This is a genomic window from Litorisediminivivens sp. KMU-197 (assembly GCF_056858395.1).
This window is the reverse complement of record NZ_JBXEQG010000001.1, coordinates 56,698-114,165: the sequence shown is the minus strand read 5'-3', so window position 1 is coordinate 114,165 and position 57,468 is coordinate 56,698. Positions and strand designations below refer to the sequence as shown.

The 57,468-nt window shown below is 64.6% G+C and carries 51 protein-coding genes (2 of these 51 cut by a window edge); 27 read left to right on the top strand and 24 right to left on the bottom strand.

Going from position 1 to position 57,468, the window contains the following annotated elements; translation table 11 throughout:
* Positions 1-368, top strand: the 3' end of a protein-coding gene (gene rsgA, locus AC04PT_RS00505) for a ribosome small subunit-dependent GTPase A (protein ID WP_482871520.1). Its footprint begins 667 nt before the window's first position; the window shows 368 of its 1,035 coding nt (coding positions 668-1,035); its start codon lies beyond the left edge, outside the window; its stop codon occupies positions 366-368.
* Between the two features lie 82 nt (positions 369-450).
* On the opposite strand, the gene AC04PT_RS00500 is transcribed toward rsgA, so the two are convergent.
* Together AC04PT_RS00500 and AC04PT_RS00495 are read right to left on the bottom strand one after the other, a co-directional pair.
* Complete coding sequence (locus AC04PT_RS00500) at positions 451-1,614, bottom strand: M20 aminoacylase family protein (RefSeq protein ID WP_482871519.1); 1,164 nt, start codon at positions 1,612-1,614, stop codon at positions 451-453.
* 106 nt (positions 1,615-1,720) lie between these two features.
* Positions 1,721-3,541, bottom strand: a complete 1,821-nt coding sequence (locus AC04PT_RS00495) for an ABC transporter ATP-binding protein (RefSeq protein ID WP_482871517.1) — start codon at positions 3,539-3,541, stop codon at positions 1,721-1,723.
* A 248-nt stretch (positions 3,542-3,789) separates the two neighbouring features.
* Between AC04PT_RS00495 and AC04PT_RS00490 the strand changes: the two genes are divergently transcribed.
* From AC04PT_RS00490 to AC04PT_RS00475, 4 genes are all read left to right on the top strand, one after another.
* A complete protein-coding gene (locus tag AC04PT_RS00490; protein WP_482871516.1) occupies positions 3,790-5,490 on the top strand; it encodes a peptide ABC transporter substrate-binding protein in 1,701 nt (566 codons plus the stop codon).
* A 110-nt stretch (positions 5,491-5,600) separates the two neighbouring features.
* Positions 5,601-6,638 (top strand): ABC transporter permease, encoded by a 1,038-nt coding sequence (locus AC04PT_RS00485; protein ID WP_482871515.1) that lies wholly within the window; start codon positions 5,601-5,603, stop codon positions 6,636-6,638.
* The gene (locus tag AC04PT_RS00480; RefSeq protein ID WP_482871514.1) at positions 6,631-7,593 is read left to right on the top strand and encodes an ABC transporter permease; all 963 of its coding nucleotides are present in this window, start codon (positions 6,631-6,633) and stop codon (positions 7,591-7,593) included. The genes AC04PT_RS00485 and AC04PT_RS00480 overlap by 8 nt, the downstream gene beginning before the upstream one ends.
* A gap of 216 nt (positions 7,594-7,809) precedes the next feature.
* Positions 7,810-8,892: a YeeE/YedE family protein gene (locus tag AC04PT_RS00475; protein WP_482871513.1), complete on the top strand. Its 1,083-nt coding sequence runs from the start codon at positions 7,810-7,812 to the stop codon at positions 8,890-8,892.
* Here AC04PT_RS00475 and AC04PT_RS00470 read toward each other — a convergent pair.
* The 3 genes from AC04PT_RS00470 to AC04PT_RS00460 all read right to left on the bottom strand — a co-directional run bounded on the left by AC04PT_RS00470 (position 8,819) and on the right by AC04PT_RS00460 (position 12,432).
* The gene (locus AC04PT_RS00470) at positions 8,819-10,108 is read right to left on the bottom strand and encodes a DUF3422 family protein (protein ID WP_482871512.1); all 1,290 of its coding nucleotides are present in this window, start codon (positions 10,106-10,108) and stop codon (positions 8,819-8,821) included. The genes AC04PT_RS00475 and AC04PT_RS00470 overlap by 74 nt on opposite strands.
* 197 nt (positions 10,109-10,305) lie before the next feature.
* Positions 10,306-11,676, bottom strand: a complete 1,371-nt coding sequence (locus AC04PT_RS00465; RefSeq protein ID WP_482871511.1) for an NCS1 family transporter — start codon at positions 11,674-11,676, stop codon at positions 10,306-10,308.
* 57 nt (positions 11,677-11,733) lie between these two features.
* Positions 11,734-12,432: an aspartate/glutamate racemase family protein gene (locus AC04PT_RS00460; RefSeq protein WP_482871510.1), complete on the bottom strand. Its 699-nt coding sequence runs from the start codon at positions 12,430-12,432 to the stop codon at positions 11,734-11,736.
* Between the two features lie 130 nt (positions 12,433-12,562).
* Here AC04PT_RS00460 and AC04PT_RS00455 point away from each other — a divergent pair, with 130 nt between their 5' ends.
* Positions 12,563-13,237, top strand: a complete 675-nt coding sequence (locus AC04PT_RS00455; protein WP_482871509.1) for a GntR family transcriptional regulator — start codon at positions 12,563-12,565, stop codon at positions 13,235-13,237.
* Between the two features lie 151 nt (positions 13,238-13,388).
* Here the strand turns inward: AC04PT_RS00455 and AC04PT_RS00450 are convergent, their stop codons facing one another.
* The 6 genes from AC04PT_RS00450 to AC04PT_RS00425 all read right to left on the bottom strand — a co-directional run bounded on the left by AC04PT_RS00450 (position 13,389) and on the right by AC04PT_RS00425 (position 21,333).
* Complete coding sequence (locus AC04PT_RS00450) at positions 13,389-14,888, bottom strand: NAD(P)(+) transhydrogenase (Re/Si-specific) subunit beta (protein ID WP_482871508.1); 1,500 nt, start codon at positions 14,886-14,888, stop codon at positions 13,389-13,391.
* 13 nt (positions 14,889-14,901) lie between these two features.
* Positions 14,902-16,473 (bottom strand): Re/Si-specific NAD(P)(+) transhydrogenase subunit alpha, encoded by a 1,572-nt coding sequence (locus tag AC04PT_RS00445; protein WP_482871507.1) that lies wholly within the window; start codon positions 16,471-16,473, stop codon positions 14,902-14,904.
* 235 nt (positions 16,474-16,708) lie between these two features.
* The gene (locus AC04PT_RS00440; protein WP_482871506.1) at positions 16,709-17,566 is read right to left on the bottom strand and encodes a 1-acyl-sn-glycerol-3-phosphate acyltransferase; all 858 of its coding nucleotides are present in this window, start codon (positions 17,564-17,566) and stop codon (positions 16,709-16,711) included.
* A 110-nt stretch (positions 17,567-17,676) separates the two neighbouring features.
* Positions 17,677-20,313: an aminopeptidase N gene (gene pepN, locus AC04PT_RS00435; RefSeq protein ID WP_482871505.1), complete on the bottom strand. Its 2,637-nt coding sequence runs from the start codon at positions 20,311-20,313 to the stop codon at positions 17,677-17,679.
* Between the two features lie 212 nt (positions 20,314-20,525).
* Positions 20,526-20,996, bottom strand: a complete 471-nt coding sequence (locus AC04PT_RS00430) for an SRPBCC family protein (protein ID WP_482871504.1) — start codon at positions 20,994-20,996, stop codon at positions 20,526-20,528.
* On the bottom strand, positions 20,986-21,333 hold the full coding sequence (locus tag AC04PT_RS00425) for an ArsR/SmtB family transcription factor (protein ID WP_482871503.1): 348 nt from the start codon (positions 21,331-21,333) through the stop codon (positions 20,986-20,988). The genes AC04PT_RS00430 and AC04PT_RS00425 overlap by 11 nt, the downstream gene beginning before the upstream one ends.
* Positions 21,334-21,531: 198 nt before the next feature.
* Between AC04PT_RS00425 and AC04PT_RS00420 the strand changes: the two genes are divergently transcribed.
* On the top strand, positions 21,532-21,771 hold the full coding sequence (locus AC04PT_RS00420) for a hypothetical protein (protein ID WP_482871502.1): 240 nt from the start codon (positions 21,532-21,534) through the stop codon (positions 21,769-21,771).
* Positions 21,772-21,935: 164 nt separating this feature from the next.
* The gene (locus AC04PT_RS00415; RefSeq protein ID WP_482871501.1) at positions 21,936-24,080 is read left to right on the top strand and encodes a malate synthase G; all 2,145 of its coding nucleotides are present in this window, start codon (positions 21,936-21,938) and stop codon (positions 24,078-24,080) included.
* A 68-nt stretch (positions 24,081-24,148) separates the two neighbouring features.
* Here the strand turns inward: AC04PT_RS00415 and AC04PT_RS00410 are convergent, their stop codons facing one another.
* Entirely contained in the window at positions 24,149-24,628 is a 480-nt protein-coding gene (locus AC04PT_RS00410) for a YciE/YciF ferroxidase family protein (protein ID WP_482871500.1), read from the bottom strand.
* 130 nt (positions 24,629-24,758) lie between these two features.
* Between AC04PT_RS00410 and AC04PT_RS00405 the strand changes: the two genes are divergently transcribed.
* Together AC04PT_RS00405 and AC04PT_RS00400 are read left to right on the top strand one after the other, a co-directional pair.
* Entirely contained in the window at positions 24,759-25,532 is a 774-nt protein-coding gene (locus tag AC04PT_RS00405; protein WP_482871499.1) for a gamma-glutamyl-gamma-aminobutyrate hydrolase family protein, read from the top strand.
* Positions 25,533-25,623: 91 nt separating this feature from the next.
* Positions 25,624-26,385, top strand: a complete 762-nt coding sequence (locus tag AC04PT_RS00400; RefSeq protein WP_482871498.1) for an HpcH/HpaI aldolase family protein — start codon at positions 25,624-25,626, stop codon at positions 26,383-26,385.
* Between the two features lie 27 nt (positions 26,386-26,412).
* On the opposite strand, the gene AC04PT_RS00395 is transcribed toward AC04PT_RS00400, so the two are convergent.
* Positions 26,413-27,123 carry a transglycosylase SLT domain-containing protein gene (locus AC04PT_RS00395; protein ID WP_482871497.1) on the bottom strand — a complete coding sequence of 237 codons (711 nt, stop codon included), beginning with the start codon at positions 27,121-27,123 and terminating at the stop codon, positions 26,413-26,415.
* 209 nt (positions 27,124-27,332) lie between these two features.
* On the opposite strand from AC04PT_RS00395, the gene AC04PT_RS00390 reads away from it, so the two are divergent.
* From AC04PT_RS00390 to AC04PT_RS00370, 5 genes are all read left to right on the top strand, one after another.
* Entirely contained in the window at positions 27,333-28,523 is a 1,191-nt protein-coding gene (locus tag AC04PT_RS00390) for a hypothetical protein (protein WP_482871496.1), read from the top strand.
* A 91-nt stretch (positions 28,524-28,614) separates the two neighbouring features.
* Positions 28,615-30,126, top strand: a complete 1,512-nt coding sequence (gatB, locus tag AC04PT_RS00385; protein ID WP_482871494.1) for an Asp-tRNA(Asn)/Glu-tRNA(Gln) amidotransferase subunit GatB — start codon at positions 28,615-28,617, stop codon at positions 30,124-30,126.
* Between the two features lie 3 nt (positions 30,127-30,129).
* Complete coding sequence (locus AC04PT_RS00380) at positions 30,130-30,369, top strand: hypothetical protein (protein WP_482871493.1); 240 nt, start codon at positions 30,130-30,132, stop codon at positions 30,367-30,369.
* Positions 30,356-30,490: a hypothetical protein gene (locus tag AC04PT_RS00375; RefSeq protein WP_482871492.1), complete on the top strand. Its 135-nt coding sequence runs from the start codon at positions 30,356-30,358 to the stop codon at positions 30,488-30,490. The genes AC04PT_RS00380 and AC04PT_RS00375 overlap by 14 nt, the downstream gene beginning before the upstream one ends.
* 147 nt (positions 30,491-30,637) lie before the next feature.
* A complete protein-coding gene (locus AC04PT_RS00370; protein ID WP_482871491.1) occupies positions 30,638-31,027 on the top strand; it encodes a DUF4177 domain-containing protein in 390 nt (129 codons plus the stop codon).
* A 15-nt stretch (positions 31,028-31,042) separates the two neighbouring features.
* Here AC04PT_RS00370 and AC04PT_RS00365 read toward each other — a convergent pair whose 3' ends face one another.
* A complete protein-coding gene (locus AC04PT_RS00365) occupies positions 31,043-31,303 on the bottom strand; it encodes a BolA family protein (RefSeq protein WP_482871490.1) in 261 nt (86 codons plus the stop codon).
* A 75-nt stretch (positions 31,304-31,378) separates the two neighbouring features.
* Here AC04PT_RS00365 and AC04PT_RS00360 point away from each other — a divergent pair, with 75 nt between their 5' ends.
* From AC04PT_RS00360 to AC04PT_RS00335, 6 genes are all read left to right on the top strand, one after another.
* Positions 31,379-32,011, top strand: coding sequence for a DnaJ domain-containing protein (locus AC04PT_RS00360; protein WP_482871489.1), 633 nt, complete (start codon positions 31,379-31,381; stop codon positions 32,009-32,011).
* 140 nt (positions 32,012-32,151) lie between these two features.
* The gene (locus AC04PT_RS00355) at positions 32,152-32,673 is read left to right on the top strand and encodes a 2Fe-2S iron-sulfur cluster-binding protein (RefSeq protein ID WP_482871488.1); all 522 of its coding nucleotides are present in this window, start codon (positions 32,152-32,154) and stop codon (positions 32,671-32,673) included.
* On the top strand, positions 32,670-33,644 hold the full coding sequence (locus AC04PT_RS00350; RefSeq protein ID WP_482871487.1) for an FAD binding domain-containing protein: 975 nt from the start codon (positions 32,670-32,672) through the stop codon (positions 33,642-33,644). The genes AC04PT_RS00355 and AC04PT_RS00350 overlap by 4 nt, the downstream gene beginning before the upstream one ends.
* Positions 33,641-35,827: a xanthine dehydrogenase family protein molybdopterin-binding subunit gene (locus AC04PT_RS00345; protein ID WP_482871486.1), complete on the top strand. Its 2,187-nt coding sequence runs from the start codon at positions 33,641-33,643 to the stop codon at positions 35,825-35,827. Before AC04PT_RS00350 ends, AC04PT_RS00345 begins: the two co-directional genes overlap by 4 nt.
* A 147-nt stretch (positions 35,828-35,974) precedes the next feature.
* Complete coding sequence (locus AC04PT_RS00340) at positions 35,975-37,027, top strand: phosphotransferase family protein (RefSeq protein ID WP_482871485.1); 1,053 nt, start codon at positions 35,975-35,977, stop codon at positions 37,025-37,027.
* 88 nt (positions 37,028-37,115) lie between these two features.
* Entirely contained in the window at positions 37,116-38,270 is a 1,155-nt protein-coding gene (locus AC04PT_RS00335) for an acyl-CoA dehydrogenase family protein (protein WP_482871484.1), read from the top strand.
* Positions 38,271-38,307: 37 nt separating this feature from the next.
* On the opposite strand, the gene msrB is transcribed toward AC04PT_RS00335, so the two are convergent.
* The 3 genes from msrB to AC04PT_RS00320 form a co-directional block, all read right to left on the bottom strand.
* Positions 38,308-38,787, bottom strand: a complete 480-nt coding sequence (msrB, locus tag AC04PT_RS00330) for a peptide-methionine (R)-S-oxide reductase MsrB (protein ID WP_482872417.1) — start codon at positions 38,785-38,787, stop codon at positions 38,308-38,310.
* A gap of 116 nt (positions 38,788-38,903) precedes the next feature.
* Positions 38,904-39,584: an anti-sigma factor gene (locus tag AC04PT_RS00325; protein WP_482871482.1), complete on the bottom strand. Its 681-nt coding sequence runs from the start codon at positions 39,582-39,584 to the stop codon at positions 38,904-38,906.
* A complete protein-coding gene (locus AC04PT_RS00320) occupies positions 39,581-40,135 on the bottom strand; it encodes a sigma-70 family RNA polymerase sigma factor (protein ID WP_482871481.1) in 555 nt (184 codons plus the stop codon). The genes AC04PT_RS00325 and AC04PT_RS00320 overlap by 4 nt, the downstream gene beginning before the upstream one ends.
* A gap of 152 nt (positions 40,136-40,287) precedes the next feature.
* Between AC04PT_RS00320 and cobS the strand changes: the two genes are divergently transcribed.
* The 5 genes from cobS to AC04PT_RS00295 all read left to right on the top strand — a co-directional run bounded on the left by cobS (position 40,288) and on the right by AC04PT_RS00295 (position 46,070).
* Positions 40,288-41,259, top strand: coding sequence for a cobaltochelatase subunit CobS (cobS, locus tag AC04PT_RS00315; protein WP_482871480.1), 972 nt, complete (start codon positions 40,288-40,290; stop codon positions 41,257-41,259).
* A gap of 145 nt (positions 41,260-41,404) precedes the next feature.
* A complete protein-coding gene (locus AC04PT_RS00310; protein ID WP_482871478.1) occupies positions 41,405-41,791 on the top strand; it encodes a hypothetical protein in 387 nt (128 codons plus the stop codon).
* Positions 41,792-41,922: 131 nt separating this feature from the next.
* On the top strand, positions 41,923-43,794 hold the full coding sequence (gene cobT, locus AC04PT_RS00305; RefSeq protein ID WP_482871477.1) for a cobaltochelatase subunit CobT: 1,872 nt from the start codon (positions 41,923-41,925) through the stop codon (positions 43,792-43,794).
* A 94-nt stretch (positions 43,795-43,888) separates the two neighbouring features.
* Positions 43,889-45,673, top strand: a complete 1,785-nt coding sequence (locus tag AC04PT_RS00300; protein ID WP_482871476.1) for an aminopeptidase P family protein — start codon at positions 43,889-43,891, stop codon at positions 45,671-45,673.
* Positions 45,674-45,731: 58 nt separating this feature from the next.
* Complete coding sequence (locus AC04PT_RS00295) at positions 45,732-46,070, top strand: DUF427 domain-containing protein (RefSeq protein ID WP_482871475.1); 339 nt, start codon at positions 45,732-45,734, stop codon at positions 46,068-46,070.
* Positions 46,071-46,185: 115 nt separating this feature from the next.
* On the opposite strand, the gene AC04PT_RS00290 is transcribed toward AC04PT_RS00295, so the two are convergent.
* Positions 46,186-47,829 (bottom strand): chloride channel protein, encoded by a 1,644-nt coding sequence (locus tag AC04PT_RS00290; RefSeq protein ID WP_482872416.1) that lies wholly within the window; start codon positions 47,827-47,829, stop codon positions 46,186-46,188.
* 123 nt (positions 47,830-47,952) lie between these two features.
* On the opposite strand from AC04PT_RS00290, the gene AC04PT_RS00285 reads away from it, so the two are divergent.
* The gene (locus AC04PT_RS00285; RefSeq protein ID WP_482871473.1) at positions 47,953-49,344 is read left to right on the top strand and encodes an FAD-binding oxidoreductase; all 1,392 of its coding nucleotides are present in this window, start codon (positions 47,953-47,955) and stop codon (positions 49,342-49,344) included.
* Between the two features lie 40 nt (positions 49,345-49,384).
* Here the strand turns inward: AC04PT_RS00285 and recN are convergent, their stop codons facing one another.
* The 6 genes from recN to ftsA all read right to left on the bottom strand — a co-directional run.
* A complete protein-coding gene (gene recN / locus AC04PT_RS00280; RefSeq protein WP_482871472.1) occupies positions 49,385-51,034 on the bottom strand; it encodes a DNA repair protein RecN in 1,650 nt (549 codons plus the stop codon).
* 36 nt (positions 51,035-51,070) lie between these two features.
* On the bottom strand, positions 51,071-51,952 hold the full coding sequence (locus AC04PT_RS00275) for an outer membrane protein assembly factor BamD (protein WP_482871471.1): 882 nt from the start codon (positions 51,950-51,952) through the stop codon (positions 51,071-51,073).
* Positions 51,953-52,123: 171 nt separating this feature from the next.
* The gene (gene lpxC, locus AC04PT_RS00270) at positions 52,124-53,044 is read right to left on the bottom strand and encodes a UDP-3-O-acyl-N-acetylglucosamine deacetylase (RefSeq protein WP_482871470.1); all 921 of its coding nucleotides are present in this window, start codon (positions 53,042-53,044) and stop codon (positions 52,124-52,126) included.
* Positions 53,045-53,387: 343 nt separating this feature from the next.
* Positions 53,388-54,152 carry a glycoside hydrolase family 25 protein gene (locus tag AC04PT_RS00265; RefSeq protein ID WP_482871469.1) on the bottom strand — a complete coding sequence of 255 codons (765 nt, stop codon included), beginning with the start codon at positions 54,150-54,152 and terminating at the stop codon, positions 53,388-53,390.
* A 358-nt stretch (positions 54,153-54,510) separates the two neighbouring features.
* Positions 54,511-56,127 carry a cell division protein FtsZ gene (ftsZ, locus tag AC04PT_RS00260; protein ID WP_482871468.1) on the bottom strand — a complete coding sequence of 539 codons (1,617 nt, stop codon included), beginning with the start codon at positions 56,125-56,127 and terminating at the stop codon, positions 54,511-54,513.
* 262 nt (positions 56,128-56,389) lie between these two features.
* Positions 56,390-57,468 carry the 3' portion of a cell division protein FtsA gene (ftsA, locus tag AC04PT_RS00255; protein WP_482871467.1) on the bottom strand. It continues 253 nt past the right edge of the window, so 1,079 of the gene's 1,332 nt are visible here — the last part of the coding sequence; the start codon falls outside the window, past its right edge; it ends in the stop codon at positions 56,390-56,392.

Genomic DNA, 57,468 nt, shown 5'->3' with positions numbered 1-57,468 from the left:
CCACCTTCCGGGCCCTCAGGCCGACGTTGGCAGGCGGCTGGCTAATCGACACTCCGGGGATGCGCGAGCTGCAACTGACTGAATCTGCCGAAGGAATTGGCGCGGTCTTCGAGGACATCGAGGAGATCGCCGCCGGGTGCCGCTTCAACGATTGCGCCCATCAGTCCGAGCCGGGCTGCGCCGTGAAGGCGGCGGTGGAGGCGGGCGAACTCGATCCCGAGCGTGTGGACCGCTGGCAGAAGCTCCTGCGCGAGGATCAGTACAACTCCGAGACGCTGGCGCAGTCGCGCGAGCGTCAAAAGCGGTTCAGCAAACGGGTCAAGGGCGCGGTTCAGAAGGCCCAGGTCAAGCGCGACGTCGAGCGGTGACAACGCCCCCGGGTCCCAGACCTGATCCAGGACCTCGTGGCCGGCACCGAAGGTCCCGGCGCGGGGGCCGGGACGCGCGGTTTCAAGCCGCAGGCATCCGCGTTTCTACGATTTCGGCCCACCACGAACAGCCCGCCGGGATCGCCTCGTCATTGAAGTTGTATTCCGGGTGGTGCACCGCCGCCGTGTCGCCGTTGCCCACGAGGATATAGGCGCCGGGGCGTTCCTCCAGCATGAAGGCGAAGTCCTCGCCACCCATTACCAGCGGCGCTTCATCGCAACTTCCCGCGACCTTGCTGGCGACCTCGGCCGCAAAGGTGGTCTGTTCGTCGTGGTTGACCATGACAGGATAGCCGTGGTGGTAAGTTACCGTAACGGTGCCGCCGAAGGTCGCGGCAATGCCGTCGCAGATCGCCTGAATGCGTTCTTCCGCCAGCTTCCGCATTTCGGTGCTCATGGTGCGGACGGTGCCCTTGATGTCGACCCGCTGCGGGATGACGTTGAACGCCTTCGAGGACGTCTCGAAAGATGTCACCGACACCACCACCTGATCGACCGGATCGGCATTGCGCGAAGCGATGGTCTGAAGCGCCAGCACCGCCTGCGCCGCCATCACCGTCGTGTCCACCGTCTCGTGCGGTTTCGCGGCATGGCCGCCACGGCCCTCGAAAGTTAATTCGAACTGGTCGGTTGCGGCGAAGAACGCACCGGGACGGATTGCGAAAGAGCCCACAGGACGTCCCGGCCAATTGTGCATGCCATAGACCTCCTGGATACCCCAGCGCTCCATCATGCCGTCGTCGCACATCTCCTTGCCGCCGCCGCCACCCTCTTCGGCGGGTTGGAAGATCACCACCACCTTGCCGTCGAAATTGCGTGTCTCGGACAGGTACTTGGCGGCCCCCAGAAGCATCGCGGTATGGCCGTCGTGGCCGCAGGCGTGCATCGCGTTCGGGGTCTTGGAAGCGTAGTCCAGCCCGGTCTGCTCATGGATCGGCAACGCGTCCATGTCGGCACGAAGGCCAATGACCTTGCCGGAGGTGTCGGTCTTGCCGTTGATCACGCCGACGACGCCGGTCCGGCCAATACCGGTCACCACCTCGTCACAGCCGAACGCCTTCAGCTTGTCGGCCACGATGCCGGCGGTGCGGTGGGTGTCGAAGAGGATCTCGGGGTTTTCGTGCAGGTCGCGGCGCCAGGCAGTGATCTCGTCCTGCAGTTCGGCAAATCGGTTCTTCACGGGCATGGCGGGCTCCTTCGAATATGGGGACTGGCGGCCACCTGAGCGTGAGCCGCGGGCCGGCGCGCGTCGGCGCCTTCAGTCCCGTTGGTGGACCCGTCCGGGCGCGGCGTCAATAGCCGCTGTCGGTGGTCAGCACATAGTGACCTGGACCAACTTGTTTGTAGACCGAGGGCTCGGGCGCGTACCCGACCTCGTGGATTGGCGAGGGGATCGGCTTGAAGTTCAGGTCCTTTTCAGACTTGCGCTGCCGCGGGTCGGCAATCGGCACGGCCTTGATCAGCGCCTGGGTGTAAGGATGGCGCGGATCTTCGAAGACCTGCGCCCGCGGTCCCAGCTCCACGATCCGGCCAAGGTACATCACGCCGACATCGTGGCTGACGCGTTCAACCACCGCCATGTCGTGGCTGATGAAAAGGTACGAGAGGCCGAGGTCGGCTTGCAGTTCCATCATCAGGTTCAACACCTGCGCCTGCACCGAAACGTCAAGCGCGCTCACCGCCTCGTCCGCGACGATCAGCTTGGGGTTCAGTGCCAGCGCGCGGGCGATGGCGATGCGCTGACGCTGGCCGCCCGACATCTCGTGCGGGTAACGCCGCATGAAGCTGCGCGGCAGGTGGACCCGGTCGAACAGCGCGGCGACGCGATCGGTGATCTCGCTGCCCTTGGCAATGTTGTAGTTGCGCATCGGCTCGGCGACCTGATCGGCCAGCATCATCTGTGGATTGAGCGAGGCGAAGGGATCCTGAAAGATCATCTGCATGTCGAGCCGCGCCTTACGCAGTTCCGAGGGGCTGAGCTCGATAATGTCCTTGCCGTCGAGCATCACATGGCCCGACAGAGGTTCGACCAGCCGCAGGATGGAGCGTCCGGCAGTGGACTTGCCGCAGCCCGACTCACCCACGAGGCTGAGAGTGCGGCCACGATTCAGGATGAAGGACAGGTCCTCGACCGCGTGCACATTGGCGATCGTGCGGCGGAAGAAGCCGCCCTTGACCGGAAACCGGGTGGTGAGGTTCTTGACCGTCAGCAGGTTCTCGTCGCTGCCGGGGATCGGCGCGATCTGCTGGTTTTCCACGCCCAGCAGCTTCATCGGCTCGGGCGCCGACTTGCCGCGCATCTCGCCAAGCTTTGGCACCGCCGCCAGCAGCGCCTTGGTGTAGTCGTGTTGCGGCGCTCCGAAGATCTGCGCCACGGTCCCCTCTTCGACCTTGTGGCCGCGGAACATGACCACCACGCGGTCGGCCATCTGCGCCACCACGGCCATATCGTGGGTGATGAACATCACCGCCGTCCCGGTCTCACGCTTCAGCCGATCCACCAGCGCCAGGATCTCGGCCTGGATTGTCACGTCGAGCGCCGTCGTCGGCTCGTCGGCGATCAGCAGGCGCGGTTCGCAGGCCAGGGCCATGGCAATCACCACACGCTGCCGCATCCCACCGGACAACTCGTGCGGATATTGCTTCAGCCGCCGCTCGGCCTCGGGGATGCGGACCTGTTTCAGCAGTTCCAGTGCGCGCGCGTGTGCTTGCCGTCGGCTCATGTTGCGATGCAGCCGCAGCCCCTCGGTCAGCTGCCGGCCCACGGTGAACACCGGGTTCAGCGCGGTCATCGGCTCCTGAAAGATCATCCCGATTTCGTTGCCACGAATGGTGCGCATCAGGTCCTGGTCGGTGTCGGCCAGATCCACCACGCCCGCGCCCTTCCGATCAAAGAGCAGCCGTCCACCGGCAATCTGACCGCCGCCATATTCCACCAGACGCATCAGCGACAGCGAGGACACCGATTTGCCCGATCCGGATTCGCCCACCACGCAGACGGTTTCGCCGGGATTGATCTCGAACGAAACGTCCTCGACCCCAACGACCGGCCCTTCGCGTGTCTGGAACTCCACGCGCAGCTTTTCTATCCGGGCAATCGGCTGGTCCAGCATCAGGGGTCCTTTCACGTGGGCGACGCGGGGCAGGCTAGGACCGTGTCCGGCGCAATGTCAAACGGCAAGACGGTGACCGCGCACCTCAGCACTTGCATTTCCGTCAAACTCTGTTTCGATGCCCTCATGCAACTGGGGGGAGTGTCCGGAAAAACCTTGTCCGGGATGATCCCACCTTCGCGCAATAACAAGACAGACGCCTGCCGGGACGCTCCCAGCCGGGTGAAATGTCCAACAAGGAGAGAAACATGATCGTGAAATCCCTTTTGATGGGTGCGGTGGCGGGCCTTGCGCTGGCCTCTGCAGCACAGGCCGAACGCGGCAGCGACGGCGAAGTGCGCATCATTTATTGGCAAGCGCCCTCGATCCTCAATCCGTACCTGTCCTCGGGCACCAAGGACCTCGAGGCTGCCTCGCTCGCGCTCGAGCCGCTGGCGCGCTTCGACGAGACCGGCACCATGGTTCCACTCCTGGTTGACGAGATTCCGACGGTCGAGAATGGCGGCGTCAACGAAGAGCTGACGCAGATCACCTGGAAACTCACACCCGGCATCAAATGGTCGGACGGCACGCCGTTCACCTCCGAGGACGTGAAGTTCACCGCCGATTACTGCATGGACCCCGAAGGCGGCTGCGCCCAGAACCCCAAGTTCGAGAACGTGTCCAGCATCGAGACCCCTGACGAGCAAACCGTCGTGGTTAACTTCGACAAGCCGACCCCCTACCCCTATGCGCTGTTCGTCGGTGGCGAGAGCCCGATCATCCAGAAGGCGCAATTCGAAAACTGCACCGGCACGCGCGCGCCTGAGTGCACGGACGAGAACTTCAATCCGGTGGGCACCGGTCCCTTCGTCGTCAGCGAGTTCCGCCCCAACGACGTCATCACCTTCGAGGCCAATGAAAACTACCGCGACCCGGACAAACCGGCCTTTGCCAAGGTGCTGTTCAAGGGTGGCGGCGATGCCAATGCGGCAGGCCGCGCGGTGTTGGAGACTGGCGAGTTCGACTACGCCTGGAACCTGCAACTGGCGCCCGACGTAATCGCCGGCATGGAAGCCGCAGGCAAGGGCAAGGCCGTCGCCGGCTTCGGCCCGCTGATGGAACGGATCATGCTCAACCACACCAACCCCGACCCTGCGCTGGGGCCGGATGAGCGCGCGGTCGTTGGGCCGCACCCCTTCTTGCAGGACCCGGCGGTCTACAAGGCGATGTCGCTGGCCATCGACCGTCCGCTGCTGGTCGAGATCGGCTATGGTCAGGCCGGCAAGGTCACCTGCAACTGGATCCCCGCTCCGGAGATGTACAATTCCGACACCTTCGACTGCTCCGAACAGGACATCGAAGGTGCCAAGAAGCTCCTGGACGACGCCGGCATCGTGGACAGCGACGGCGACGGCATCCGCGAGAAGGACGGCGTGCCGCTGAAGATCCTCTACCAGACCTCGACAAACGCCGTGCGTCAGGATTTCCAGGCGCTGATCAAACAGTGGTGGAGCGAGATCGGCATCGACGCCGAGCTTCGCAACATCAACGCCAGCGTCTTCTTCGGCGGCGACCCGGGCTCGCCCGACACCTTCCAGAAGTTCTATGCCGACGTGCAGATGTACGCCAACACGTTCAACGGCACCGACCCGCAGGCTTACCTGGGCAACGCGCTCTGTGATGATGCTCCGCGGCCGGAAAGCCAATGGCAGGGCCAGAACATCGCCCGCTTCTGCCACGAGGACTATGACGCGCTTCACCAAGAGCTGACCCGTACTGCCGACATCGAGGAACGCGCCCGTATCGCAAAGGAGCTCAACGACATGGTGGTCGAACGCGGCGGAATGATCCCGCTGGTCCACCGCGGTCGTATCTCGGCGCACGCCAACAGCCTCGGCGGCGTCAATCTCAATGTCTGGGACAGCGAGATCTGGGAGATCGGCAACTGGCACCGCATCGAGGAGTAAGCCCGACCCGGCGCTCCTGACCACCGGGCGGGGCATGTCCCCGCCCGGTCGGTTTCAACCTTCACGCAGCGCCCTTCGCGGGCTCTGCCAGACAATACCGGGTCTGCGACATGCTCACCTTTGCGATCCGACGGCTGATCCTCTCCGTCCCGACGCTGCTCTTCATCTCGCTCGTTATCTTCCTGCTGCTGCAACTGGCGCCCAATGATCCCATGGCGCAGATGCCGCTGACCATGCCGCCCGAGGTGCGCGAAAAGATGCGCGAGGTGCTGGGACACGGTCAGCCGATCCATATCCAGTATTTCAAGTGGCTGATGCAGTTCTTCTGGATCGAGCCAAAGGTCTTCATCGATTGGCTGACCGCCGAAAGCACGCTGTTTGGCTGGCTGCCCGACACATCGCTCTACAATGACGAGCTGCGGGTGATCTCCTGGCAGACCCGGTCGCCGGTGATGGATATCGTCGTGCAGCGCCTGCCGCAGACGCTTTGGGTGGTGGGGACCGCCTATATCCTGGCCATCGTCATTGCCGTCCCGATCGGCATCTATTCAGCCTATCGCCAGTACTCGTGGTTCGACCAGATGGGCACCTTCGTGTCGATGATCGGTTTCTCGATCCCGCCGTTCTTTTCCGGCGTGCTGGTGATCGTGATCTTCTCGGTCCAGCTGGGGTGGTTTCCCTCGATCTACGACACCACCCACCGGGTGACCGACTGGGAAAGCCTCTTGGTGCAGCTCAACCAGATGATCATGCCGGTCATGGTGCTGACGCTCCAGATCACTGCGCAGCTGAGCCGCTTCATGCGCGCTTCGATGCTCGACAACCTCAACCAGGATTACGTCCGGACCGCCCGCGCCAAGGGGCTGAGCGAATCCAGCGTCGTGCTGGTCCATGTGCTGCGCAACTCGATGATACCGGTGGTCACGGTGATCGCGCTCGGCGTCCCGTCGATCTTCGGCGGCGCCATCATCACCGAGCAGGTTTTCAAGGTGAACGGCATCGGCCAACTTCTGATTACCGCGATCGAGGCCAATGACCTACCGATGGTCCAGACGCTGACCTTCGTATTCGCGGTGCTGATCGTGCTGTTCAACCTGATTGCCGACCTGCTTTACGGCGTGCTCGACCCGAGGATCCGCTATGACTGAGATCACCGAACCCGTCCCGCAAAGCGCGCCTCGCAGCCAGTGGAGCGAAGTCTGGCACCAATTCCGTCAACACCGCGGCGCAATGTTCGGCGCGGTGGTCTTTCTGCTGATCGTCGTCGCCGTCTACGTGGGCCCCTTCCTTTGGCCGCATGACCCGCAATTCCTGCCGCAGGGTCGCGACTTCATCAACCTGCGCGACACGAGGCCGATCTACGTGGCGCTGTGGGACGCAGGCGCCAAGGTCGACTGGTCGCATCCGCTGGGCACCGACAACCTTGGCCGTGACACGCTGGCGCGGCTGCTGTTCGGCGGGCAGGTGTCGATTGCCGTGGGCCTCACCGCGATGCTGCTGTCGCTGTTCCTCGGCACGCTGATCGGCGTCATCGCGGGCTTCTTCCGCAGGCTCGACGGGCCGTTGATGCGGCTGACCGATCTGTTCCTCGCTTTGCCGCTGTTGCCGCTGATCCTCGTCGCGTCGCTGCTGTTTCGCGAGTCGCTGTCGGCCATGTTCGGTCCCGAAGGCGGCGTCTTCGCCCTGATCGTCGCGCTGATCGGTATCACCTCATGGATGCAGACCGCGCGGATCGTGCGTGGCGACGTGCTGGCGCTGAAAGAACGCGAGTTCGTGCTGGCCGCGCGCTCCATCGGCACCGGCAATACCAAGCTGATCACCCGGCACCTGTTGCCCAACATCCTGTCGCCGATCCTCGTCTCGGCCACGCTGGGAATCGCTACGGCGATCATCACCGAATCCGCGCTGTCCTTCCTGGGTTTCGGCTTCCCGCCGGACTTTCCGACATGGGGCCGGCTTCTGAACGACGGCGTCGACCGGCTGGTAAGCTATCCCGAGCGCTCGATCTGGCCCGGTATCATGATCTCTCTGACCGTTTTGTCGGTGAATTACCTCGGCGACGGGCTACGCGACGCGCTGGATCCGCGCATTCGGGGGCGGTAACTCCGACAGATTTAAATAAGACCATGTGTTCGGCCCGCCCTCGCGCGGGCTGAATTGCGTTTCGCGCAGAAGGGGCAGCTTGGAACGATGTTCTGCCCCTTTCTCCACCTGCAGAGTCCCGTCCGCGTCGTACCTGCCTTCGCGACAGCCTATCCCCTTGATCGGAGAGGAATTCGGGCGCACATCAGCGCAGATTTCACGCGCGAGGATCGCCCAATGTTCGAGCAATTCGGCTTAGAGGACACCACCGTCAAGCAGGCCAGCGTCATCCTGGCCCTGCTCATCGGCGCCCTGTTCGGCCTTCTGGCCGAGCGCACGAAATTCTGCTTCCGCCGTGCGTTGGTGGGCGAGGACCGCAAGGAGGCCGCCGGTGTCTGGCTGATGGCGCTGGCCGCTGCCGTGATCGGCACGCAGGCCGCAGTCTTTGCCGGTCTGATCTCGTTCGACGATCATCGCTTCATGTCCGCCGACCTTGGCTGGCTCGCCATCGCGCTGGGTGGGCTGCTGTTCGGCGCCGGCATGGTGCTGACCCGCGGCTGCATTTCGCGTCTGACGGTGCTCGGCGCCGGAGGCAACCTGCGCGCCCTGACCGTGATCCTCGTTTTCGCCGTCGTGGCGCACGCCACGCTGAAGGGCGTCCTTGCCCCCCTTCGCACGGCGCTGGCCTCGGTCACGTTCCCGATTGGCGACAGCATCTCGCTCGCAGCCCTGCCCGGCGGCGCGCTGGTCTGGACCGCTTTGATAGCCCTCGCATCGCTGGCCTTCGCCCTGACCTCCGGCAACCGCATCGGCACGCTGATCATGGCGGCCCTGCTTGGCCTGTTGGTGCCTGCTGCCTGGGTCGGCACCGGCTTCGTCCTCTATGACGACTTCGATCCGATCGCGCTGGAAAGCCTGTCCTTCACCGCCCCTGCAAGCGAAACCCTGTTCTGGACCGTCGCTTCGACCGCCATCGAGCCCGGCTTTGGCGTCGGCTTCTTCGGTGGCGTCCTTGGGGGTGCCCTTCTGGCCTCGCTCGCCTTCCGCAGCTTCCGCTGGCAGAGCTTCTCCTCCCCGCGTGAGACCGGCCGTTACCTTTCGGGCGCCGTGCTGATGGGAGTCGGAGGCGTGTTGGCGGGCGGCTGCACCGTGGGTGCGGGCCTCTCCGGCGTGCCGACGCTCTCCGTCGCCGCGATCCTCGCGCTTGTCTCCATCGCCATCGGGGCGCTGACAGCGAATGCGCTGCTCAGTGCTTCGCGGCGAGGCGTTTCCGCATCCGGTGCAGCATCCAGCCGACCAGCGCCACAACCGGCAGAGTGAGCCCGGCCAGCACCACATCCTTGCTCAACCCGAGGCTCTTTCCCAGCGGGTAGAACAGGTAGCCCGCCAGCGACACCGCGTAGTAGCTGATCGCCACTACGGACAGCCCCTCCACCGTTTCCTGCAGGCGCAGTTGCAGCTCGGCCCGGCGGTTCATCGCCTCGAGCTGCGACTGGCTCTGCGCCGAGCGCTCCACCTCGATCCGGGTGCGCAGCAGTTCAGAGGCCCGCATCGCCCGTTCCGCCATGGTGGCCAGCCGCCGTTCGGTCGATTTCACCGTGCGCATCGCCGGGTCATAGCGCCGGATCATGAATTCCCGCCACGACTGACGCCCGTTGAAATGGCTTTCGCGCAGCATCTCGATACGTTGAAGCACAATGGCCTCATAGGCCCCGGTCGCCCCGAAGCGGAACGACGACATCGCCGATTGCGCCTCAAGCTCGGCGGAAATCGACAGCAGCGCATGCAGGGTTTCTTCCGCAGGCCGGCCATCGTCGGTCATCCGGGTCATCAGATCCGACAGCTTGTCGTCCAGTTCGCCCAGCACCGGGCCAAGTTCCCGCGACGCGGCAAAGCCCAGCATCGACAGCGACTTGTATAGCTCGATCTCGCATATCCGCTGCAACACCCGCCCGATCCTGCTGGCCCCCGTGCCCGCTGCCGGGAACAACGCGAAACGCACGTGCCCCGCTGGGTCGATCCTAAAGTCGCCCGCCACGATTGCCGCCTCTTCCAGCACATGGCTGACGGCAAGGCTTTCCGATACGAACCATTCCTGCAATTCCTCGGCAAGCCGGTCGTGATCGGGCTGATGTTCGACCCGGATCAGGGCCGAAGTCACCCTCTGGCCCGGCATCTCGGCCAGCCACTCTCTGGGGAAAACCTCGAAATCGGCCGGATCGAAGGGCCGCTCGCCGGTGCCGTCCATGAACACAGTGTAGGTCACCACCTCCGTGTGGCTCTCCCACTTGAGATGGTATTTGCCGATATCCGCCGAATGGTGAGTCGCCCCAGGTTTCGGATGCGGCGCGCCATAGCGGTCAAGCAGGTCAGTCAGGTGCGCCAAATCTTCCAACTTGTCACGGCTCGCGGCATGATTTTCTTTGCGAACAACAAGATAGACCGCCCGGCCCGGCGCCGTTGCCATCGGAAAGGGGCGCGCGTGCAATTCGTTCGACAACTGGTAGCGTAACGGATGATCGGTGATCTTGGTCATGGGCCTGGCTTTCGAAGTTGCCGCAATCTACCCCGATCCGACCCGAGGTAAACAGAGAAATTCATTTTCTTTCAATGTGTTACGTGAATACAATTGCATACCGGCCGGGGTCCGACACACCTGCCTAACCCCTTTCGCCACAACGAAAAAAGGCGGACCCCGTGGGGTCCGCCTTAGGTTGCCGTCCGTCGAGGGTGTCAGGTCAGGAAACGACGGGCGGCGGGGAGGTGTTTCATCAGCAGGTAGTAGCTGAGCCCGGCAGGGATCAGGCTGGCGTACCAGCTGACGGCCGAAAAGGTCAGCGCGGCGACCACACCGATAGCCATGGCGATCAGCGCCGCGGGGTTGAACCCGGCATAGGGGCCGTTCTCGTCATAGAGCTTCTTCACGTCCAGCTCCTGGCGGCGCAGCACGTAGAAATCCACCACGAGGATCGCGAAGATCGGTCCGAGGAAGGCGCTGTAAGTCTGGATGAACAGGCTGAGACCGGCGGCGCTTTCGTCCTTGACCAGTTGCCACGGGAAGGTTGCGAAGGCCAGGAGGCCGACCAGCACGGCCGAGGTTTTGAACTTCAGCTTGAACACATCCATGAGCGCATAGGCCGGCGGCACAACGTTGTTCAGGATGTTGGTCGTGACCTGGGCGAAGGCGATGAACAGCAGCGTGATGATCAGGAGCGGCTTGTTGTCGACAGCGGACGAGAACACCTTGATCGGATCAACCTCGCCGGTGGCACCCGACACCATCAGCCCGATCAGGCCCATGAACAGCGTCGCCGGCAGAATTGAGTTGGCGTAGATCGCTACCTGCCGCGCCGGGCCGACGTTGTGCTTCAGCTCGCGGCTGTAGTCCGACACGTTCAGCATCATGGTCGAGTAGATGCCGAGGAACAGCATCGTCGCCCCCCAGAACGGCGCACCCCAGGTGCCTTCGACGTTCACGAGGTTGGTCATGATCTCATCGCCATACTTCGAGATGACCGAGAAGAACATGTAGACGAGACTGCCGATTATGAAGACCGAGCCGATGTTCTCGAGCCACTTGATGCCGTGGAAACCCAGAACCGAGAGGCCGATCTGCAGGAATTGGAAGCCGATGAAGAACACCCAGATGTTGGAATAGCCGAACATGGTCTCGGACACGAGGTTCAGTGCCCCTGCCCCGATCCAGCTCTGGAAGCCGAACCAGACGATGGCGGGGACCGAGCGTACCAGCGCCGGGATGCGGGTGCCCGCAAAGCCGAAGGCCGACCGCGCCTGCACCATGAAGGGGATGCCGTACTTGTGCCCGGCGCGACCGTTGATCATCAGCGCCAGCCCGATCACGGTGCAGCCGATGGTAATGGCGATGAACACCTGCAACAGGTTCAGCGTGCCCACCAACCCCGAGCCGATGGTGAAGGTCCCGATGGACACGCAGCCGCCCAGCCAAGCGAACAGGTAGGACCACGGGTCCATGATCCGCGTCTCCTGCGGCGCAAGGCTTTCCTCGCCGATGGCCTTGGTTTCGATCACATCGGGGGCGGTCTCCTCGCCTACCCCGATGTCTGCGGTTTCCGTCATCGTCATGGTCCTCTCCTCCGTAATACCATGTTTCCCAAACCGGCGCCCCTCAGCGCGCGGTCGTTACTTTGCGTTGGGCGTCGCGTAGGCGCCGATCTTGGATGTCTTCAGGCCCGCGCCCACCAATGCCTCGGCAAACTTCGTCGCGGCGGTGACGCCGTCGATTACCGGAATGCCGGTCTCCACGCTCAGCCATTCGGTCAGATCGGACATGCCGGCACAGCCCAGCACCACCGCTTCGCAGCGATCTTCCTCTATGGCGCGCAGGATCTCGGCTTTGACCAGCTCGCGGGCGTTCGAGCCCGGCTCTTCCAGCGCCAGCACAGGGATCGCAGCCGAACGCACCCGGCGGCACTGATGATCCAACCCGTAACGGCGCACCAACTCCTCGATCACCGGTACCGAGCGCGGCAAGGTGGTCACCACCGAGAAAGAGGTCGCCAGCATCGATGCGGCCTTTACCCCGGCTTCGCAAATGCCCAACACCGGCCCTGTGGCGATCTCGCGGCAGGCCCCGATGGCTGGGTCATCGAAACAGGCAACGACGATGGCGTCGGCCTTGGCGTCTTCCGCGGCACGCACCTCTCGCAGCAGGTTCGGGGCGCACATCACCTCGTCGTAATGGCCTTCGATGGATGCGGGTGCGCCAATGGCGGTCCGACCCTCAACCGTGACCCCGATGGCCGCCGCGGTCTGCGCAGAAGCGAGGATCTTCGCCGTCATGCTCTCGGTTGAGTTTGGATTTATCACGACAAGTTTCATGGGGCTCTCCTCTTGTGTTGCAAAACTGATAACACAGATTGTTAACAATCTAAAGGCACAATTTTGAGTGCTGGCACATTGTCGCTGAATTCTGTTGCCGGGATCTGAGGCGGATCGTAGGGTGCGAGACATGGAGAAAAGCCAGGAAACCATCATCGTTGAGCACATCCTCGACGCGATTTCCGACCAGCGCCTGCGCGCCGGCACCAAGCTGGGCGAACAGGCGCTCAGCGACTTTTTCTCGTGCAATCGCGCGCATGTACGGCGCGCACTTGCGACCCTTTCGGCCTATCAGGTGATCGACCAGGTGCCCAATCGCGGAGCCTTTGTCGCCACCCCCACCCCGCAGGAGGCACGCGACATATTCCAGGCCCGGCGTGCCATTGAAAGCACCATCTGCCGCAATGCTGTTCGTCAGGCCACCGAAGACGACATCGCCCGTCTGCGCGCCCATCTGGCCGAGGAATCAGCCGCCAAAGACACCCACGACCGCTCCACCGCGATTCGCCTGTCGCGTGGCTTCCACCTGCTGCTGGCCGAGATCGCCCGCAACCAGGTGCTCCAGCGCTATTTGGAAGAACTGACCATGCGGTCGTCGCTGATTATCGGGTTATACGGCACGGGCGGCACGCTTTGCGCTGAGGACGAACATGAACAAATCGTCGGGGCAATCGCGGCCGGCGCAGACGCCGAGGCTCTGAGCCTTCTCGACACCCACTTGCGCCACATTGAACAGGGTATCGCCTTTTCCGAAACCAAACCTCAGACCGGGATCTTGTCGTCGATCCTGGCTCCGCCAGTCTGACTGGGCCGCTGCCTCTTCTAGTCGGAAACACTTTAAGGGTCCGGGGTCAGCACCCCCTTCGACCACACCAAAAAAGCCTCCCGGGCGATGACCCGGGAGGCTCTGTCTCGTTCAGGAAAGGGGCGAGGCACCTTCCCGCTGTCTCAAGCGATCAGTCGATCAGCCCCAGCAGCTTGTCGAGGCTCTGGCGGGCGTCGCCGAAGAACATGCGGGTGTTGTCCTTGTAGAACAGCGGGTTCTCGATGCCGGAGTAGCCGGTGCCCTGGCCGCGCTTGGACACGAAGACCTGCTTCGCCTTCCAGCATTCCAACACAGGCATGCCCGCGATGGGCGAGTTCGGGTCGTCCTGCGCCGCCGGGTTCACGATGTCGTTCGAACCAATGACGATGGCGACGTCCGTCTCCGGGAAGTCGTCGTTGATCTCGTCCATCTCCATGACGATGTCATAGGGCACCTTTGCCTCGGCCAACAGCACGTTCATGTGCCCAGGCAGACGGCCCGCCACCGGGTGGATGGCGAAGCGAACATTCTTGCCCTGATCACGCAGCTTGCGCACAAGGTCCGACACCGCGTTTTGCGCCTGCGCCACCGCCATGCCGTAGCCGGGGATGATGATCACGCTGTCGGCCTCGTTCAGGGCCTGCGCCACGCCGTCGGCATCGATGGCGATCTGTTCGCCCTCGACTGCCTGCTGCTCGCCCTGCGGACCACCGAAACCGCCGAGGATGACGCTGACGAAATGCCGGTTCATCGCCTTGCACATGATGTAGCTCAGGATCGCACCAGAGGAGCCCACCAGCGCGCCGACCACGATGAGCAGGTCATTGCCCAGCGAGAAGCCGATCGCGGCGGCTGCCCAGCCCGAATAGGAGTTCAGCATCGACACCACCACCGGCATGTCGGCGCCGCCGATGCCCATGATCAGGTGGTAGCCGATGAAGAGTGCCGCCAGCGTCATCAGGAACAGCGGGAAGAAGCCGCCGGTCGCGAAGTACCAGAACAGGCAGATCACCGAGATCACCGCCGCCGCGAGGTTCAGCATGTGACCGCCGGGCAGCTTTGTCGCCTTCGAGGTCACCTTGCCGGCCAGCTTGCCGAAGGCCACCACCGATCCGGTGAATGTGATCGCGCCGATGAACACGCCCAGGAAAAGCTCGATCCTGAGGATGTTGATTTCTGCCAAAGTCTTGTGCGCCACCACGGCGGCGAAGCCGCGGAAGCTTTCGGCCATGTGTTCGGCCTGGGCATAGGTGTCAGTCAGCGACACGTCATAGGGCCGCGGGAACGGCATGCCTGCCTCGTGGAAGGCCGCCGCGACGCGTCCGATCTCGATATGGGCGTTGAAGCCCACGAAGACCGCCGCAAGACCGACGAGCGAGTGCATCGCCGCCACAAGCTGCGGCATCTCGGTCATCTGCACGCGCTTGGCGACGTAGACGCCGATCACCGCGCCACCGGCGATCAGGATCAGCGACAGCAGCCACAGGCCCGAACCGGGGCCGACCAGCGTGGCAAAGACCGCAAGACCCATGCCGACAATGCCGTACCAGACGGCGCGCTTGGCGCTTTCCTGGTTCGACAGCCCGCCGAGGGACAAGATGAAGAGAACAGCCGCGACGACATAGGCGGCAGTGGTGAATCCGAATTCCATCTGCACGGACTCCTTAGGATTTCTGGAACATGGCGAGCATGCGCCGGGTAACGAGGAAGCCGCCGAAGATGTTGATCCCGGCCATGAAGATCGACAGTGCCGCCAGCAGGATCACCAGCCAACTGCCCGATCCGATCTGCATCAGGGCACCCAGGATGATGATCGACGAAATCGCGTTGGTCACGGCCATCAGCGGCGTGTGCAAGCTGTGCGCCACGCCCCAGATCACCTGGAAGCCCACGAAAACGGCCAGCACGAAGACGATGAAGTGCTGCAGGAAGCTCGCCGGCGCGATCATTCCCACCAGCAGCATCAGCAGGCCGCCGACTGCCAGCAGGGTCACCTGCTGCTTGGTCTGCGCCTTGAAGGCCTGAACCTCCTGCGCACGTCTTTCCTCGACAGTCAGTTCCTTCGGCTTCTCGCGCTTCTGCGCCGCGATCGCCTGCACCTTGGGCGGCGGCGGCGGGAAGGTGATTTCGCCCTTGTGGGTCACCGTGGCGCCACGGATCACGTCGTCGTCCATGTTGTGATTGACCTTGCCGTCCTTCTCGGGCGTCAGGTCGGTCAGCATGTGACGGATGTTGGTGGCGTAGAGGTTGGACGATTGCGTCGCCATGCGGGACGGGAAGTCGGTATAGCCGACGATGGTCACGCCGTTGTCGGTGACGATTTTCTCGTCAGGAACCGTGCCCTCGACGTTGCCGCCGCGCTCGGCTGCGAGGTCGATGATCACGCTACCCGGCTTCATCGCCTTGACCATGTCCTCGGTCCAGAGCTTGGGCGCGGGACGGTTCGGGATCAGCGCGGTGGTGATCACGATGTCCATTTCGGGCGCCAGTTCGCGGAACTTGGCAAGCTGCGCTTCGCGGAATTCCGGGCTGGAAACTGAGGCATAGCCGCCACTGGCAGCGCCGTCCTGCTGCTCTTCCTCGAAGTCGAGATAGACGAACTCGGCGCCCATCGATTCGACCTGTTCCGCCACTTCGGGGCGCACGTCGAAGGCGTAGGTGATCGCGCCCAGCGACGTAGACGTGCCGATCGCGGCCAGACCGGCAACACCGGCACCGACCACCAGAACCTTCGCCGGGGGCACCTTGCCCGCCGCCGTCACCTGCCCGGTGAAGAAGCGGCCGAAGTTGTTGCCGGCCTCGATCACGGCGCGGTAGCCTGCGATGTTGGCCATCGACGACAGCGCATCCATCTTCTGCGCGCGGCTGATGCGCGGCACCATTTCCATGGCGATGACGGTGGCGCCCTTCGACTTGGCGGCCTCCATGCCCTCTTCGTTCCCGGCCGGGTTGAAGAAGGTGATCAGCGTCTTGTCCTCGGTCAGGTGCTCGAGCTCGTCCTTGGTGGGGATTCGCACCTTGGCGATAATGTCCGCCTCGCGCCACAGCGCCTCGGCGGTGTCGATCACCGTTACCCCGGCCTCGCGATACAACTCGTCCGAAAACCCGGCCTTTCGCCCGGCCCCGGCCTCGATCAGGCAATCGTGCCCCAGCTTCTGAAGCTGACGCGCGCTGTCAGGGGTCATCGCGACCCGCGCTTCACCGTCAAGTATCTCTTTTGGCGTCCCGATTTTCACGTGTTCGTTTCCTTCGTCGGTTACGTCATTTCGCTGCGCAGTATTATCTGCGCAAGAAAATTTCAACACGGCTTCCCCAGCGTGCTGGAATATGGTGGCGATTCCCCCACGTCACTTCGTAGATGTTGCGCTGCGGCATGTCCATCGGATGCACAAGGAGACGCCTGCGGACGTGTCAATAGCGCAATGCGACATGCAACCATCCGCAAGTGCTTGATTAAACATGCTTCGGGGGTCAGGCAAAGGCGGGTTTCCGGACAAGGCGCAGCGCCCGGTCATACTCGTTCCGCCCGCCGGCCAGAGACAGGGTCGCTTCGCGCAGCATGGCGATGCCCTCGTCGGGCCGCGCCGGTATGTCGCAGGCCTGAATCGGTGCTCCGACATGGATGCGATACCGCTGCGAGGCCTTGTTGAGCGTTTCGTGGAACAGGGTGATGTCGCGCAGGCTGGGATGGATCGCGTCGAAAAGGTAGAACAGCGCCGAATTGCGCGCCTCCATGCGGATCGGGATCACCGGCAGGCCGAACTTGCGCGCGATGGTGACGGGCGACGACATCCATTCGCGCTCATACAGCCGCAGGCCGCGCCGCTTTGCCAGCCGTCCTGAGGGAAAGATCACACCCAGCCGCCCATCCGACACCGCCTGCCGAGTATAGGCCATAGTCTGGCGGGTCTTGGCGTGGCTGCGCCTTTCCTTGCGCCACTCGACCGGCGCGATCATGTCCTCCATCTGCGGCAGCATGCGTAGAATGTCATGATTGGCGAAGAAATAGACGTCCGGCCTCCGCGCGGCCAACAACCGATGCAGCACGATGCCGTCAGCGATGCCGGTCGGATGATTTGCGACAATTAGCGCGGCCCCACTTGAGGGCACATGCTCCAACCCGGTCACGTCAACCTTGCGGGCCAGCAACCGCCCCATCCGGTCCATGATCAGTGACGAGGTCCAGTCCTGCATCTCGGTGGCCAGCGCCACGGTCTCATCGTAGCTCAGCAGCCGGTCAAGGCCGCGGCGTGAGGTACGTGCAATGGCATTGTCCTGAAACAGCCAGTTCGCGCGTTCCTTGATCAAAGGGTCTATGCGGTCTCTCATGGATCTACACGGCATGGGAACTGCAATAAAAACACCGACCTTCGCGGGTTTGTTCCCGCAACACTTCGGCGGGGCACGCGAGGGTACGCCGCGTGCCCCGTGCGGGCAGTTTACCCTGTACCCAGCATCCGTGTCACCATTTCCGTGGTATCGCGGCTCAGGCCGTCTGTCCCCGCGATGCGCTCCAGAGCGGTCTTCGCATGGCTCTGACGGGTATCGTCGTAACGCCGCCAGGTCTGGAACATCGCGCACATCCGCGCCGTCGTCTGCGGGTTGCGGGCATCAAGTTCGATGAGCTTGTCGGCCATCAGCGCATAACCTTTGCCCGAGCCGTGGTGGAACCCCGCATGGTTCATCCCCAGCGTGCCCATGACTGCCCGGAAACGGTTGGGATTGGTCATGGTGAAGGCCGGGTGCTCGGTCAGGGCGCCTGCCACATCCGCCGCCTTGTCGGGGCTCGCGTGCGCGATTTGCAGCCCGAACCACTTGTCCATGACCAGCCGGTCGTCTTTCCACTGGTCGTGAAATGCCTGCAACTCCGCCTCGCCCTTGCCGGCGATCAGCAATGACGACAGCGCGCCCAGCTGCAGAGTCATGTTGTCCCCGCTGGCATACTGCTTCGCGGCCTGCGCCCCGCCATCGATGCGGCTGAGGAGACCCAGCACCGCGTTGGCAAGGTCACGCATGCCTACCTGTTCGAACTCGGCGCTATAGGGGGCATCGACCTGGTTCTCGCCATACAGCACCGGCAACAGGTCCTGCAGGTGCTCCGCCATGCGCAGCTTCAGCGCCTCGTGTGCGGTATAGATCGCATCGGGGTCCGGGGTCGTTCCGCCATCATGCAGCACCTGTGCAATCTCGGATTGCGGCGGCAGCCCCAGCATCTGCGCACGCAGTACCGGGTCGAGGTCGCGGTCACGCAGTACCGCCTTGATCCCGTCAAGGTAATCCGCATCCGGCCTCGTATCGCCGCCGACCATGTCGAGCAGCGTCGCCCGGGCGAGATTGCGCCCGGCCTCCCACCGATTGAAGGGATCGGTGTCATGCGCCAGCAGGAAGGCATTTTCACTGCTGGTCAGGGTCCGGTCGAGGATCACCGGCGCCGAGAAGCCACGCAGGATCGACGGCACCGGCTTTGCTGCAAGACCGTCGAAGGTGAAGCTCTGTTCGGCCTGCGTCATCTCAAGCACCTGTGTCGGCAAGACTTCGTCGCCGTTGGGGCCCAGCAGGCCGACCGCGATCGGGATCACCTGCGGTTGCTTGTCAGGCTGGCTAGGGGTCGCCTGCGTGGTCTGCCGGAAGGTCAGCGTAAGACGGCCCCCGCCCCGGGCCTGATTTGGGGTCTCCTCACCGGCGTTGTCGGAGAGGTCCCGGCGCGGGGGCCGGGACGCGGAATCGCCCTCCTCCCAGATTTCTTCCACCGTCAGACGCGGCGTGCCAGACTGCGAATACCAGCGCTTGAACTGCGCGAGGTCGCGGCCGGTTACGTCCTCGAAGACCCTGAGCCAGTCCTCGATCGTCGCCGCATCGCCGTCGTGACGCTCAAAGTAGAGGTCCACCGCCTTGTAATAGGCCTCATCCCCCACCAGCCGCTTGAGCATGCCGATCACCTCGGCACCCTTCTCATAAACCGTCGCGGTGTAGAAGTTGTTGATCTCCTGAAAACTTTCCGGCCTGACCGGATGGCTGAGCGGACCGTTGTCCTCGGGGAACTGACGCGCGCGCAGGTCGCGCACGTCGTCGATCCGCTTGACCGGTGCGCTGCGCATGTCGGCGGTGAACTGCGCGTCGCGGAACACCGTCAGCCCCTCTTTCAGGCAGAGCTGGAACCAGTCGCGACAGGTGATGCGGTTGCCGGTCCAGTTGTGGAAGTACTCATGCGCGATGATCGCCTCGATCCGCTCGAAGTTCATGTCGGTGGCGGTTTCGGGGCTGGCCAGCACGGCGGAGGAGTTGAATATGTTCAGCCCCTTGTTCTCCATCGCGCCCATGTTGAAATCGTCCACCGCGACGATGTTGAAGATGTCGAGATCGAATTCGCGGCCGTAGACTTCCTCGTCCCAGCGCATCGATTTTTTCAGCGCCTCCATCGCGAAGGCGCATTTATGCAGGTCGCCCTTGCGCACCCAGACGTTCAACTCGATCTCGCGACCCGAACGGGTGGTGAAGCTGCCCGGATGGTTGACCAGATCGCCGGCCACCAGCGCGAACAGATAGGCCGGTTTCGGCCAGGGATCGTGCCATTCGGCAAAGCCGCCCCCCTGCCCCGCCTTGTTTCCGTTGGACAGCAATACCGGCAGGTCGCTCTCGATCCTCACGGTGAAGACGGACATCACATCGGGCCGGTCGGGGTAGAAGGTGATCTTGCGGAACCCCTCGGCCTCGCACTGCGTGCAATACATGCCGTTCGACATGTAGAGCCCCTCGAGCGCAGTATTGTTGCCCGGGTCGATCTCGACCTCGGCCTCCCATGTAAAGGGGCTTTCGGGCACGATGCAGGTCAGTCCCTTTGCATCTACCTCGGGGCTCACCTCGGTGCCGTCGATGCGCGCCGAGATCAGTCGCAGGTCCTCGCCGTGAAGAAAGAAGGTGCGGTCGGTCGCCTCTGGGTTCGGCGCGAAACGGACGCGCGACAGGACGCGGGTTGCGTGCGGCGCCAGCCGGAAGGTCAGATCGACGCTTTCGACGATGAAACCAAAGGGGGTGTAGTCCTTGAGGTAGATGGTCTGGGGGCTTGCGTCTTTCATCCGGGGCCTGCTCTGATTTCGGTGTCAGGCGGAAGGTATGGGGTGCAAGGACGGTCCACAAGCAGGTGTCGGGAAATGGCAAGACAGGGACCGGCCGGAGGCGAGGTTGCGGCTGGATGCTGGACGCGGGGTCGTTCAATCGCAGGTGGCGCGGCGCGTCAATTCCGTGACCAGCCACAAACAGACGCCGCCTGCCGCCTGCCGTCTGCCGCCTACCGCCGCAACCCCTGTGCATACTCGACAAGCTGGTCCACCACCGTGCCCCAGCCATCATAGAATCCCATCTCCTCGTGCGCTTTCGCTTTCTCAGGCGAGCGATGGCGGGCCGTCGCGGTATAGATCGTGCCCCCGTTCCCGTCGTCCTCCAGATCGAGGATCGCGGTCATGAACGGATCGGGTGCCGGCTTCCAGCCCTCGGTATAGGTGTCGGTGAACACCAGCCGCCGTTCCGGCACCACCTCGAGGTAGACGCCATCGTTTTCCATCATGTTGCCCTCCACCTCGAACGTCGTGTTGAACCGGCCGCCGACCCGCAGGTCGATATCGCAGGCGGTCACCTTGTGCGGCCGGGGCACGAAGAAATGCGGGATGTGTTCGGGCGAGGTCCAGCATTCCCAGACCAGCGCGCGCGGCACCGGCAGGGTGCGGGTGAAGGTCAGGTCTGTGTCGGGATCAAGCTTCATTGTCACGTTCCTTCTTCAGATTGAGCACATAATCGTCGAATCGGTCGAGCCGGTCACGCCATAGCTGGCGCTGTTCTTCCAACCAGTGCACCGCCGGCGTCATCGCTGCACCGTTCATCTCGCACAGCCGGGTACGGCCCTCCTTGCGGGTCGTGATCAGCCCGGCAGCCTCGAGCCTGCGCACGTGACCGAGGAAGGTCGGAAGCGCCATGTCGTGGCCGCCATGCAGCTCGGTGACACTGGCGCTGCCTTGAGTGAGCCGCGCCAAAATGGCGCGCCGGGTCGGCTCGGACAGGGCTGCGAAGACAGCGTCCAGATCGGGATCATGCTTAGCCATGAACCTAAGTATCATCCGACCCGTGCCTCGAACAAGAGAAAACTTAGTGATATGCATAAGTAATGATGACGCCCGCCGATTTCCGCCGGCGCGCCGGCTTTGCCATGGAAAGCGGACAGTGCTGCCCTACCCTCATGCTCAGGGTTGCACAGGTCATGCTGTGTGACACGAAGGACAACCACGACAGGAGACAAGGCCATGAGCCCCCCGGACACGAACATCGAGAAACAGGCGAAACGTCACAAGGGACCGCTCGGCGGCATGGCGCTGGTGGCGGTCTTTGTCGTCATCATCACCATTGCCTTCGCGATCTGGTTGATGATGGGCTCGGACGGACCGGAAGGCGCCGACGCGCAGGTCGATGGCCGCACCGGCGAGATCACGGAAACCGAAGACCAGCCGCTGGCCGACCCCGAAGGATCTCCGGTCGACGAATAGGCACTATGGTGTCCTTTCAGCCGCGTCGCGCACGCGTGGCGCGGCATTCTTCGCGTTTTCCGAAAGGTGCCTTTGCCGTCCCGTGCGTCTGAAACCTTGTCGGGCTTGCAACTGTTGCCGTAGTGAGATGTATACCGTTGCGTACCACCGCGGAAGGAGACACCATGACCACACGCGTTGACCGGGCCGGGCTGGCCGTCGACAAGGCTTTGGCCGAGTTCATCGAGGATCGTGCGCTGCCGGGCACTGACGTGACGGCCGACGTCTTCTGGACCGGGCTGTCCGAGTTGGCGCATGACTTCGGCCCGCAAAACCGCGCCCTGCTGGACAAGCGGCAGGCGCTGCAAGACAAGATCGACGCCTGGCACAAGGGGCGCAGCAACCAGCCGCATGACCCCAAGGCCTACAAGGCGTTCCTTCAGGAAATCGGTTACCTTCTGCCCGAGGGCGGCGACTTCGAAATCGAGACGCAGAACGTCGATCCCGAGATCGCGCAGGTCCCCGGCCCGCAACTGGTGGTCCCGGTCACCAATGCTCGCTTCGCGCTGAACGCCGCCAATGCGCGCTGGGGATCGCTTTATGATGCCTTTTACGGCACAGACGCCATGGGCTCTGCGCCGCCGACGGGTGGCTATGATCGCGGTCGCGGCGCGCGCGTGGTGGCGCGGGCACGGGTGTTCCTCGATGAAGCGTTCCCGATCAATGGCGGCAGCCATGCCGACGCGCGGCGCTATCACATCCACGATGGCGCGTTGATGATCGACGACATGCCGTTGTCGGAACCCGGCAAATTCGTCGGCTACCGCGGCCACGCCAAGGCGCCCGACGCCATCCTGCTGCGCAATCACGGTCTGCACGTGGAACTGGTCTTCGACCGCACCCACATGATCGGCGCCCGCGATCAGGCCGGGCTGGCCGACGTGGTGATCGAAAGCGCGGTCTCGGCGATCATGGATTGCGAGGATTCGGTGGCCTGCGTCGATGCCGAGGATAAGGTGCAAGCCTACGGTAACTGGCTGGGCCTGATGAAGGGCGATCTGGAAGCGCAGTTTTCCAAGGGTGGCAAGACGCGGACCCGCCGGCTGAATGAGGACCGGCGCTACACCGCGCCCGATGGATCCGACCTGAACGTGAAGGGCCGCGCACTGCTTTGGGTGCGCAATGTCGGCCACCTGATGACCAACCCCGCGGTGCTGACCCGCGACGGCGAGGAGATCTTTGAGGGCCTGCTCGACGCCATGGTGACAGTGCTGATCGCCAAGCATGACCTGAAGCGCGACAGCGGCAATTCGGTCCACGGTTCGGTCTACGTGGTCAAGCCGAAGATGCACGGGCCTGAGGAAGTTGCCTTCACCGATGCGATCTTCGACCATGTCGAACAGGCGCTCGGCCTTCCGCATCACACCGTCAAGATCGGCATCATGGACGAGGAACGCCGCACCACGGTCAACCTCAAGGAATGCATCCGCGCGGCCAAGCATCGCGTGGCCTTCATCAACACCGGCTTCCTCGACCGTACAGGTGACGAGATCCATACCTCGATGGAGGCGGGGCCATTCAGCCGCAAGGATTTCATCAAGCGCAAGGCTTGGATCACCGGTTACGAGAACCAGAACGTCGACATCGGGCTGGAATGCGGGCTTCAGGGCAAGGCGCAGATCGGCAAGGGCATGTGGGCCATGCCAGATGCCATGGCTGCCATGCTGGAACAGAAAATCGAACATCCGAAGTCCGGCGCCAACTGCGCCTGGGTGCCCTCGCCCACCGCGGCCACGCTGCACGCGCTGCATTACCACAAGGTCGATGTCTTTGCCGTGCAGGACAGGCTGAAAAAGACGGGACGCCGCGCCTATGTCGAGACCATCCTCGACATCCCGCTGGCCTCCTACCAGATGTGGACCGAGGACCAGATCGCCCGCGAGGTCGAAAACAACGCGCAAGGCATCCTCGGCTACGTGGTGCGCTGGATCGATCAGGGTGTGGGCTGCTCCAAGGTGCCTGACATCAACGACGTGGCGCTGATGGAGGATCGCGCGACCTGCCGCATCTCGGCCCAACACATCGCCAACTGGCTGCATCACGGCGTGGTCAGCGAAGCGCAGGTGCGCACGGCGATGGAGAAAATGGCTGCGGTGGTCGATCAGCAGAACGCGGATGATCCGGATTACACGCCGATGGCGCCGGGGTTCGACTCGATCGCCTATCAGGCGGCCTGCGACCTGGTGTTCAAAGGGCGTGAGCAACCCTCGGGCTATACCGAACCGGTGCTTCATGCGCGCCGACTGGAGCTGAAAGCCGCACGGGCCTGAGATTCAAGCCTTGAAACGACGAACGCCGCCGGAGACGATCCGGCGGCGTTCTGTCGCTCTATGGTCGGTTAGGCCGCAACCACGTTGATCTTCGACACAGCGAGGTTGGTGAGCTTGCTGTTGGCAGCCTTCTCCTGATCGAGGATCTCGGTCAGCAGGTCATGCGCCTCGTCATGGCCCAGTTCCTTGGCCCATTCGCGCAACGTGCCGTAACGGGCGATCTCGTAATGCTCCACCGCCTGCGCAGCCGCCACCAGCGCGGCGTTCAGCGCGTCACCCGAGGCTTCGTCGATGATGCTCTCGGTTTCCTTGATAAGACCATCGATGGCATCGCACTTTTCGCCCTTGGCGTCCTTGCCGATCGACTTGAAGACTTTCTCGAGCGTCTTCACCTGGCTCTTGGTCTCTTCCAGGTGTTCCGCAACAGCGTCCTTGAGCGCTTTCGCCTTGGCGGCCTTCTCGACCTTGGGCAAGGCTTTCACCAGCGCCTTTTCCGCGTAATAGATGTCCTGCAGCGTGTGTTCGAATGCGTCCGAAAGCGTTTTCATCGGATTCCCTTTCCTTGGATTTCCGCATCATCAACAGGTGGTGGGTCGCATTGTTCCTGACGCGCGTGGCAGCCGTTGTATTTGCAGCGAACCGCCGCCTATATTGGGGCCGAGTACCAAGAGGACGCGCATGGCCCGCCCCATCGTCGGCATCATCGGCAACCAATACCTGATAAACGACCAATACCCGGCCCATGCCGGCGGCACGATGAATTCCGAGGCCGTGTCCGGGGTGTCGGGCTGCATGCCGATGCTGATCCCCGCCGATCCGCGGTTCGTCAGCGTCGCCGAGCTGATGGAGGTCTGCGACGGCTTCCTGCTCACCGGCGGGCGGCCCAATGTCCACCCCGAGGAGTACGGCCACGACGAAACCGAGGCGCATGGTGCCTTTGACCGGGCGCGCGATGCGATCACCCTGCCTCTGGTGCGCGCCTGTGTCGAGCGCGGTCAGCCCTTCATGGGAATCTGCCGGGGCTATCAGGAGGTCGCGGTGGCCATGGGTTCGACGCTCCACCCCGAGATTCGCGATCTTCCCGGACGGATGAACCACCGGATGCCGCCCGACGGCACCATCGAGGAAAAATTCGCGCTGCGCCACGCGGTGCGCTTTACCGAAGGTGGTCCGTTCCATCGGCTGATGGGGGCGGCGGAGGTGATGACCAACACGCTGCACGGTCAGGGCGTGATGCAGGCCGGCAAGCGTTTCGTGATCGACGGATGGGCGCCGGACGGAACACCCGAGGCCGCCTTCATCGCCGATGCGCCCGGCTTCACGCTGTCGGTGCAATGGCATCCGGAGTGGGACGCGGCAAACGACCCGGTGTCGCGACCGTTGTTTCAGGCTTTCGGCGAGGCCGTGAAGGACTGGGCCGCCGGACGCCGACCGCTGAAGGCAAGCGCATAGGGCACCTCACGCGGTCGGGTTTTGCTCACCCCCTCGACCTGCGTGCCTGGGCGGCCCATTATGATGCCGCCCGACGCTCAGGAGAATGCACATGGATTTGCCTCGCAACCGCTTCAAGGCCGCGCTGTCCGCCGGCACCCGTCAGATCGGCTTCTGGTGCACCCTGCCAGACAGCGGGCTGGTAGAGATGCTTGCCGGCTGCGGCTATGACTGGCTCCTCATCGACAGCGAGCATTCGCCGGTCAACCCGGTCACGGCGCTGCCCTTGTTGCAGGCCTGCGCCGCCTCGCCGACCTCGGTCGTGGTGCGCCCGGGATGGAATGACCCGGTCGAGATCAAGCGGCTGCTGGACCTTGGGGCGCAGACATTGCTGGTGCCCTACGTCCAGTCCGCCGAAGAAGCACGCGCGGCGGCGGCGGCGGTGGCCTATCCCCCGCTCGGCATCCGGGGCGTTTCGGGCGCGTCCCGGTCCAGCGGCTACGGCGCAGTCAAGGAATACGTGCAGCGCGCCAGGGACGAAATCTGCCTTCTGGTGCAGATCGAGACGGAAGCCGCGCTGACCGAAATTGAAGAGATTGCGGCGGTGGACGGTGTCGATGGCATCTTCGTGGGGCCGGCCGACCTCGCGGCTTCGATGGGCCATTTGGGCGACGCGGGCCACCCGGAAGTGCGCGCGGCGGTACGTGACGCGGTACAGAGGATCACGGCAGCCGGCAAGCCCGCCGGATTTCTGTCGGTCGATCAGGACTACGTGCGCGACATTGTGGATGCAGGCGCAAGTTTCGTCGCCGTCGGCGTCGACGTAGCGATGTTGAGGCACGGCGCGGTGGCGTTGCGCGCCGATTGGATGTGACAAGCGGATCGCCCTGCGACCCCCACCTTACGCCGGGGGCCAGGACACCGGCCGCAGCCGGGGCCGCGTGACCTCCAGCGGACGGCAATAGCTCTGCGCGCGCAGCCAGTCGGCCATGTCCTGGCGCTTCGCGGGTGACCGCATCGGCCCCCAGTCGGCAGCGACGCCGCGCCAGCGGGTATCGCGCAGGGCGATGGCCCGGTCGCGCGGCACGGTGCGGGCCATGATCCGCAAGGCGCAGGACAGGTTGGCGCTGCCGCGGGTCAGGGCAGCGCCACTGCCGGCGCGGCAGTCATAGTGACGTGCGGTTGCAGGAAGGATCTGCAGCAGGCCGTACCACAATCCCCCACCGCCGACCGCACGCGGGTTCCATGTGCTTTCATGAAACGCCAGCGTCGACGCGAAGCCGGCCCAGAACGCCGCCCGCTGGCGTGGAGGATTGTCCGGATAGGCCGGACACCACTCGGCGATGTCGCGCGGCACCACGTCCACAAGCGGCGCAGCGTGTCCGCCCAGCGCCGACAGCATGGCCCGGGTCCAGAGCGCGGCTTCGGGCCGCCGGCTCCAACGGGTGGTGGGCAACTGGACGGCACGAGGCCGCGGCCGAAGGCTCTGGGCCGGGGCCAGCACCGTCCCCGCGACGACCGGCAGGACAGCGCTACTCGCCGGTCCCGGCTCGGTCTGCTCCTGCACCCATGCCAGCGCAGGCCACCACAGCGCCGCTATCACCGGCAGCATGCGCACGATCCCGCTCAGCCGCCGCAATCTCGGCGAAGTCCTGCTGCAAACGCGTCTGCAACAAACCGTTTCCGCCATTGTGTTTCTCCCGCCCGCCATCGCTTCGCCGTAAACAAACAGCAGTTTAATAACCGTACATTCGAGTAATCGGGACCTTGTAGCCGAAAATGATAGACCTGTTGACACCAATCCGGAGTCAGGCGCGCGCCGTGCTGCGCCGTACCGTCCCCAACTCCTCCAAATTCACCTCAGCGAACCGCGGACTGGCCGGTGACGAGCGTGCCGATCCTGCGACAGCGCTGGCCGCCCTCGGGCGCCCTCTGCGTCAGGACACCGCCGAGCGCAAAGCTAGCGAGGCCCTGTTCAGTCAGGGCCGCGACATGGCGCGGCAGGAACGCTGGGAGGACTTGTCTGCGCTGATACGCGCGCGTGATACCGCGCGCGCGACCACGGGCTCGGGCGCACCCCAGGCCGAGATACTCGCTGCCGGCGCGCGGTCCGATCTCAGCCGGGCGCTCTATGCGGCCTCTGCCGCCGGGGTCCTGTCCCCGTCGAGCCGGCTGCTCGAAGGTCTCAACGCGCTGGAGGACACCGCAGCGGAGATGCCCGGCGATCCGTATTGCGCGGCGCTGGTGGCGCTGGCGCACCTTGACGCCGGCTGGGCCTGGTACAAGCAGGGCTGGCAGCGCGGCCGCCCCGAGCAGAACATCCGCCGCTTTCGCGCGGCCTTTGCCAAGGCGCAAGCGCATCTGTCACCGTATGACGCGCAGGCTCTGGATTCGCCTTTGCTGGCCTCTGCACGTTGCGCCCTGCTGGCGGGACAGACCGACGCCGATGCACGCGCCATAGGCGCCTACAGAGACCTGATCGCACTGGCGCCGCAGATGCCCGGTCACATGCGCGCCTTTGGGCTGCACCTGATGCCCTGCTGGTTCGGCTCGTTCGAGGTGCTGGAAAAGCAGGCCCGACAGGTCGCCGCCTCCACCACGACCCACTGGGGCACCGGCGGATACGCCTGGGTTTACCTTGACGCGTTGATTCAGGACCCCGAGGTGTTCAAGACCATGGATACCGGCGTTTTGCTGGAGGGAATAGACGACATTCTTGCACGGATGCCGCGCCAGCACATGGTCAACCTGATGGCAGCCTATCTCAGCGCCGCGCTCGACCGGGCCGGACCGGCGGGCCTGTCCCGCGGCACGCGCCGCGCACTGAAAACCCGCCGTGATCGACTGATCCGCGATACAATGAGCGAAACCCACGGCTGGGTCTGGGCCATTGCCGACACCAGCTATGCCACACCCGGGGCCGATCTGGCCGCCGACATTGATGATGAAACCGGTGCGCGACGCGCCTTGCAGGCCATTGCACCGGTGTTGCCGATGGCAGCGGCAAGCTAGGTTCGACCGACAAGGGGCGGGCCCTGATGGGCCTTGCCCCTGTTTCGCCCCTGCCCTAGAACGCCTCTCGTTCATTCGCGAGGAGACGGGCATGCTGGACCTGACTTACGAGACCCCGAAACCCAAGGTGATCGCCGGGGCCAAGCACGATTGGGAACTGGTGATCGGCATGGAGGTGCATGCCCAGGTCTCGAGCCAGGCCAAGCTGTTTTCCGGGGCCTCGACGCAATTTGGCGCTGAGCCCAATTCCAACGTCGCCTTCGTCGACGCCGCGATGCCCGGCATGCTTCCCGTCATCAATGAATACTGCATCGAGCAGGCGGTGCGGACCGGGCTGGGGCTGAAGGCGCAGATCAACCTGAAGTCCGCCTTCGACCGCAAGAACTACTTCTATCCCGACCTGCCGCAGGGCTACCAGATCTCCCAGCTTTATGAACCGCTCGTCGGCGAAGGCGAGGTGCTGGTCGAGTTGGGCGACGGCACCGCACGCGAGGTCCGGATCGAGCGCATCCACGTCGAGCAGGACGCCGGCAAGTCGATCCACGACATGGACCCGAACATGTCCTTCGTCGATCTCAACCGCACCGGTGTCGCGCTGATGGAGATCGTCTCCCGCCCCGACATCCGCGGACCCGAAGAAGCAGCGGCCTATGTGGTCAAGCTGCGTCAGATCCTGCAATACCTCGGCACCTGCGACGGCAACATGCAGAACGGCAACCTGCGGGCGGACGTCAACGTCTCGGTCTGCCGTCCCGGCCAGTACGAGAAATATCAGGAAACGCAGGACTTCAGCCACCTCGGCACCCGCTGCGAGATCAAGAACATGAACTCGATGCGCTTCATTCAGCAGGCCATCGACTACGAGGCGCGCCGCCAGATTGGCATCCTCGAAGCGGGCGGCTCCATCGATCAGGAAACCCGGCTCTACGATCCCGACAAGGGCGAGACCCGCTCGATGCGGTCGAAGGAGGAAGCGCACGACTACCGCTACTTCCCCGACCCCGACCTGCTGCCGCTGGAGATCGAGCAGGCCTGGGTGGACGACATCCAGAGAAACCTGCCGGAACTGCCGGATGAGAAAAAGGCGCGGTTCATCAAGGACTACGGGCTTTCGGATTACGACGCCTCGGTGCTGACCTCCGAAACAGCGAGCGCAAATTACTTCGAGAAGGTCGCAGAAGGCCGCGACGGCAAGATGGCCGCCAACTGGGTGATCAATGAGCTTTTCGGTCGCCTCAAGAAGGAAGATCACAGCCTTGCCGAAAGCCCGGTCTCGCCAGAGCAACTGGGCAGTATCATCGCGCTGATCCAGAAGGGCGACATCTCGGGCAAGATCGCCAAGGACCTGTTCGAGATCGTCTATACCGAGGGCGGCGACCCGGCCAAGATCGTCGAAGATCGCGGCATGAAACAGGTCACCGACACCGGCGCCATCGAAACCGCGGTGGACGAGGTGATCGCGGCCAACCCGGCGCAGGTCGAGAAGGCCAAGGCCAATCCCAAGCTTGCCGGCTGGTTCGTCGGCCAGGTGATGAAGGCCACCGGTGGCAAGGCAAACCCCAAGGCGGTGAACGAGATCGTGAGCGCCAAACTGGGCCTTTGATCCATGGCGCGCCTGCGCGATGCCCTGGTGGTGCACAATGAACGGGTGAAGCTGCTGGGCGGCTTCCTCAACGCCATTGCGCTTGGCCTGATCGGTTTTGCCGTGCTGCGGCCGCTGACAGAAGGCACCCTGCGGCTTGAGGCCCTGACCATCGGCTGGGGCGCCGCCGGACTGGTATTGCATGGTGTTTCGCACTATATTCTGGGTATGCTTCGCAAGGAGGAGCCCGATGACCAGCTTTGAGATCGCAGTGCCGATGGTTGCCTTCGTCGTGGCCGGCGTGGGTATCCTGCTGCTCCGGCGCGACACCCGCCGCATTGATGCAATGATCGAGGAACGCAGGCGCCACCACCCGGCGGAATGACCCTGACGATCCGAGTGTCACGCAACCGCATCCCGCCGCGGAAAACCACGGAAATCTTCGAAGATCCGTCCCCCGCCAGCCCGCGGGGGCGACAGATCGTGCCACGGGCGATTGCGCCGAGCCGTGAAATGTGCTCTTGGCACGGACATGATCAGATACGAGTACAAGGTGGTCCCCGCACCTGAGCGCGGACAAAAGGCCAAGGGCGTGAAAACCCCCGAAGACCGCTTCGCGTTGGCGCTTGAAACCGTGATGAACGAGATGGCGATCGACGGCTGGCACTATGTGCGTGCCGAGACGCTGCCCAGTGAAGAGCGTCAGGGGTTGTCCGGGCGCACCACAGTCTATCGCAACCTGCTGGTGTTCCGTCGGCCTGTCGAGGAAGAGATCGAGGCCTATGAGCCGCGCCTGCTCGACCCGCCCAATGAAGTCCCGTTGCCAGACGCCGAACCCGTAGTTACGCACGACAACGCAGCACCCGACGCGGACCTGCCTGAGACGGACGAAGGTCAGGACAACGCCCAGCCGAAAGACTGAGCCTTCGCGGTTCTGTTACGGGGTGTCGAGATCCAGCGCCAACGCGTGGATCTGGCCCATCAAATCAGCGCCCAGCGCCGCGTGAACGGCACGGTGCCGGGCGATACGGGACTGGCCTTCGAAACGATCCGAGCGCAGGCGCACGCGAAAGTGACTTTGCCCGCCCTCCTGATACCCGGCGTGGCCGCGATGGGCCTCGCTTTCATCGATAACTTCCAGATCGGCAGGGGCAAAGACCTCCTGCAATCGGCGGCGGATTTCCTCTGAACGCTGCATGATTTTTGGCCCTGCCCCTTCCCTCTGGTTGGCAATGGTCTAAACTGCCACGTCCGAGTCGAAAAGGTGCGAAACATGAGCAAACCAGACCCCTTCGGATTCGATATGTCCGTGTCCTCAGCGAAGAAGAAAAACCCGCGCGGCCGGAGGGGGATGTCGGGCGCGTCCGAAACATCTCAGCGTGTCTGCGACCATGACGGATGTGACGAACGGGGCCTCTATCGCGCCCCCAAGGCGCCCGATGTGCTGGATGACTTCTTCTGGTTCTGCAAGGACCACGTCCGCGAATACAACGCGAAATGGAGCTTCTTCGAAGGCAAGACCGAGGCCGAGATGAACGCACAGGAGACCTCGGACAAGGTCTGGGAACGCAAGACCAAGGGCTGGCGCGACCCCGAGGCCAAGGCCTGGGCGCGTCTGGGCATCGAGGACCCGCACCAGGTTCTCGGCCAGAATGCCACCCGCAATCCCGGACGCAGCGGCGGCACCGCCGGTCGCCGCCTGCCGCCGACCGAACGGCGCGCGATCGAAATCCTCGAGGCCAAGGAAACCTGGACCAAGGTCGAGATCCGGAAGGCCTACAAGAAGCTCATCAAGGTCCTGCATCCGGACATGAACGGCGGCGACCGCAGCCAGGAAGAGCAGCTGAACGAAGTCATGTGGGCCTGGGATCAGGTCAAGGAAAGCCGCAGCTTCCCCGAGAAGTAACGCCGCTCGGCTCTGAAAAAAAACGCCCGGTGCATCGCAGGATGCGCCGGGCGTTTTTCTGTCCGCAGGCCCGGCGTGGATAAAGTCCGGAACAGCCGACGCCGCGCCGGGTTGTCCTCCTGTAGCCGCAGGAGACCCCCATGAATGTAACGATTACCGTGAACGGTCAGGCCCATGATCTGGACCTCGACCCCCGTGTCACATTGTTGGACGCCCTGCGCGACCACCTTCACCTGACCGGCAGCAAGAAGGGGTGCGATCATGGCCAATGCGGCGCCTGCACGGTGTTGGTGAACGGACGCCGAATCAACGCCTGCCTCGGTCTCGCCGTTATGCACGACGGCGACGAGATCACCACCGTCGAAGGTCTGGCCAAGGACGGCCCATCGCCCCTGCAACAGGCCTTCGTGGCGCATGACGGCATGCAATGCGGCTATTGCACTCCCGGCCAGATCTGTTCGGCCACGGCGATGCTCGACGAAGTCGCCGCCGGTTGGCCCAGCCATGTCAGCGACGACCTGGAAGGTCCCGTTGATCTGGACCATGCCGAACTGTCCGAGCGGATGAGCGGCAACCTCTGCCGCTGCTCCTGCTACCCCGGCATCAACGCTGCGATCACCGAGGTGTCGGAGACCCGCGGCCGGAAGGAGGCCGCGGAATGAGACCCTTCGACTACACTCGCCCCGACGACCGCGCCGATGCCATGAGGGCCGCCACGTCCGAAGACGCCAGTTTCATCGCCGGCGGCACCAACCTCGTAGACCTGATGAAGCTCGAAGTGATGTCGCCGGGCAAATTGGTCGACGTCAACCGGCTCGGCCTCGACCGAATCGAAGAAGACGGCGGCGGCCTGCGCGTCGGCGCCACCGTCACCAATTCCGACCTTGCCGCCGATCTGCGCGTGCGCCGCAATTATCCCGTGCTTGCCCGCGCCCTGCTGGCCGGCGCCTCCGGCCAGTTGCGCAACAAGGCCACCACCGGCGGCAACCTGCTGCAGCGCACCCGCTGCCCGTACTTCTATGACACCGACGCCGCCTGCAACAAACGTGACCCGGGCGCCGGCTGCGCCGCGCTGGGTGGCGAGATGCGCAATCACGCCGTGCTTGGCGTCTCCGACCACTGCGTCGCGCTGCACCCGTCGGACATGGCTGTGGCGATGCGGGTGCTGGACGCGCGGGTCGAGGTCGAGGCCGCCGATGGCGCGACGCGCGACATGGCGCTCGACGAGTTCTACCGCCTGCCCGGCGACACCCCGCATATCGAGACCGCGCTCTCCCCCGGCGACCTGATCACAGGCGTCCGCCTGCCCGCGCCGCTGGGCGACCGGCAGGTCTATCGCAAGGTGCGCGACCGGGCGTCCTATGCCTTTGCGCTGGTCTCCGTCGCCGCGGTGCTGCGGATGGAGGACGGCAGGATTGCCGAGGCCGCGCTGGCCTTCGGCGGTCTCGGCTCGCAGCCCTGGCGGGACGCCGAAGTGGACGACCTGCTGAAGGGCGAGCGTCCGACCGAGGCACTGTTCGACAAGGCCGGAGAGGTGCTGCTGCGCGACGCGGTTGCCCATGACGGAACAGAATTCAAGCTGCCGCTCGCGAAACGCGCGCTCAAGGCGGTCCTCACGGAGGCGACGCAATGACCTACGACATGAAGATCGATGGCCCGGAAGAGGCCAATCGGACCGACGACATGGCGCAGGGCGTGCTGGGCCGCGATTCAGAACGGCCCGATGGCCTCGCCAAGGCCATGGGCCAAGCCACCTATGCCGCCGAAACCCATCCCGAGGGCCTGCTGCACGGCGTCCTGCGCCGCGCGCCGGGCATCGGCGCGGTGCGCTGTCCGAACCTCGACGAGGTCCGCGGCATGGCGGGCGTCCGGGCCGTGATCCGAGACGGACGCATGGTGCGCAACGCCGCGCAGGGCATGGCCGATGAAGCGCCGGTGCAGGGCACGGACGAGGTCGAATATGTCGGTCAGCCGATCGCGCTGGTGGTCGCCGACAGCTTTGAACAAGCCCGCCACGCCGCGCAGTGCCTCACCGTCGAAATCGATGGCCGCGATGCCCCGGTCGATCCGCAAGCGGTCGAGCCGGAAGAACCCGATGACAAGCATTATGAACAGGGCGACCTGACCGCCGCGATGCGCGATGCCGCGGTGACGGTCGATCAGGTCTATACCACCGCCTCGATGACCTCTGCCGCGATGGAGCCGCATGCGGCCACGGCCGAGTGGGACGGCGAGACGCTGACCCTGCGCGGCGCGCTGCAGATGCTGCGCTTCAACCGCAACGAACTGGCCGACAGTCTGGGCATCGCGCCCGAAAAGGTCCGCATCCTCGCACCCTTCGTCGGCGGTGGGTTCGGTTCCAAGCTGGGCATCTCTGCGGACTGCGTGGCAGCGGCGATCGCGGCGATGGACCTTGGACGCCCGGTCCGGGTGGTGCAGCACCGTCGCAACGTCTTTGAAATCAACACCCGCCGCTCCGAAACCCGGCAGCACATCCGGTTGGCCGCCGATGCCGAGGGCCAGCTGCAAGGTCTGGGCCACGCGGCACTGGTGTCCAACCTGCCGCAGGAAAGCTTTGCCGAACCGGTCCTGCAGGCCAGCCATTTCGCGTATGCGGCGACTGAGCGCAAACTGGGGATGCAGATCGCGCGCATCAATCGCCCGGCTGCCGGTTCGGTCCGCGCCCCTGGCGAATCCGTGGGCGTGACTGCCTTCGAAATCGCGATGGACGAACTGGCGGTGGCCGCCGAGATCGACCCGGTCGAACTGCGCCTGCGCAACATTCCGGAAAAAGACCCCGAAAGCGGCAAGCCGTTTTCGTCGCATCGGCTCAAGGCGGCGCTCACACAGGGCGCGGAACGGTTCGGCTGGGCAAAGCGGCCCTCCGCGCCGCGCCAGCACCGTGAGGGCGAGTGGTGGATCGGCACCGGCATGGCGGCGGCCTTCCGGGTGAACATGATCATCGAGGCAGAGGCCCGCATCCGCCTGAACGGCAACCGCGCGGTGGTCGAGACCGACATGACCGACATCGGCACCGGCAGCTATGCCATCCTCCAGCAGATCGCAGCCGAGCTTCTGGGCCTGCCGTTGGATCAGGTCGACGTATCGTTGGGCGACACTGCGCATCCACCGGGCTCCGGCTCCGGCGGATCGGTCGGCGCAGCCTCGACCGGCACCGCGGTCTGGCTGGCGGCGATGGAGCTGCGAAGGAAGATCGCGGACCGTCTGGGATGCGACGAGACCGAACTGACACTGAAGGACGGCACCGCGGTGCAAGGCAACACCCGCACGGCCTTGGCTGACGTTCTCGAAGGAGCGAAGCTGGAGGGTCACGGCCACGTCAAACCCGGCGAAGCCGGCGACAAGGTGCGCCAAGCCACCTTCGGCGCGCATTTCGCTGAGGTCGCGGTGAGCGACGTCACCGGCGAGGTGCGCATGCGGCGTATGCAGGGCACGTTTGCGGCGGGCCGCATCCTCAACCTCCGGACCGCGCGGTCGCAGTGTCACGGCGGCATGATCTGGGGCATCGGCATGGCACTGACCGAAGGACTGGTGCACGACCGGCGCGACGGCCACATGGTGAACCGCGACCTGGCCGAATACCACGTGCCAGTGAATGCCGATGTCCCGCCACTCGACGTGCAGTTCATCGAAGAGCTGGACCCCTGGACCGGTCCGCTGCAGGCCAAGGGCATCGGTGAACTCGGGATCTGCGGCGCGGGGGCAGCGGTGCTGAACGCCATTCACCACGCCTGCGGTGCCCGCGTTCGCGACCTGCCGGCCACGCCGGACCGGGTGCTGACGGCGCTTGGCTAGATGGATCCGGCGCGCGATAGATGCCATGGCTTTCGGCTGGTCCGACGAGGATAACATCCGTCGCGCCACGTCAACCGCTTCGCAGTTGACACCACCGGCATGGCGACAAAAACTGCCCGATACCCGCCACCTGATTGCGTTGACCTGATGAGTACCCCGACAGCGCCACCCGAATTCGACACCGACAGGCTCGACCGCTATCTGCGCGATCGGATGCCGGACCTTTCCGGTCGGCTCCATGTGGAGAAGATCAGCGGCGGCCAGTCGAACCCGACATATTTCCTGACGTATGACACCGCCCGTCTGGTGCTGCGCAAACGGCCCGACGGCAATATCCTGCCCTCGGCCCACGCAGTCGACCGGGAATACCGCGTCCAGTCGGCTGTGATCGGCGCGGGCGTTCCGGTGCCCCGAATGCGTTTCTTCGAAGCCGACGAAAGCATCGTCGGCACCGCCTTCTACGTCATGGACCGCGTCGACGGGCTTGTCCTGCATGACAACACGTTGGCCGACCTGCCGCGCGCCGACCGCCGACCAGTCTACGACGATCTGGCCCGCATCCTCGCGCGTATCCATTCGGTCGACATCGAGGCCGTGGGGCTGTCCGACTTTGGCAGGCACGGCGGCTTCTTCGCCCGCCAGATTGCCCGCTGGTCGAAACAGTACCAGATGTCGCGGGTGCATGACACAAAGGCATTCGATGCCCTGATCGACTGGCTGCCGCGCAACCTGCCCGAGGATCAGACCACCACGCTGGTGCACGGCGATTTCCGCACCGGCAATGCAATTATCGACCCCACGGCGCCCGGCATTGCCGCCGTGCTCGACTGGGAGCTCAGCACGCTCGGCCACCCGCTGGCCGATCTCGCCCATACCTGCGCCTACATCTGGATGATGAACGGCGATGAATTCGGCGTCGGCCTGCGCGATGCCGATCTGGACGCCCTTGGCCTGCCCTCCATGGCCGACTTTATCGAGACCTACGCACAGGCCCGCGGCACCCCGGACCGGCTGACTCGCTTTCACCTTGCGTTCGCGCTGTTTCGCATCGCGGTGATCTTCGAGGGTATCGCCGACCGCGCCCGCCGCGGCAACGCGGCTTCGGCCGACGCCGAGGCCGTGGGCCGCATCGCTCCGAACCTCGCCGAACGAGGCGCCGCCCTGATCTCGGGCGAGACCGCCCTGCCCCTGGAAGGATAACGCTACATGGATTTCTCCTACACGCCCGAGGTCGAGGACCTGCGCAGCCGTCTGCAGGCCTTCATGGACACCCATGTCTGGCCCGCAGATGCCGAGTTTCAGCGTATTGCGCACTCCGGGCGCTACCCGGGACGACCTGATCGACGGGCTCAAGGAGAAGGCCAAGGCCGAGGGCCTGTGGAACATGTTCCTGCCGGCGCTGAAGGACGACGAGCCCGGCACTCGGCTGAGCAACCTGGAATACGCACCGATGGCCGAGATCATGGGCAGGCTGCCATGGGCCTCCGAGGTCTTCAACTGCTCGGCCCCGGACACCGGCAACATGGAGATCCTTCACATGTTCGGCACGCCCGAACAGCGCGACCGCTGGTTAAAGCCGCTGATGAACGGCGAAATACGCTCCGGCGTGTCGATCACCGAACCCGATGTCGCCTCGTCGGACCCGACCAACCTTGAAACCACGATTGTGCGCGACGGCGACGAATACGTCATCAACGGCCGCAAGTGGTTCACCACTGGGGCGAAGCATCCGAAATTCGCCTTCACCCTGCTGATGGGAATCTCCTCGCAGGATGAATCCACGCCGCGCCACGAGCGGCACAGCTTCGTCATCGTGCCCACCGGCACCCCCGGCTTCCGCATCGTCCGCGACCTGCCGATCATGCATCACGATTCACCCGAAGGCCATTGCGAGCTGGAGTTCGACAACGTCCGGGTCCCGGTAGCGAACCTCCTTGGCGAAGAGGGCAAGGGCTTCGCTGTGGCGCAGGCGCGTCTCGGGCCGGGCCGTATCCACCACTGCATGCGCACGATCGGCCAATGCGAATACGCGCTCGAACTGATGTGTGATCGCGCCCGGACCCGCAGCACCTTCGGCAAGCCTCTGTCCGACAACGCGAATATACAGGACTGGATCGCCCAGAGCCGCATCGAGATCGATCAGGCGCGGCTCCTGAACCTCTATACCAGCTGGCTGATGGACCGCGACGGCAACAAATCCGCGCGGGTGCTGGTGTCTGAAATCAAGGTCGCTGCGGCGCGCCTGCAAACCACGGTGCTCGACCGCGCGATCCAGGTTTTCGGCGCGGCCGGCATCACCCCCGATACACCGCTGTCCTACCTCTGGACATGGGGCCGCGCACTGCGCTTCATCGATGGCCCAGACGAGGTCCACCTGCGTGGCATCGCACGGGCAGAGTTGAAGAAGTCGGAGGTCCGCGCCACCGCACGGCAGGACGGGTGACGCCCGGGTCGGCACCCGCGTGTGCCAGGCAGCCGGATCAGGCTTCGCGGAACACCAGCGAAACGCCGTTCAGGCAGTGGCGCAGCCCCGTCGGCTCCGGCCCGTCCTCGAAAATATGCCCGAGATGGGAACCGCAGCGGCGGCAGTGACACTCGGTGCGGACGATGAACAGCAGCTTCCGGTCTTCCTTGGTGCCGATGGCATCGGGCAGGCTTTGCCAGAAGCTGGGCCACCCGGTGCCGCTGTCGAACTTGTGCTCCGAAGAATAGATCGGCAGATCGCAACCCCGGCAATGATAGGTGCCTTCGGTCTTCAGGTCATGCAGCGGCGACGAAAAGGCGCGCTCGGTGCCCTCTTCGCGCATGACCTCGAATTCGATGTTGCTCAGCATCGCGCGCCATTCGGCTTCGGTGCGGGTGATCTCGAAGGTTTCTTCCGGCGCGGCGGCAAAGGCGCGTCCCGCCAACGGCAGCAGGGCCGCTGCGGCGGTGCCTGTAAGAAAATGGCGACGATGCATGGTCATGGGTCGGCCTCCTGACGGCTCTGCGAACGGGTGCCCCGCGATCAATGCGGGGTCCACCCGAAGAAACGTAGGGCGCCCGGTGAAAGTTTCGCCAGTGGGTGACGACTACGTTACAGCGACGTGATCGCGCCCGTGGCCAGCACCGCGCCGGTGGGCAATCCGGTGGGCGAGCCGCCCTCGGGCTCGTCCGAGATCGCCAGCACCGCCCCTTCGACAGTGGCACGCATCTCTTCCGGAAGGTCCAGCGCCACCACCTGACCCGGCTCCAGCAGACCCAGCGAAACCGGCGGGTTGTCGCCCTGGATCAGCCACAGTTCGCGCGCCCGACCGGGTTCGGGAAACAGCGCCACAAGCTCGGCAACCAGCCGGCCGTCCGCGGGGTCAAGCGCCACGCGGGCAACCTCTTCCTCGGCCGCCGACGTCAGTTGCGCCGAGAACAGGTCGGTCTCGGGCTCCAGCCAGCCAAAGCGCAGCGCCACCAGTGCAATCATAGCGGCCAGCGCCCCGCCCAGCACGGCCTGACCGATCCCCAGCCGCCGCCAGAGCGGCTCGCGTCGGCCGAAGACTCGCGCCTCGACCTTGCGCCAGACCGCGTCCGGCGGCTGGACGCCTTCGATGCCGGCGGCGATGTCGGCGAATTGCTCGGTCCAGGCGTCGCAAAGGTCGCGTACGTCCGCCTCGCGCATCAGGCGGCGGGCGAAGGTCTGCGCCTCGTCCGGCGGCAACAGGCCGAGCACGTATTCCGCCGCCGTCAGGGCATCGTCGTGCGGTATGTCGGTCGTGTCGCTCATCGGCTCAGACAGGTCCTCAGGGCTTGCAGGCTGCGGCGCAGCCAGGTTCTCATGGTGTTCAGCGGCACCGCGAAATGCGAGGCCAGTTCGGCATAGGTCGCGCCGTCCAGATAGGCGCGGCGCACGGCTTCGGCCCGCTCCTCGACCAACTCGTCAAGACAGGCGTCGATCCGGTTCCGCTCATCCTTGCGCAGCAAGTGCTCGGCCGGACCCGGCTCCGGCGTCTCCAACCGGTCGATGAGCGTGTCGTCCCCGTCCACCTTGGCCGCGACGCCACTGCGCGACTTGCGCGCCGTGTCGATGGCGTGATTGCGCGCGACGGTGATCAGCCACGTCATCGGGCGCACGCGACCCGACTGATAGGTTCCGGCCCGCTGCCAGATCTTCACGTAAACTTCCTGCAATGCATCCTCGGCCTGCGCCCTGTCCCTCAAGATACGCAGGCAAAGTCCGAAGAGTTTCGCGGATGTCGAAGCGTAAAGCTGCCCGAACGCCGCCCGGTCGGCCATCGACACCTTCGCCAGAAGAGTTTCCAGATCCTGTGTCGTCACGCGGCCAAACCCCTGATGCTTCGCGTCCTCACGATAGGCCCGCTGACGGCAAGGGCAAGAGCACATGGGAATCCTCGCCAGCCGCTCTTGTCACTGCGGCGGAATTGGTGCACCTACCGGGGCGCAGACCACCACGCGGGAAAGGACGCAGTATGGATCCCAAGACACGACCTTCCGAGGAAGTCTCGGTCCGTGAGGTATTCGGTATCGACGCCGACATGGTGGTCAAGGGCTTCGCCGACCGCACCGAGCGGGTGCCGGATGTGGACAGCACCTACAAGTTCGATCCCGACACCACGCTGGCGATCCTTGCAGGCTTCTCTCACAACCGCCGCGTCATGATCCAGGGCTACCACGGCACCGGCAAGTCGACCCACATCGAACAGGTCGCCGCGCGCCTGAACTGGCCCTGTGTCCGCGTGAACCTCGATTCGCACATCAGCCGGATCGACCTGATCGGCAAGGACGCGATCAAGCTGAAGGACGGCAAGCAGGTCACCGAGTTTCAGGAAGGCATCCTGCCCTGGGCGCTGCGAAACCCGACCGCGATCGTGTTCGACGAATACGATGCCGGCCGCGCCGACGTGATGTTCGTGATCCAGCGCGTGCTCGAGGTTGACGGCAAGCTGACGCTGCTTGACCAGAACGAGGTGATCCACCCGCACCCCTGCTTCCGCATCTTCGCCACCTCGAACACCGTGGGCCTTGGCGACACCACCGGGCTCTATCACGGCACCCAGCAGATCAACCAGGGCCAGATGGACCGCTGGTCGCTGGTGGCGACGCTGAACTACCTCTCGATCGACGCCGAATGCGCCATCGTGCTGGCCAAGTGCCCGCACTACAATACCGAAAAGGGCCGCAAGCAGATCAAGCAGATGGTGACCGTCGCCGACCTGACCCGCACTGCCTTCATGAATGGCGATCTTTCGACTGTGATGTCGCCCCGGACGGTGATCGCTTGGGCGCAGAACGCCGAGATCTTCCGCAACGTGGGCTATGCGTTCCGCGTCTCCTTCCTCAACAAGTGCGACGAGCTCGAGCGCCAGACCGTGGCCGAATTCTACCAGCGCTGCTTCGACGAAGAGCTTCCCGAAAGCGCGGCGAGCCTGAGCCTGGGCTGACCCCGCCAAGTCATTAGGATTGCACTGCAAGCGGCGCCTTCGGGCGCCGTTTCTGCATGTGCATCCGTGCCGAAACCACAACATCTTGTAGAAATTCTGAAATTGCCCGATATGTAGCAGGTTATTTTGATGCTATGCTCAATTCATGAGCGGTATGAAAACTTTGTTCTGTTCTTCTGCGCTGGTGGTAATCTCCTCCCTTCCACCGGCGCAGGCCGCGCCTTCCGACCCGGTGGCCCTATTCGCCGCCTGTGCGGGACGGCTGTCGGCGCTGATGGAATTCCAGTGGATGTTTGACGGCCCGGCCTCGGATCAGACCAAGGCACAGCGCGCGGCGATGATTTCCCTGCTTGACGCGGTAAAGCCGCCCGACGGTGGCCGCAGTGTCCTCGCCCACCGGATCGACGCCAAGATGGCTCAGGCGGCGTTGTTCACGCGCGCGACGTTCACCGACGATCCTGACGATGCAATTCGCGCCCGCAGGCTGGCCGACATCCGCATCGCGGAGTGCACCGCCCTGCTGCTCGGCTGACCCTGTCCCGGGCGTGATCCGAGACCTCATTGCCCACCGCGTCGGCCCCGATTCCTGCGTTGGGCCACTGGCCTTCACCTGCCGCAGCCATTAGGGTGACGCCGTTGCAATCACAGCCGCAGGCCCCTCTCATGGCGCAGTCCGACAACCCCGCAGATCCGTTCAAGAAAGCGCTGGCCGAAGCCACCAAGGTGATGGCCGACGACCCGGACCTGACCGTCAGCTATTCGGTCGATCCCTCGGGTGTCTCGGGCGATGCCATGCGGCTGCCGCAGGTCTCCCGGCGGATGACCCGCGACGAGGTGCTGCTGGCCCGGGGCACTGCCGATGCGCTGGCGCTGAAGCACAAGTACCACGACGCCGCCACCCATTCGCGATATGCCCCCCCGGGTGACATGGCGCGCGATCTCTATGAGGCGATGGAGACCGCCCGCTGCGAAGCCATGGGCGCCCGCGACATGCCCGGCACCGCCGGCAACATCGACGCCAAGATCAACTCGGACGCGCTGAAACGCGGCTATGACCAGATCACCCAAAGCGCGGATGCGCCGCTGGCCGCCGCTGCCGGTTACCTGATCCGCCACCTTGCCACCGGGCGCGACCTGCCGCCCGCTGCCACCAACGTCATGGACCTCTGGCGCGGCTACATCGAGGATCAGGCCGGCGGACAGCTCGACGACCTGCAAGAGACGCTGTCTGACCAGAGCCAGTTCGCCAAGTTCGCCCGCCGCATCATCGACGACCTCGGCTATGGCGACCAGCTTGGCGAAGACCCCGACGAGATGGACGACGAGTCCGAGGACCAGGCCGAGGACAGCGAAGAGAACCAGCAAGAGCCTGACTCGACCGGCCAGGACGAGGAGCAGGACGACGGCGACGCCAGCCCCGAGCAAAGCCAAGACGACCAGCAGGATCCGAGCCAGGCCAATGTCACCATGGACGACATGTCGGACATGGAGGAAGGCGAGGAAACCGACCTTCCCGAGGGCGAGGCCCCGCTCGAACCCCCTGCCCCTGCACCGGTCAGCGAGGCCGATCCGGACTACACCGTCTTCTCCACCGAATACGACGAGGAGATCGCCGCCGAGGAACTGGCCGAACCGGCCGAACTCGAGCGCCTGCGTGCCTATCTTGACCAGCAACTAGAGCCCCTGAAGGGTGCGGTCAGCCGGCTCGCCAACAAGCTGCAACGTCGGCTGCAGGCCCAGCAGAACCGCTCGTGGGAATTCGACCAGGAAGAGGGTGTGCTGGATGCCGGACGGCTGGCGCGGGTGGTGGCAAACCCGACGACGCCGCTGTCTTTCAAGGTCGAACGCGATATGGAGTTCCGCGATACCGTGGTGACGTTGCTGCTGGACAACTCCGGCTCGATGCGCGGCAGGCCGATCAGCATCGCCGCGATCTGCGCCGACGTACTGGCGCGCACGCTGGAACGCTGCTCTGTCAAGGTCGAGATCCTGGGTTTCACCACCCGCGCCTGGAAGGGCGGGCTCAGCCGCGAGGACTGGCTGGCGCAGGGCCGCGCGCAGCAGCCCGGGCGGCTCAACGACCTGCGCCACATCATCTACAAGCGGGCGGACGCACCGTGGCGGCGGGCGCGGCCCAATCTAGGACTGATGATGAAGGAAGGGCTTTTGAAGGAAAACATCGACGGTGAGGCGCTGGAATGGGCGCACCGTCGTATGGTGCACCGGCCCGAGGCCCGCAAGATCCTGATGGTGATTTCCGACGGTGCGCCGGTCGACGACTCGACGCTTTCGGTGAACCCGGCCAACTTCCTCGAAAAGCACCTGCGCGACGTGATCGCCATGGTCGAACGCCGCCGCGCGGTGGAACTTCTGGCCATCGGTATCGGCCACGACGTGACGCGCTATTACGACCGCGCGGTGACGATCACGGACGTCGAGCAATTGGCCGGCGCCATGACCGAGCAGCTTGCGGCGCTCTTTGACAACGATCCGCGGGCGCGCGCCCGGGTGATGGGGATACGCAGGGCCGGATAGCCCGGTTCGGATGGGTGACATGACCCGTCCCGTGACACAGCCGGACAACAGCAGCACCGCGTCCGGACCAATGACAAAAGACAGGGGGCAGGACATGTTTCAATCGTTCGAGGTCACCTCGTGGCCCGACCAGGGACCTCCGCGGCTCAAGTCGCTCAGGACCGAGATGGCGCGGCAGGGCCTAGACGGGTTCATCGTGCCCAAGGCAGACGTGCATCAGGGCGAATACGTCGCGCCGCGCGACGACCGGCTGGCCTGGCTGACCGGGTTCACCGGCTCGGCGGGGTTCGCGGTCGTGCTGAAGGACGAGGCCGGCGTCTTCGTCGACGGACGTTACCGCGTGCAGGTGAAGAACCAGGTCGCGGGCGTCTTCACTCCTGTCGACTGGCCCGAGGTGCAATTGGCCGCCTGGGCTAAGGATCGCCTGTCGAAAGGCGCGGTGCTGGGCTTCGATCCCTGGCTGCACACGGTCAGCCAAATCCGCCGCCTCGAGGAGGGCCTCGAAGGCTCGGGGATCGAACTGCGGGCGGTCGACGGCAACCCGGTGGATGCGATATGGGCCGACCAGCCGGCGCCGCCATGCGCGCCGGTGCGCATCCACCCCGACGATCTGGCCGGACGGACATCTGCCGACAAGCGCGCGGACCTTGCCGGCGGACTGCGCGCCAAGGGCGCGAAGGTGGCGGTCATCACGCTGCCGGATTCGCTTTGCTGGCTGCTCAACATCCGCGGCGCGGATATTCCCCGCAATCCGGTCGCGCACGGCTTCGCCCTGCTTTGGGACGATGGCAGCGCCGATCTGTTCATGGCCGAGGAGAAGCTGGCAGAAGTGGACCTTGGAGAAGCGGTGCGCCTGCATCGGCCAGAGGCTTTCGCCAAGGCTCTGGCGGCTTTGGAAGGACCAGTGCTGATCGACCCTGAAAGCGCGCCAGTGGCTGTGGCAGGTGCGGTCGCGGCAGAAGTGATCGAGGGCCGCGACCCTTGTGTGTTACCCAAGGCCTGCAAGACCGAGGCCGAGCTGGAAGGCATGCGCGCCGCCCACCTGCGCGACGCCGTGGCAATGTGCGAATTCCTCGCCTGGCTGGACGAGACCGCCCCGGGCGATCTGACCGAAATCAGCGTCGCCGCGCAACTCGAAGCGTTCCGGCGCGAAAGCAACCAGCTTCAGGACATCTCCTTCGACACCATCAGCGGCTCTGGTCCCAACGGCGCCATCGTGCATTACCGCGTCACCGAAGAGACCGACCGCAAGCTGGCCGAGGGCGAACTGATGCTCGTGGACAGCGGCGGTCAGTATCTTGACGGCACCACCGACGTTACCCGCACCATGGCCATCGGCACGCCGCCGCGCGACGCCTGCGAAGCCTTCACCCGCGTGCTGCAGGGCCTCATCGCCATGAGCCGCGCGCGCTGGCCCGAGGGTCTGGCGGGGCGCGATCTGGACGCGCTGGCGCGGATGCCGCTGTGGCTGGCCGGGCAGGATTACGGTCACGGCACCGGGCACGGCGTCGGCGCCTACCTCTGCGTCCACGAAGGCCCGGCGCGGCTGGCGCGGACCGGGACCGAGCCGCTGCGCGCAGGCATGATCCTGTCGAACGAGCCCGGGTTCTACCGTGAAGGTGCCTACGGCATACGGATCGAGAATCTCCAGGTCGTGAAGCAGTCCGATCCCCTGCCCGGCGGCACCGTGGACAAGATGCTCGACTGGGAAATCCTGACATGGGTGCCGATCGACCAGCGTCTGATCATTGCCGAGATGCTGACGCAGGCCGAACGTGACTGGCTGAACGCCTACCATGCGACATGTCGTCGGAAACTCGACGGCAGGCTGGGCAATCGGGCGGCGCTGTGGTTGGATGCGGCAACCACAGAAATCTGACACGACAGGGTTACATGCGGCTGCGCATGTATGCACCGAACTTCGGGGGAGAGCACGAGTGAGCATCAAGATCGTCAAGGCAACCGGCAAATGGACCATCCGCGCGGCTGGTTCGGTTCTGGGCGAAAGCTCCAGCGCGCTGGAACTTATCGAGGATGGCTACGCGCCGGTGATCTACTTCCCGCGCAAGGATGTCGCCATGGCATTCCTCGAACCCTCGGAGAAAACCACCACATGTCCGCACAAGGGCACCGCCAGCTACTATTCGCTGGCCACCATGAACCGGACGCTCGAAGATGCCGCGTGGTCCTACGAGGATCCGAAGGAGGAAGTCGCACGGATCAAGGGATACCTTGCCTTTTATCCGGGCGAGTACCTGAAGGTGGAACAGGCCTGACCAGCGCTGTCAGATTGACCTCCGCCGAGCCCAGGGCGCGGCGGGGCCACCTGAGATCCGCTGACTAGCGCCATACGGGACACTTCCCCGGACCGCTGCTGCCCTGCCGCCTTGGTCAGCTGTGCTCTTCCTCAGCCGTCGCGGCCAACGCGCGGTTGTAGGCCTTCAGCGCATCGACGTGAAACAGCGCCCCGCGCAGCTCCGGCGGCTGGCCTTCGCCGCGCAGCGCCACCACCGGCAGGAACACCACGCCGGATTCCTCGAACATCGGCATCGCCGCTTCCAACGTGGCATTGGCGTCAAGGTAGACGCCTTCCTCCACCATCTCCCAGCAACGCGCCTCGGCGGGTGCCCTGTCATCGTCCATCGGGCGCATCACCTGCGCCACCCGGAACATCGCCAGCAAATAGGCCTGCGGTCCCGCCGCCAGCCTGACCCCGCGCCGCTCCAGCTGCGTCAGGAAGAACGACCGGTTCACCAGCCGCGAGGCCAGCGCCGTAGACATCGACACCGAGACCATCACCGCCAGCCCGGTCTGCCAGTCGCCGGTCAGCTCAAAGACGATCAGCGTGGTCGAAATGGGCGCACCCAGCACCGCCGCCGCCACCGCGCCCATCCCGGCCAGCGCATAAAGGGTGTAGGCCCCCGAGTTGTCCGGAAACACCCCGGTGGCGATCAACCCGAAGGCCAGCCCGGTCAGCGCCCCCACCATCAGCGAGGGCGAGAACATCCCGCCGCCCATGCGCCCCGCCATGGTCACCGCCACCGCCACCACCTTCACGGCGGCAAAGACCACAGCCTGCCACAGCACCAACTGACCGGTGAGTGCCAGCGAGGTGGTCTCGTAGCCGACGCCGATGATATGCGGAAAGAAGATCGCCATGACCCCGAGGATCGCCCCGGCCAGCACCGGCCGGATCCAGTAGGGCAGCCCGATCCGGCTCTGTAACCGGCTTTCGACGTCATCGGCCCAGAAGATCGAACGGATCATGATCACCGAAACTAGCCCGCAGACCAACCCGAGGATCAGGAAGGCAGGCAGCTCGAGATAGAACTCCAGCGCAGATGTGCCGGGCAAGGTGAATTCGGTCACATCGCCGAAGGCCAGCCGGTTGATCACTGTTCCCGCCGCGCTGGCCACGACAATCGGCGCGAAGCTGTGCAGCGCGAAATGCCGCAGCACCACCTCCAGCGCGAACAGCGCCCCGGCAATCGGCGCATTGAAAGACGCCGAGACCGCCGCCGCCACCGCACAGCCCAGCAGGTCGCGCCCGGTGATCCCGTCCGCCTTCAGCACGTTCGACACCCATGACGAGATCAGCGCCGCGATATGCACCACCGGGCCTTCCCGTCCGGTCGAGCCGCCGGTCGACAGCGTGATCAGGGACGAGGCCGCCGATGCGATGCCGGCCTTGGTCTCGACCCGGCCGTCATTCAGCGCCGCGCCCTCGATGACGTCGGCCACGGCTCTCACCCGGCCGTCCGGGGTGAACAGATGCAGGATGATGCCCACCGCGACGCCGCCGCCCATCGGGATGATCAGCACCCAGAACCAGTCGAGCCCTTCGAGGAAGGTATGCAACTGCGTGATGTCGTCGGTTCCATAAAGTGAAGCCTGCAGCAATTCGATCCCGCGCCGGAACAGCAGCGCCGCAAACCCTGCGGCGATCCCGATCATCAGCGCGATGAACCAGAACTGCACCTGGCTCGGTCCGCGATGCCGCAGCAATTGCCAGCCTCGAGAGAAGACCTTGCGCATGTCATGCAACTGACTGAGGGCCGCGTTTCGGTGGTTTGTTGCCATGTCGCTCGATCTACGTCTTTGCGCACGAAGGCCCCTCACGTTAAGAATGCGCGATTTAGCAGATCAGGCAGGGCAGCCATGACCACACCAAAGGCGCAGCTTCACGAAGCCATCGAAGCGTTGTCTTCCTTGTTAGGCCAGCGCTTGACGCTGTCCAAGTCCGATCTGGCGCTGCACGGCCGATCCGAAAGCTATTTCTCCGAAACATTGCCCGATGCGGTGGCTTATCCGATGACCACCGAGGAGGTATCCGAACTGGTCAGGATCTGTGCCCGGTACGGGGTGCCGGTGGTGGCCTGGGGCACCGGCACCTCGCTCGAGGGTCATTCGCTGGCGGTGCAGGGTGGCGTGGTGGTCGATTTTTCCCGCATGAACCGGGTGTTGCAGGTCCGGCCAGAAGACATGGACGTGACCGTCCAGCCCGGCCTCACGCGCGAGGCGCTGAACGAGGGTCTGCGCGCCACCGGGCTGTTCTTTCCGGTCGATCCCGGCGCCAACGCCGCGCTTGGTGGTATGGCCGGTACCCGCGCCAGTGGCACCACGGCGGTGCGCTACGGCACCATGCGCGACAACGTGCTGGGGCTCGAGGTGGTTCTGGCCGACGGGCGCGTGATCCGCACCGGCACCCGGGCGCGCAAGTCATCGGCCGGCTACGACCTGACCGGGCTGATGGTGGGCAGCGAGGGCACGCTGGGCCTGATCACCGAGCTCACCCTGCGGCTGCACGGCCAGCCAGAGGCGATCAGCGCCGGGGTCTGCGCCTTTCCCGACATGTCGTCGGCCGTGGCCGCGGTGACCGACACCATCCAGATCGGCCTGCCGATGGCCCGCATCGAGTTCGTCGATGCGGCCACCGCCGCGGCCGTCAACGCTTATGCCGGTATGGACTTTCCCCTGCTGCCGCATCTGCTGTTCGAATTCCACGGCTCCGAGGCAGCCGTCGCCGAACAGGCCAGACAGTTCGGCGAGGTCGTGCAAGATCACGGCGCGCTCGGCTTCGACTGGTCGGTGCAGCCCGAGGACCGCAAGGCGCTCTGGACCATGCGCCACAACGCCTATTATGCCATCCTCGCCTCGCGCAAGGGCGCCCGCGCGGTCGTCACCGACATCTGCGTTCCGATCTCGCGCTTGGCCGAGGCGGTCGAGGCGACACAGGCCGACATCGCGCAATCCCCGATCCCCGGCCCGATCCTCGGCCATGTCGGTGACGGCAATTTCCATGCCATCCTTCTGATCGACCCCGATCAGCCTGCAGAGATCGAGGAGGCCAAGGCGTTGTCCGCAAGGATGGTCCGCCGCGCGCTGGATCTCGACGGCACCTCGACGGGCGAGCACGGAATTGGCATGGGCAAGCTGGAGTTCATGACTTCAGAGCACGGCCACGGCTGGTCGGTCATGGGCCAGATCAAACGCGCGCTCGATCCGCAGAACATCCTCAATCCGGGCAAGCTGGTCCCGCCCCGCAACTGAGGTCAGAGGGTTTTCGGCTCACCCGCGCCCTTTGGCGCGATTAACCGGCCAGCAGGGCCCGTGCCGCCGCCCGCGCCTCGTCGGTCACCGTGTCGCCCGCCACCATGCGCGCGATCTCGTCCACCCGGTCTCCGGCATCAAGCGGCACCACCCGAGACAAGGTCTGCTCACCGGAGACACGCTTCTCGACCCGCCAGTGATGCGTACCCAGCGCGGCCACCTGCGGCGAATGGGTCACCACCAGCACCTGCCCGGCCTCGGCCAGCGCGGCGAGGCGCCGCCCGACCGCATCCGCCGTGGCGCCCCCCACCCCGCGGTCGATCTCGTCGAAGATCATCGTCACGCCGGCATTGCCCTCGGCCAGGCAGACCTTGAGCGCCAGCAGGAAACGGCTGAGTTCGCCGCCCGAGGCGATCTTGCCGATCGGTCCGGCCGGCGCACCGGGGTTGGTGGCCACCGTGAAGGCCACAGCGTCCATGCCCTCAGGGCCCGGTGTGTCGCCGGCGATCTCCGTGGCAAAAACCGCGCGCTCCATCTTCAGCGGCGCCAGTTCGGCCGTCACCGCCGCATCGAGACGTGCGGCGGCGGCGCGCCGCGCGTCGCTCAGGGCGCTGGCGGCGGCGTCATACCCTGCCTGTGCCACCTCCGCGGCCTTGCGCAATTCGGCAATTCCCGCGTCGCCGCTATCCAGCCGCTCCAGCTTGCCGTGCAATTCCAGCGCCAGCCCGGGCAAATCCTCGGGCGCCACCTGATGCTTGCGCGCCAGCCCGCGAATGGCGAACAACCGCTCCTCGGCCTCTTCCAACTCATGCGGGTTGAAGGCCAGCGCCTCGAGCGTCTCTTCGACCCCGCGCGCCGCGGCATCCAGCTCTTCCATCGCACGGCCCAGTGCGGCCAGCGGTTCCTCAAGCCGTCCCTCCGCACGGTCCGCCACCCCGTCAAGCCAGCGCATGGCGTCCGACATTGCCCCTTCCGCGCCATCGTTGCCCAGCGCCTGCCCGGCTCTTGTTATGTCCTCGCGGATGCGCTCGGCCTGCTGCATCAGGCGCCGGCGCGCGTCAAGCTCGGCCTCTTCACCGGGCTGCGGATCGAGCGCGTCCAACTCGCCTACGGCGTGGCGGAGGAAATCCTCTTCGCCACGCATCGCCGCCAGCACCGTTTCGGCCTCAGCCAACGCCTTCCGAGCCGACCGCAAGGCCCCCCAGGCCGCACGCACCGCCGCCAGTTCGGCCTCGACCCCGGCAAAGCTGTCAAGGATGCGCCGATGCCCTTTCGGGTTCAGCAATCCGCGATCGTCGTGCTGGCCGTGCAACTCCACCAGCGTGTCGGACAATTGCCTCAAAACCTCGCCCGAGACGCGACGGTCGTTGACCCAAGCCGTCTTGCGTCCATCAACAGAGTTCACCCGCCGGAGAACCAATTCGTCCGAGACCGGCAGCCCGGCCTCCTCCAGCACGTCGCGCGCCGCGTGCCCCAAAGGCAATTCGAACTCGGCCACCACCTCGCCCTGCCGGGCACCGGCGCGCACCAATTCGGCCCGGCCGCGCCAGCCCAGCACGAAACCCAATGAATCGAGCAGGATCGACTTGCCGGCCCCGGTCTCGCCGGTCAACACGTTCAGCCCGGGCTGGAAAGCCAGCTCGAGGTGATCGATGATCAGCATGTCCCTGATATCAAGTGCGCGCAGCATGGTATCCCGTAGGATGGGTGATCGCGCCCATCTTCGCTACAGCCATTCACCCTTCACCATCTGGCGATAGACCGCGCCCAGCCAGTTGTTCTCGAAAACCCTGGGCTGCAGCCCCTGCCCGGTCAGCAGGCGGTAGCTGTCCTCGTACCATTCGGTCGATTGGTAGTTGTAGCCCAGGATAGCGCCCGCGGTCTGGGCCTCTTCGGCCAGGCCCAGCGACAGGTAGCTTTCGACTAGGCGGTGCAGGGCCTCGGGGGTGTGGGTGGTTGTCTGGAAATCCTCGACGACCACGCGGAAGCGGTTGATGGCGGACGTATAGTGCTTGCGCTTCAGGTAGTAGCGCCCGATCTCCATTTCCTTAGCGGCAAGGTGGTCGAAGGCCAGGTCGAATTTCAGGATCGCCGAGCGGGCATATTCGCTGTCGGGGTAGCGTTCGATCACCGTGCGCAGCGCCTGAAGCGCCTGGAAGGTCAGGCCCTGGTCGCGACCCACGTCCTCGATCTGGTCGTAATAGGAAAGCGCCAGCAAGTACTGCGCATAGGCGGCATCGTCATCGGCCGGATAGAAATCGATATAGCGCTGCGCCGCTGCGCGCGCGCTGTCGTATTCCTTGTCCTTGTGATGGGCGAAGGCCTGCATGATCAGCGCCCGCTTGGCCCAGTCGGAATAGGGATAAAGCCGCTCGATCTCGGAGAAAAAGCTGGCCGCTTCGCCATAGCTTCCGCGGTCGAGCTCGTATTCGCCCCGCTCGTAGATCTGCTGGGCGGTAAAGGCCTCGATCGGCGTGTTCGAAAAGCCAACATTGCCGCGGGCATTCCGGAAAGTATCGCTGCAACCGGTCAGGGTCATCCCCAGCGCGAGCGCCGCAAGGATCGTGCGTGAAGTGCTGCCGCCTCTGCGAGGTCGCTCACCCGTCATGCCTGTCGTACCCTCACCCATGTCCCGGTTCGCGGCCCGCCGGCCCGCGGATCCCCGGTTGCCGCCGTCCTATCATAAAGCTCTAAGCCTCTGAAAGGGCATACGACAGATCGCCGAAGATGGAAACGCCCGCCGATCGAGGGCGGGCGCAAGATTTCTTGATCGCGGATTTCAGGCCACGGCGGGAACGTCGTGGCGCATCACGCCGACACCCGGCAGACGGGCGGCGCTTTGGCCTTCGCATTCCTCGATGCTGACCGCGCCCGGCATGTTGAACAGCGCATGAAGCAGCATGTTCGTCATCGAGTGACCGGCCCGGTAGCCCGTGTAGTGGCCAAGGATCGGGGCACCGGCCAGCGCCAGGTCGCCCAGGGCGTCGAGCATCTTGTGACGCACCGGCTCGTCGCTGTGGCGCAACCCGCCGGGGCTGAGAACCTCCGCCCCATCGACCACCACGGCGTTTTCATAGGTGCCGCCAAGCGCAAGCCCATGGGCGCGCATATGGTCCACGTCTGCCTTGCGGCAGAAGGTGCGGCTGTCGCACAGCTCACGGACGAAGGCGCCGTTGGACAGGATGAGCTGCTTGTCCTGGCTGCCGATGGCCGCATCCTCGAAATCAATGTGGAACGACATGATCGTGGTGTCGGCCGGCGACAGTCGCGCCCAGCCGCTGTCGGTCTCCACAGTGACCGTCTTCTCGATCTTGAAGGCCGCGACAGGCACGTCCAGCGATTGCACGCCACGCGACAGGATCGCATCGACGAACGGCGCGGCCGAGCCGTCGAGGATCGGCACTTCCGGCCCGTCGATTTCGATCAGCGCATTGTGGATGCCGCAGCCCGCCAGCGCCGCCATCACGTGTTCGATGGTCGACACCTCGACGCCCGAGGTGTTGCGGATGCGGGTGCAGAGCGGCGAGCGTTCGACCGCGTCCCAACGCGCCGGCACCATCGCGTCGCCGAAGCGGACATCGGTCCGCTTGAACCAGATGCCATAGCCGGCCGATGCGGGCGAGATCACCATGCGCACCGGGCGACCGGAATGCAGACCGGTCCCGTCGAAACGAATTCTGGATTTGAGCGTTGCCTGCACGTGACCGTCCTCTTTCTTCCTGTCCCGGCTGCGATGTGGGCCTTATGACCTCTTGCAGCCTTGCAGTGGTTTTCCCCTGGAAGACGCCGGACGGATCCACTGCGAACCGGCGATGAGGGAGAATTAGGCTGACCGGCGGATATGCTCAAATAACGTATTGCAACGCTATGAAACATATAGGCGAAGGCGTCGGCAGAAACCCGCAACACTGCATTAACGTGTTGATTATAATTGTCTTTAGCGATCGCAAAGATCACTGTTAGCGCCGGGAATGTGACCCCTGAAAGCGCGATATGTCAGGTTTCGCCCCTTGGATCATGCCCGCGGCCCCTGTGCGACAGCGCTATTTCAGCCTGAATCTGTCCAGTTGCGACGGTCCACCATTGAACGTGTCAAGGTCGACCGCGCCGGAAATCCCCGGAACCGAGCCCGATTGCGAATGCTGCCAGATGGTCCAGACGGTCCACCCCGTGACCGGCTTGGGCTTGGAAACGCCGTACTCCGCCACCCACAAAGGATAATCGCCGAACGACCCGTCGAAATGCGCATTCCAGTAGCCCGGACTGGTATAGATGAACGGGCTCACCCCGTATTCGGCCGACAGAGCCTGAAGGTAGGTATGTATATCCGCAATCAGCTTGGCGTTTGTCTCGCCGCTCTTGCCCGAGGTCTCGATATCCAGCATCGGCGGCAGGTCGCCGGGCTCCATCCTGACGGTGCGGATAAAATGCTCGGCCTGCGCCTTCGGGTCCTTGCCGACGTCATAGAAGTCATAAGCGCCGCGCAGCAACCCGGCGATCTTCATGCCCTGCCAGTTGGTCTCGAACTGGGAGTCCGTGCTGGTATTGCCCTGCACCGCCTTGGCATAGGCGAACCCGATGCCGGCGGCCTTCACCGTGTCCCAGTCGACCGTGCCCTGGTAGTGCGAGATGTCGATGCCCGGAACGGTTTTGGGTTCATCCTTTTCGGGGGTAGCGTCTGGCGTCTCAGGGACGGATGTCGTCGCCTGCGGCGGATCAACCGGCGGGGCGGCCTCGGCGGGCACTGTCGATGGTGCGGGGTCTTCGGTCGCCTTTGACGCGGCCGGGGGCCTGTCGTCCGGTCGCATCTTGGGCGGTATCGAGGACTGCGGCGCAGCTGTCGAAACGGGCCGGGTCTTCGGCTGCGCAGGCGCTTTCGGACTTGCGGCCGTTGTTGATGTCGATTGCCCCTGACCCTTGAATAGAAATTGGATCGCTTTTTGAAACAGCCCTTTCAGACCATCGGATTTGCTCTTCGCCATGTCCGCTCCCTTCCCTTAAAATACTTCTGAATGAATGCGTGGGTGGTTTAATCAATCTTAACATGTTTTACGATACTGACGATGCGCAAAAGAAAAGGGCCCCTGCGGGGGCCCTCTTTGCACGAGGTGTCGTGAGTCGATCTTGCCCTCCCGGTTCAATGCGCCGGGTTCGGGTGGTCCTTGATCAGTTGGCCTGACGGCGCAGGAAGGCGGGAATTTCGATCCGCTCCTGTTCCGGGTCGGCCTGCGGCTCGGGCGCGTGGCTGGCCGCGGGGGATTGCATCGGCGGCTGGCGGCGCGCCTGTTGGCTGTTGCCGCCATCCTGGCCCTGACCGGTCATGCGGCCGATCAGCGAGTTGATGCCAAAGCGCGGGCGTTCGACCTCGGCGGCCTCCTGCTGCGGCTCGGCCTCGCGTGCAGGCATGTGACCACCGGCGCGATGTGCCGCGGCCTGCAGACGCGCCAGCGCTTCGGGCGATGGCGTGCCGGGTGCCGGCGCTTTCGGGGCGACGAAGCCTTCGGCCTCCTCGGCTTCGTAGTGCGCGGCTCGGGGCTCGAACTGCGGCACTTCCGGACGGTAGGCCGGCGGCGGCACGTCGTCTTCCAGTACCTCGTCCGAGCGCTGGTCGAACCCTTCGAAGAGCGACGGCTCGCTCGCGTCTTCCAGATCGGCCTCTTCCTCGAACTCGGCCTCCGCGTATTCGCGGGTCTCGGTGCGGGCGGCCACCGGGGCCGGCGCAGACGCGGGCTCTTCGACGGCGTCTTCTGCGGCCGGCACCTGCTTCAGCGGTTCGGCCAGCTTGCGGCGCGGCACCGGGATGTCGTGGGTGTTTTCCGAGGCGTCGATGCCGGTGGCGACGACGCTGACGCGCATGGTGCCTTCCATGCTGTCATCCAGCGTCGAGCCGACGATGATGTTGGCGTCCGAGTCCACCTCTTCGCGGATGCGGTTGGCAGCTTCGTCCAGCTCGAACAGGGTCAGATCGGTGCCGCCGGTGATGTTGATCAGGACACCCTTCGCGCCACGCAGGCTGATTTCATCCAGTAGCGGGTTGGCAATCGCCTTCTCTGCGGCCTGGATCGCGCGATCCTCGCCCTCGGCCTCGCCCGTTCCCATCATCGCCTTGCCCATCTCGTCCATCACCGCGCGGACGTCGGCGAAGTCGAGGTTGATGAGGCCCGGACGCACCATCAGATCGGTCACGCCCTTGACGCCCTGATAAAGCACATCGTCAGCCATGGAGAAGGCGTCGGTGAAGGTGGTCTTTTCATTGGCCAGCCGGAACAGGTTCTGGTTGGGAATGATGATCAGCGTGTCGACGACTTTCTGAAGCGATTCAACGCCGTCTTCGGCCTGCTTCATGCGCTTGTTGCCCTCGAACTGGAAGGGCTTGGTGACGACACCGACGGTCAGAACCCCCAGCTCGCGCGCGGCCTGTGCGATAATCGGCGCAGCACCGGTGCCGGTGCCGCCGCCCATGCCGGCGGTGATGAAACACATGTGCGCGCCGGCCAGATGATCGACGATCTGTTCGATGCTCTCTTCTGCAGCGGCAGCGCCGATCGAAGCCTTGGCACCCGCGCCCAGACCCTCGGTCACCTTGACGCCCAGCTGCACCCGGTTGCCGGCGTTGGATTGTTGCAGCGCCTGCGCATCGGTGTTGGCCACCACGAACTCGACACCCTCGAGCTGCTTCTCGATCATGTTGTTGACCGCGTTGCCGCCTGCACCGCCCACGCCGAAGACCGTGATGCGGGGCCTCAGATCCTCGTGTCCGGGTACCGTAAGATTCAATGTCATGACTGTCCGCCTTATCCGCCTGCTGTACGCCCTGATCGGGCATTTTGCTGCCTATTACCCCCCATTATGAAGGAGTCAGTCGCGGGCGTCACCATAAAATCTCGAATTTATCGCAAAATATGGGCGAAAATATGCCCAAACCACCGGGATTTCGGCGGTGACGCAGGATATGGCGGAAATGGAGAAGGATCACCACAAGGTGGCTCGGAAATCCGGCCACCCTATCTACAGAATCATCCCCAGGTTCAGGCTTCGCGCGCTGTCACCAGTTATCGCGGAACCACTTCACCGCGCGTTTCAGCGACCGCGCCGGATAGCGGTCCACCGGCAGGTCGAAATCCCACCATTCGTCCTGCGGATGCGCGGCGAACAGGCAAAGCCCGACCACGGCGGAAAAGCCCGGCCCGGTGACAGCCTGCGGCAACCCGTGAACCCGCAGCGGCCGTCCCAGACGCACCTGATGGCCAAGGATACGCGAAGCCAATGCATCCAGCCCCGGGATCTGGCTGGCCCCGCCGGTCAGCACGATCTGCTGGCTCGGCAGATGTTCGAACCCGGCCGCGTCAAGCCTGACGCGCACCTCTTCCAGGATCTCCTCGACCCGGGGCCGCATGATGCCGATCAACTCCGCGCGTGAGGCCGTGCGGCGGTCGTGCTCCCAATCGCCGGTCTCGCCGCCGATGCCGATCATCTCGCGGTCATCCATGCCGGTGGCCACCAGCCCGCCATGCACCGTCTTGATGCGTTCGGCCATGGTGGTCGGCACCTGAAGCCCCATCGAAATGTCCGAGGTCACATGATCGCCACCCATGCGCACCGCGTCGGCATAGATCATGTGCTTTTTCATGAAGATCGACACACCGGTCGAACCGCCGCCCATGTCGATGCAGGCCGCGCCCAGCTGCTGTTCGTCCTCGACCAGCGCCGCAATGCCACCGACATAGGCCGAACTTGCCAGACCGGCGAGCTCCAGATCGCAGCGCTTGACGCAATGGGCGAGGTTCTGGATCGCCTGCGCATCGCAGGTGACCATGTGCATATCGGTCGAGAGGCTGTTTCCGATCTGTCCGCGCGGATCGTTCAGCCCGGTGCGGTGGTCCAGCGCGAAATTCACCGGCTGCGCGTGCAGCACCTCGCGGCCCGGCCCGAAGTCCGGCACGTCGCAGGACGACAGCACCCGCGCCACGTCCTGCTCGTCCACGGTCTGCGCCTGCACGTCGACCTGCCCGGCCAGTCCGTAGCTGCGCGGCTCGGCCCCGGAGAAACAGGCGATCACGTGATCCACGCGGATACCGGCCATCTTCTGCGCCGATTGCAGCGCGGTGCGGATGGCGCGCTCGG

Coding starts and splice junctions, on each gene's coding strand:
- AC04PT_RS00460 (WP_482871510.1), bottom strand. CDS start 12,432: ATGAAACTTGTCGTGATAAATCCAAACTCAACCGAGAGCATGACGGCG.
- AC04PT_RS00415 (WP_482871501.1), top strand. CDS start 21,936: ATGACCACACGCGTTGACCGGGCCGGGCTGGCCGTCGACAAGGCTTTG.
- AC04PT_RS00470 (WP_482871512.1), bottom strand. CDS start 10,108: ATGACCAAGATCACCGATCATCCGTTACGCTACCAGTTGTCGAACGAA.
- AC04PT_RS00375 (WP_482871492.1), top strand. CDS start 30,356: ATGACCAGCTTTGAGATCGCAGTGCCGATGGTTGCCTTCGTCGTGGCC.
- AC04PT_RS00350 (WP_482871487.1), top strand. CDS start 32,670: ATGAGACCCTTCGACTACACTCGCCCCGACGACCGCGCCGATGCCATG.
- AC04PT_RS00310 (WP_482871478.1), top strand. CDS start 41,405: ATGAGCGGTATGAAAACTTTGTTCTGTTCTTCTGCGCTGGTGGTAATC.
- cobT (WP_482871477.1), top strand. CDS start 41,923: ATGGCGCAGTCCGACAACCCCGCAGATCCGTTCAAGAAAGCGCTGGCC.
- AC04PT_RS00420 (WP_482871502.1), top strand. CDS start 21,532: ATGAGCCCCCCGGACACGAACATCGAGAAACAGGCGAAACGTCACAAG.
- AC04PT_RS00335 (WP_482871484.1), top strand. CDS start 37,116: ATGCCGAGTTTCAGCGTATTGCGCACTCCGGGCGCTACCCGGGACGAC.
- AC04PT_RS00300 (WP_482871476.1), top strand. CDS start 43,889: ATGTTTCAATCGTTCGAGGTCACCTCGTGGCCCGACCAGGGACCTCCG.
- AC04PT_RS00380 (WP_482871493.1), top strand. CDS start 30,130: ATGGCGCGCCTGCGCGATGCCCTGGTGGTGCACAATGAACGGGTGAAG.
- AC04PT_RS00450 (WP_482871508.1), bottom strand. CDS start 14,888: ATGGAATTCGGATTCACCACTGCCGCCTATGTCGTCGCGGCTGTTCTC.
- AC04PT_RS00410 (WP_482871500.1), bottom strand. CDS start 24,628: ATGAAAACGCTTTCGGACGCATTCGAACACACGCTGCAGGACATCTAT.
- AC04PT_RS00395 (WP_482871497.1), bottom strand. CDS start 27,123: ATGCTGCCGGTGATAGCGGCGCTGTGGTGGCCTGCGCTGGCATGGGTG.
- AC04PT_RS00455 (WP_482871509.1), top strand. CDS start 12,563: ATGGAGAAAAGCCAGGAAACCATCATCGTTGAGCACATCCTCGACGCG.
- AC04PT_RS00490 (WP_482871516.1), top strand. CDS start 3,790: ATGATCGTGAAATCCCTTTTGATGGGTGCGGTGGCGGGCCTTGCGCTG.
- AC04PT_RS00365 (WP_482871490.1), bottom strand. CDS start 31,303: ATGCAGCGTTCAGAGGAAATCCGCCGCCGATTGCAGGAGGTCTTTGCC.
- AC04PT_RS00265 (WP_482871469.1), bottom strand. CDS start 54,152: ATGCGACCGGACGACAGGCCCCCGGCCGCGTCAAAGGCGACCGAAGAC.
- AC04PT_RS00485 (WP_482871515.1), top strand. CDS start 5,601: ATGCTCACCTTTGCGATCCGACGGCTGATCCTCTCCGTCCCGACGCTG.
- AC04PT_RS00400 (WP_482871498.1), top strand. CDS start 25,624: ATGGATTTGCCTCGCAACCGCTTCAAGGCCGCGCTGTCCGCCGGCACC.
- AC04PT_RS00290 (WP_482872416.1), bottom strand. CDS start 47,829: ATGCGCAAGGTCTTCTCTCGAGGCTGGCAATTGCTGCGGCATCGCGGA.
- AC04PT_RS00475 (WP_482871513.1), top strand. CDS start 7,810: ATGTTCGAGCAATTCGGCTTAGAGGACACCACCGTCAAGCAGGCCAGC.
- AC04PT_RS00285 (WP_482871473.1), top strand. CDS start 47,953: ATGACCACACCAAAGGCGCAGCTTCACGAAGCCATCGAAGCGTTGTCT.
- AC04PT_RS00340 (WP_482871485.1), top strand. CDS start 35,975: ATGAGTACCCCGACAGCGCCACCCGAATTCGACACCGACAGGCTCGAC.
- AC04PT_RS00370 (WP_482871491.1), top strand. CDS start 30,638: ATGATCAGATACGAGTACAAGGTGGTCCCCGCACCTGAGCGCGGACAA.
- AC04PT_RS00405 (WP_482871499.1), top strand. CDS start 24,759: ATGGCCCGCCCCATCGTCGGCATCATCGGCAACCAATACCTGATAAAC.
- AC04PT_RS00360 (WP_482871489.1), top strand. CDS start 31,379: ATGAGCAAACCAGACCCCTTCGGATTCGATATGTCCGTGTCCTCAGCG.
- AC04PT_RS00275 (WP_482871471.1), bottom strand. CDS start 51,952: ATGACGGGTGAGCGACCTCGCAGAGGCGGCAGCACTTCACGCACGATC.
- AC04PT_RS00500 (WP_482871519.1), bottom strand. CDS start 1,614: ATGCCCGTGAAGAACCGATTTGCCGAACTGCAGGACGAGATCACTGCC.
- AC04PT_RS00430 (WP_482871504.1), bottom strand. CDS start 20,996: ATGAAGCTTGATCCCGACACAGACCTGACCTTCACCCGCACCCTGCCG.
- AC04PT_RS00425 (WP_482871503.1), bottom strand. CDS start 21,333: ATGGCTAAGCATGATCCCGATCTGGACGCTGTCTTCGCAGCCCTGTCC.
- AC04PT_RS00325 (WP_482871482.1), bottom strand. CDS start 39,584: ATGAGCGACACGACCGACATACCGCACGACGATGCCCTGACGGCGGCG.
- AC04PT_RS00495 (WP_482871517.1), bottom strand. CDS start 3,541: ATGCTGGACCAGCCGATTGCCCGGATAGAAAAGCTGCGCGTGGAGTTC.
- AC04PT_RS00440 (WP_482871506.1), bottom strand. CDS start 17,566: ATGAGAGACCGCATAGACCCTTTGATCAAGGAACGCGCGAACTGGCTG.
- cobS (WP_482871480.1), top strand. CDS start 40,288: ATGGATCCCAAGACACGACCTTCCGAGGAAGTCTCGGTCCGTGAGGTA.
- AC04PT_RS00345 (WP_482871486.1), top strand. CDS start 33,641: ATGACCTACGACATGAAGATCGATGGCCCGGAAGAGGCCAATCGGACC.
- gatB (WP_482871494.1), top strand. CDS start 28,615: ATGCTGGACCTGACTTACGAGACCCCGAAACCCAAGGTGATCGCCGGG.
- ftsZ (WP_482871468.1), bottom strand. CDS start 56,127: ATGACATTGAATCTTACGGTACCCGGACACGAGGATCTGAGGCCCCGC.
- msrB (WP_482872417.1), bottom strand. CDS start 38,787: ATGCATCGTCGCCATTTTCTTACAGGCACCGCCGCAGCGGCCCTGCTG.
- AC04PT_RS00465 (WP_482871511.1), bottom strand. CDS start 11,676: ATGACGATGACGGAAACCGCAGACATCGGGGTAGGCGAGGAGACCGCC.
- AC04PT_RS00355 (WP_482871488.1), top strand. CDS start 32,152: ATGAATGTAACGATTACCGTGAACGGTCAGGCCCATGATCTGGACCTC.
- AC04PT_RS00480 (WP_482871514.1), top strand. CDS start 6,631: ATGACTGAGATCACCGAACCCGTCCCGCAAAGCGCGCCTCGCAGCCAG.
- recN (WP_482871472.1), bottom strand. CDS start 51,034: ATGCTGCGCGCACTTGATATCAGGGACATGCTGATCATCGATCACCTC.
- pepN (WP_482871505.1), bottom strand. CDS start 20,313: ATGAAAGACGCAAGCCCCCAGACCATCTACCTCAAGGACTACACCCCC.